At 48.3% G+C, this 57,671-nt stretch carries 39 protein-coding genes and 4 tRNA genes (2 of these 43 cut by a window edge); 18 read left to right on the top strand and 25 right to left on the bottom strand.

Annotated features, from left to right (window positions below; all coding sequences use genetic code 11):
* The 17 genes from rpoC to mnmC2 form a co-directional block, all read right to left on the bottom strand.
* Positions 1–3,354 carry the 5' portion of a DNA-directed RNA polymerase subunit beta' gene (gene rpoC, locus B157_RS0126635; protein ID WP_020606364.1) on the bottom strand. 996 nt of this gene lie to the left of the window's left edge, so only the first 3,354 of its 4,350 coding nucleotides appear in the window; the start codon lies at positions 3,352–3,354; the stop codon falls past the left edge of the window.
* A gap of 116 nt (positions 3,355–3,470) precedes the next feature.
* Entirely contained in the window at positions 3,471–7,340 is a 3,870-nt protein-coding gene (gene rpoB / locus B157_RS0126630) for a DNA-directed RNA polymerase subunit beta (RefSeq protein WP_020606363.1), read from the bottom strand.
* 250 nt (positions 7,341–7,590) lie between these two features.
* Positions 7,591–7,977, bottom strand: a complete 387-nt coding sequence (rplL, locus tag B157_RS0126625) for a 50S ribosomal protein L7/L12 (RefSeq protein WP_020606362.1) — start codon at positions 7,975–7,977, stop codon at positions 7,591–7,593.
* Positions 7,978–8,076: 99 nt separating this feature from the next.
* Positions 8,077–8,607 (bottom strand): 50S ribosomal protein L10, encoded by a 531-nt coding sequence (rplJ, locus tag B157_RS0126620; protein ID WP_020606361.1) that lies wholly within the window; start codon positions 8,605–8,607, stop codon positions 8,077–8,079.
* Positions 8,608–8,610: 3 nt separating this feature from the next.
* Positions 8,611–9,309, bottom strand: a complete 699-nt coding sequence (rplA, locus tag B157_RS0126615; RefSeq protein ID WP_020606360.1) for a 50S ribosomal protein L1 — start codon at positions 9,307–9,309, stop codon at positions 8,611–8,613.
* A 26-nt stretch (positions 9,310–9,335) separates the two neighbouring features.
* Complete coding sequence (gene rplK, locus B157_RS0126610) at positions 9,336–9,779, bottom strand: 50S ribosomal protein L11 (RefSeq protein ID WP_020606359.1); 444 nt, start codon at positions 9,777–9,779, stop codon at positions 9,336–9,338.
* Between the two features lie 167 nt (positions 9,780–9,946).
* Positions 9,947–10,510 carry a transcription termination/antitermination protein NusG gene (gene nusG, locus B157_RS0126605; protein ID WP_020606358.1) on the bottom strand — a complete coding sequence of 188 codons (564 nt, stop codon included), beginning with the start codon at positions 10,508–10,510 and terminating at the stop codon, positions 9,947–9,949.
* Positions 10,511–10,525: 15 nt separating this feature from the next.
* The gene (gene secE / locus B157_RS0126600) at positions 10,526–10,717 is read right to left on the bottom strand and encodes a preprotein translocase subunit SecE (RefSeq protein ID WP_020606357.1); all 192 of its coding nucleotides are present in this window, start codon (positions 10,715–10,717) and stop codon (positions 10,526–10,528) included.
* A gap of 17 nt (positions 10,718–10,734) precedes the next feature.
* Positions 10,735–10,805: transfer RNA gene (locus B157_RS0126595), tRNA-Trp, on the bottom strand.
* Positions 10,806–10,997: 192 nt separating this feature from the next.
* Positions 10,998–12,185, bottom strand: a complete 1,188-nt coding sequence (gene tuf / locus B157_RS0126590; RefSeq protein ID WP_020606356.1) for an elongation factor Tu — start codon at positions 12,183–12,185, stop codon at positions 10,998–11,000.
* Positions 12,186–12,360: 175 nt separating this feature from the next.
* Positions 12,361–12,432: transfer RNA gene (locus B157_RS0126585), tRNA-Thr, on the bottom strand.
* Positions 12,433–12,575: 143 nt separating this feature from the next.
* Positions 12,576–12,648, bottom strand: a tRNA-Gly gene (locus B157_RS0126580).
* 12 nt (positions 12,649–12,660) lie between these two features.
* A tRNA-Tyr gene (locus B157_RS0126575) sits at positions 12,661–12,743 on the bottom strand.
* Positions 12,744–12,857: 114 nt separating this feature from the next.
* Complete coding sequence (locus tag B157_RS0126570) at positions 12,858–13,394, bottom strand: hypothetical protein (protein WP_020606355.1); 537 nt, start codon at positions 13,392–13,394, stop codon at positions 12,858–12,860.
* Positions 13,395–13,543: 149 nt separating this feature from the next.
* Complete coding sequence (locus B157_RS0126565) at positions 13,544–15,565, bottom strand: M13 family metallopeptidase (protein WP_020606354.1); 2,022 nt, start codon at positions 15,563–15,565, stop codon at positions 13,544–13,546.
* A 113-nt stretch (positions 15,566–15,678) separates the two neighbouring features.
* On the bottom strand, positions 15,679–16,284 hold the full coding sequence (locus tag B157_RS0126560; protein WP_020606353.1) for a thioredoxin family protein: 606 nt from the start codon (positions 16,282–16,284) through the stop codon (positions 15,679–15,681).
* An 84-nt stretch (positions 16,285–16,368) separates the two neighbouring features.
* Entirely contained in the window at positions 16,369–17,037 is a 669-nt protein-coding gene (gene mnmC2, locus B157_RS0126555) for a tRNA (5-methylaminomethyl-2-thiouridine)(34)-methyltransferase MnmC2 (protein ID WP_020606352.1), read from the bottom strand.
* A 50-nt stretch (positions 17,038–17,087) separates the two neighbouring features.
* Here mnmC2 and B157_RS0126550 point away from each other — a divergent pair, with 50 nt between their 5' ends.
* Positions 17,088–17,561, top strand: coding sequence for a DUF4293 domain-containing protein (locus B157_RS0126550; RefSeq protein ID WP_020606351.1), 474 nt, complete (start codon positions 17,088–17,090; stop codon positions 17,559–17,561).
* A gap of 34 nt (positions 17,562–17,595) precedes the next feature.
* On the opposite strand, the gene B157_RS0126545 is transcribed toward B157_RS0126550, so the two are convergent.
* A complete protein-coding gene (locus B157_RS0126545) occupies positions 17,596–19,311 on the bottom strand; it encodes a M28 family peptidase (protein WP_026308984.1) in 1,716 nt (571 codons plus the stop codon).
* Positions 19,312–19,482: 171 nt separating this feature from the next.
* Between B157_RS0126545 and B157_RS0126540 the strand changes: the two genes are divergently transcribed.
* A complete protein-coding gene (locus B157_RS0126540) occupies positions 19,483–21,945 on the top strand; it encodes a zinc-dependent metalloprotease (RefSeq protein ID WP_020606349.1) in 2,463 nt (820 codons plus the stop codon).
* A gap of 74 nt (positions 21,946–22,019) precedes the next feature.
* Here B157_RS0126540 and mdh read toward each other — a convergent pair whose 3' ends face one another.
* Entirely contained in the window at positions 22,020–22,961 is a 942-nt protein-coding gene (gene mdh / locus B157_RS0126535; RefSeq protein WP_020606348.1) for a malate dehydrogenase, read from the bottom strand.
* Between the two features lie 192 nt (positions 22,962–23,153).
* Here mdh and B157_RS36050 point away from each other — a divergent pair, with 192 nt between their 5' ends.
* From B157_RS36050 to ruvA, 5 genes are all read left to right on the top strand, one after another.
* A complete protein-coding gene (locus B157_RS36050) occupies positions 23,154–23,615 on the top strand; it encodes a YkvA family protein (RefSeq protein WP_020606347.1) in 462 nt (153 codons plus the stop codon).
* A 204-nt stretch (positions 23,616–23,819) separates the two neighbouring features.
* On the top strand, positions 23,820–24,020 hold the full coding sequence (locus B157_RS0126525) for a Sec-independent protein translocase subunit TatA/TatB (protein WP_020606346.1): 201 nt from the start codon (positions 23,820–23,822) through the stop codon (positions 24,018–24,020).
* A 175-nt stretch (positions 24,021–24,195) separates the two neighbouring features.
* Positions 24,196–25,635 (top strand): Asp-tRNA(Asn)/Glu-tRNA(Gln) amidotransferase subunit GatA, encoded by a 1,440-nt coding sequence (gatA, locus tag B157_RS0126520; RefSeq protein WP_020606345.1) that lies wholly within the window; start codon positions 24,196–24,198, stop codon positions 25,633–25,635.
* 63 nt (positions 25,636–25,698) lie between these two features.
* Positions 25,699–27,243 (top strand): lytic transglycosylase domain-containing protein, encoded by a 1,545-nt coding sequence (locus B157_RS0126515; protein WP_020606344.1) that lies wholly within the window; start codon positions 25,699–25,701, stop codon positions 27,241–27,243.
* Between the two features lie 140 nt (positions 27,244–27,383).
* Positions 27,384–27,980, top strand: a complete 597-nt coding sequence (gene ruvA, locus B157_RS0126510; RefSeq protein WP_020606343.1) for a Holliday junction branch migration protein RuvA — start codon at positions 27,384–27,386, stop codon at positions 27,978–27,980.
* A 172-nt stretch (positions 27,981–28,152) separates the two neighbouring features.
* Here the strand turns inward: ruvA and B157_RS0126505 are convergent, their stop codons facing one another.
* From B157_RS0126505 to B157_RS0126485, 4 genes are all read right to left on the bottom strand, one after another.
* The gene (locus tag B157_RS0126505) at positions 28,153–28,878 is read right to left on the bottom strand and encodes a hypothetical protein (protein WP_020606342.1); all 726 of its coding nucleotides are present in this window, start codon (positions 28,876–28,878) and stop codon (positions 28,153–28,155) included.
* Between the two features lie 14 nt (positions 28,879–28,892).
* Complete coding sequence (locus B157_RS38565; protein WP_157618600.1) at positions 28,893–29,717, bottom strand: hypothetical protein; 825 nt, start codon at positions 29,715–29,717, stop codon at positions 28,893–28,895.
* Between the two features lie 63 nt (positions 29,718–29,780).
* Positions 29,781–30,161 carry a LytR/AlgR family response regulator transcription factor gene (locus B157_RS0126490; protein ID WP_026308983.1) on the bottom strand — a complete coding sequence of 127 codons (381 nt, stop codon included), beginning with the start codon at positions 30,159–30,161 and terminating at the stop codon, positions 29,781–29,783.
* Between the two features lie 908 nt (positions 30,162–31,069).
* On the bottom strand, positions 31,070–31,390 hold the full coding sequence (locus B157_RS0126485) for a hypothetical protein (RefSeq protein WP_026308982.1): 321 nt from the start codon (positions 31,388–31,390) through the stop codon (positions 31,070–31,072).
* Positions 31,391–31,844: 454 nt separating this feature from the next.
* On the opposite strand from B157_RS0126485, the gene B157_RS0126480 reads away from it, so the two are divergent.
* The 4 genes from B157_RS0126480 (at position 31,845) to B157_RS39140 (ending at position 37,223) form a co-directional block, all read left to right on the top strand.
* Positions 31,845–34,250 carry an ABC transporter permease gene (locus B157_RS0126480; protein WP_020606337.1) on the top strand — a complete coding sequence of 802 codons (2,406 nt, stop codon included), beginning with the start codon at positions 31,845–31,847 and terminating at the stop codon, positions 34,248–34,250.
* Between the two features lie 952 nt (positions 34,251–35,202).
* The gene (locus B157_RS0126475) at positions 35,203–35,814 is read left to right on the top strand and encodes an RNA polymerase sigma factor (protein WP_020606336.1); all 612 of its coding nucleotides are present in this window, start codon (positions 35,203–35,205) and stop codon (positions 35,812–35,814) included.
* 1 nt (position 35,815) lies between these two features.
* Positions 35,816–36,613 carry an anti-sigma factor family protein gene (locus B157_RS0126470; RefSeq protein ID WP_020606335.1) on the top strand — a complete coding sequence of 266 codons (798 nt, stop codon included), beginning with the start codon at positions 35,816–35,818 and terminating at the stop codon, positions 36,611–36,613.
* A 427-nt stretch (positions 36,614–37,040) separates the two neighbouring features.
* Positions 37,041–37,223 (top strand): hypothetical protein, encoded by a 183-nt coding sequence (locus B157_RS39140; RefSeq protein WP_020606334.1) that lies wholly within the window; start codon positions 37,041–37,043, stop codon positions 37,221–37,223.
* Between the two features lie 127 nt (positions 37,224–37,350).
* Here B157_RS39140 and B157_RS0126460 read toward each other — a convergent pair whose 3' ends face one another.
* Entirely contained in the window at positions 37,351–40,140 is a 2,790-nt protein-coding gene (locus tag B157_RS0126460; protein WP_020606333.1) for a CHAT domain-containing protein, read from the bottom strand.
* Positions 40,141–40,200: 60 nt separating this feature from the next.
* Positions 40,201–41,031 (bottom strand): hypothetical protein, encoded by an 831-nt coding sequence (locus B157_RS0126455; RefSeq protein WP_020606332.1) that lies wholly within the window; start codon positions 41,029–41,031, stop codon positions 40,201–40,203.
* Between the two features lie 623 nt (positions 41,032–41,654).
* Here B157_RS0126455 and B157_RS0126450 point away from each other — a divergent pair.
* The 7 genes from B157_RS0126450 to B157_RS0126420 all read left to right on the top strand — a co-directional run.
* A complete protein-coding gene (locus B157_RS0126450) occupies positions 41,655–44,105 on the top strand; it encodes an ABC transporter permease (RefSeq protein ID WP_020606331.1) in 2,451 nt (816 codons plus the stop codon).
* 13 nt (positions 44,106–44,118) lie between these two features.
* On the top strand, positions 44,119–46,515 hold the full coding sequence (locus B157_RS0126445) for an ABC transporter permease (RefSeq protein WP_020606330.1): 2,397 nt from the start codon (positions 44,119–44,121) through the stop codon (positions 46,513–46,515).
* 93 nt (positions 46,516–46,608) lie between these two features.
* Positions 46,609–48,975 (top strand): ABC transporter permease, encoded by a 2,367-nt coding sequence (locus B157_RS0126440; protein ID WP_020606329.1) that lies wholly within the window; start codon positions 46,609–46,611, stop codon positions 48,973–48,975.
* Positions 48,976–48,987: 12 nt separating this feature from the next.
* Entirely contained in the window at positions 48,988–51,339 is a 2,352-nt protein-coding gene (locus B157_RS0126435; RefSeq protein WP_020606328.1) for an ABC transporter permease, read from the top strand.
* A gap of 38 nt (positions 51,340–51,377) precedes the next feature.
* Positions 51,378–53,795, top strand: coding sequence for an ABC transporter permease (locus B157_RS0126430; RefSeq protein ID WP_020606327.1), 2,418 nt, complete (start codon positions 51,378–51,380; stop codon positions 53,793–53,795).
* A gap of 56 nt (positions 53,796–53,851) precedes the next feature.
* Positions 53,852–56,296, top strand: coding sequence for an ABC transporter permease (locus tag B157_RS0126425; protein ID WP_020606326.1), 2,445 nt, complete (start codon positions 53,852–53,854; stop codon positions 56,294–56,296).
* 36 nt (positions 56,297–56,332) lie between these two features.
* Positions 56,333–57,671, top strand: partial view of an ABC transporter permease gene (locus B157_RS0126420; RefSeq protein WP_020606325.1) — the 5' portion only. It continues 1,088 nt past the right edge of the window; 1,339 of the gene's 2,427 nt are visible here — the first part of the coding sequence; it begins with the start codon at positions 56,333–56,335; the stop codon falls past the right edge of the window.

Genomic DNA, 57,671 nt, shown 5'->3' with positions numbered 1-57,671 from the left:
TGAGCCAACGGGTAGGTTATAACTCTTCTGCAACGGACCTCCGTCATTATCGGGTAGGTGAAGCGTCAGCGTCGTGGTTCCCTGTACAACAATGGCTGGGTTCTTCGCTTTATCACGTGTTTCGATGATTACCTTCTCCTGGAAGCCAGTTTGCTCATCAAATTCTTCGCGATAGGTAATACCATCTTCAATGGCATCGAAATTCAGCGTACCTGTCAATTCCGACAGAATAACGGCGTTATAAGGATCCCAGGCACATATATCGTCACCTTTTTTCACCGTATCACCATCTTTCACCCGCAGGAATGCCCCGTAAGGAACGTTGTTGCTGATGAGTATAACGTTACGGTCATTTGGATTAACAATCCGAACCTCACCCGAACGACCCATTACAATCGTTTGAGGATTACCTTCTGCATCTTCCGAAGACACCGTCCGCATTTCTTCAAACTCAATGAGTCCGTCGAATTTAGCTTTGATAGACGCATCAACCGCAATGTTAGACGCTGTACCACCCACGTGGAAGGTACGAAGTGTCAACTGTGTGCCAGGCTCACCAATGGATTGCGAGGCAATTACGCCAACTGCCTCTCCAATATCAACCATACGGCCCGATGCCAGGTTACGTCCGTAACATTTCGCACAAACACCCTGACGGGATTCACACGTTAACACCGACCGAATTTCCACCGTTTCGATGCTTGTTTCGTCAATCCGAGCGGCTACTTCTTCCGTTACCAGTTCACCGGCTTCCATGATCAACTCCTTCGAGAGCGGATCATAAATGTCGTGAACCGTTGTACGGCCAAGGATACGCTCCGATAGTGGCTCAACTATATCTTCATTGTCTTTCAGTGCTGACACCTGCAGGCCACGTAATGTGCCGCAGTCGTCTTCACTGATGATAACATCCTGTGCTACGTCGTGCAAACGACGGGTCAGATAACCAGCATCGGCAGTTTTCAACGCCGTATCGGCCAAACCTTTCCGGGCACCGTGTGTCGAGATAAAGTACTCGAGTACGTCGAGTCCTTCTTTGAAGTTCGACAGAATTGGGTTTTCAATAATCTCACCAACCGAGCCCTGCAGGTTTTTCTGCGGCTTGGCCATCAGACCACGCATACCACCCAACTGACGGATTTGCTCTCTGGAACCACGCGCGCCGGAGTGCATCATCATATAGATGGAGTTGAAACCACCCTGATCTGCTTCGAGTTGCTTCATCAGCGTCTCGGTCAGACGGGAATTTACACGGGTCCAGATATCAATTACCTGGTTGTAACGCTCGTTCTCTGTAATCAGACCCATCAGGTAATTATCCCAGACAGTCTGTACTTCCGCCTTCGCTTCATCAACCAGACCCTGCTTTGCTTCAGGAATCATAACGTCACTAAGACCGATTGATAGACCGCCTTTGAACGCCATCTGGAAACCAAGTTCCTTAATTTCGTCCAGGAACTGAGCCGTCCGGGCACCACCCGAAATTTTGAAGATCAGCGCAATGATTTGCTGAAGCTTCTTCTTCGTCAGCAACTCATTAATGTAGCCAACTTCTTCGGGAACTGCCTGGTTGAATAACAACCGACCAGCTACCGTATCGATAATTTTAAAAACAAGTTCGCCATTTTCATCCCGAACTTTCACCCGGCACTTAATATTGGCGTGCTTGGAGACTTTACCTTCATTGATACCGATAACTACTTCTTCGGTGCCGTAGAACGTCATGCCTTCGCCCGCAATTGGGTACTCAGGAATGCTCTTACGGCCTTTAGTCACGTAGTATAGTCCCAATACCATGTCCTGCGATGGTACCGTAATTGGCGCACCGTTGGCAGGGTTCAGAATATTGTGCGACGCCAGCATCAGCAGAGAGGCTTCCAGTACGGCTTCCTGTCCCAGTGGAACGTGAACCGCCATCTGGTCACCATCAAAGTCAGCGTTGAAGGCGGTACAGACGAGTGGGTGTAACTGAATAGCCTTTCCCTCGATCAGTTTCGGCTGGAATGCCTGAATACCTAACCGGTGAAGCGTTGGAGCACGGTTTAGGAGAACCGGGTGACCTTTCAACACGTTTTCCAGAATGTCCCAGATAACAGGGTCTTTCCGGTCAACGATTTTCTTGGCCGATTTTACCGTTTTAACGATACCCCGCTCAATGAGTTTGCGAATAACGAACGGCTTGAACAACTCAGCCGCCATGTCTTTAGGCAATCCGCACTCGTGCAGTTTCAATTCAGGACCAACCACGATAACCGAACGACCTGAATAGTCGACACGCTTACCAAGCAGGTTCTGCCGGAAACGCCCCTGCTTACCTTTCAGCATGTCAGAAAGCGATTTCAGTGCCCGGTTTCCTTCCGAACGAACGGCGTTTACTTTACGCGAGTTATCGAAGAGCGAATCGACAGCTTCCTGTAACATCCGTTTTTCATTACGGAGAATTACTTCAGGTGCTTTGATTTCGATAAGCCGTTTCAAACGGTTGTTCCGGATGATAACCCGACGATACAGGTCATTCAAATCGGACGTGGCAAAACGACCACCATCCAGGGGGACAAGTGGACGAAGTTCGGGTGGAATAACAGGGACCATCTTGATCACCATCCATTCAGGACGGTTTTCAATACGACCGTTTGCTTCCCGGAATGCTTCAACAACCTTCAGGCGTTTCAGTGCTTCCGCCTTTCGCTGCTGCGACGTATCCGTAGCCGCTGCGTGACGCAGAGAATAGGATAGTTCGTCGAGTTCTACCCGCGACAACAGCATTTCCAGCGCTTCAGCCCCCATCTTGGCGATGAATTTGTTCGGGTCTTTATCGTCAAGGTGCTGGTTGGTACCCGGCAGTTTGTCAATGATGTCCAGATACTCGTCTTCCGTCAGAAAATCGAGTTGATTGATACCGTCTTCTGCCTTCACACCGGGCTGAACAACTACGTACCGCTCGTAATAAATGACCTGATCAAGTTTCTTGGTAGAAAGTCCCAGCAGGTAACCAATTTTATTTGGCAGACTACGGAAGTACCAGATATGCGCGACAGGAACCACCAGTTCGATGTGTCCCATGCGCTCCCGGCGAACCTTCTTTTCGGTTACTTCTACCCCACAACGGTCGCAGATAATGCCTTTGTAGCGTATCCGTTTGTATTTGCCGCAATGGCATTCCCAGTCTTTTACTGGCCCAAAAATGCGCTCGCAGAACAAGCCGCCCATCTCGGGTTTGTAGGTCCGGTAATTGATAGTCTCCGGCTGTGTCACTTCGCCGTAGGAACTCTCCAAAATAGACTCCGGCGATGCCAGGCTGATTGTTACGCTCTGGAAGTCGCTGTTGAGCTTCTTGTTCTTTTTGAACGACATTGGTTGGAGATTATAGGTTTGAAAAAGAGGAGTCAGGAGTTGGGAGTTAGGAGCGAGAAGGGCTGACGCATCAACATTCTCACTACTAACTCCTAACTCCTCTCTCCCATTACTCTTTATTCTAATGTAATTTCAAGGGCAAGACCACGCAATTCGTGAACGAGTACGTTGAACGACTCCGGAATATTCGGCTTCGGCAGGTTTTCACCTTTCACAATAGCTTCATACGCCTTCGCACGACCAACCACGTCATCGGATTTAACGGTCAGAATTTCCTGCAGGATGTTAGACGCTCCGAACGCTTCCAGCGCCCACACTTCCATCTCGCCAAACCGCTGCCCACCGAACTGCGCTTTACCACCCAGCGGCTGCTGTGTGATGAGCGAGTAAGGTCCAATTGAACGGGCGTGCATCTTATCGTCCACTAAGTGACCGAGTTTGAGCATATAAATGATTCCCACCGTAACGGGTTGATCAAAACGCTCCCCAGTCAGCCCGTTGTAGAGATAGGTCCGGCCGAAAGAAGGCAACTCAGCCTCATTCAGTTCGTCAGCTACCTGCTGTTCAGTCGCTCCGTCAAAAATTGGCGTAGCATACTTACGGTTAAGTTTCTGACCAGCCCAGGCTAGTACGGTTTCGTAAATCTGGCCGAGGTTCATCCGGCTAGGTACGCCAAGGGGGTTGAGCACAATGTCGACTTTCGTTCCATCTTCCAGGAAGGGCATGTCTTCATCACGTACAATCCGCGCAACCACACCTTTGTTACCGTGACGACCAGCCATTTTATCTCCCACTTTCAGCTTACGCTTCTTGGCGATATATACTTTGGCTAGTTTCACAATACCGGCAGGTAGTTCATCTCCCACTTCGAGCGTAAACCGCTCGCGCTTGAAGCGTCCCGAAATTTCACTCCGACGGTTATTGTAGTTTTTCACTAACGCAATAACCATCTCGTTCGCCTTCTCGTCGTCAGTCCAACTATCCAGATTCAAATCCGACAGTAGGTTAGCTTCTTCAGGTACAGCATAACTGCTTTCGTCGCGGTAAGCGTTTTTATCAGGGAAGAGATTATCCGTAATGTTCTTACGGCTGAACTTCACCCCTTTGCTCACTACTTCGTCGCCAAATTTGTGCTTAACACCAGCACTAGTTTTGCCATCGAGTAAGTTAACGGTCTTGTCGATCATTCGGGTACGGAAGTCGTTCAATTCACGACCGTACTTCTTCATCAGCGCTTTCACCTCATCTTTATGCTTACCCCGGTCTTCTTTGGCAGGACGGGCAAATAATTTGGTGTCGATAACTACTCCTTTCAGGGATGGTGGCGCTTTCTTGGACGCATCTTTCACATCACCGGCTTTATCGCCGAAGATGGCACGAAGAAGTTTTTCTTCAGGTGTTGGATCGCTTTCACCCTTCGGTGTGATCTTACCAATCAGAATGTCACCTTCTTTCACTTCCGTACCAACCCGAACGATACCATTCTCATCGAGGTTCTTAACGGTTTCTTCGCTAACGTTCGGAATTTCAGACGTTAACTCTTCTTCGCCCCGTTTGGTGTCGCGTACTTCCAGTTCAAACTCTTCAATGTGAATGGATGTGAAAATATCTTCCCGCACTACGCGTTCCGAAATCACAATAGCATCCTCAAAGTTGTATCCCTGCCAGGGCATAAAGGCAACCTTCATGTTCCGGCCCAAAGCCAACTCACCTGCCTGAGTCGCATATCCTTCACACAGTACATCACCTTTCTTTACTTTCTGGCCTTTCAGCACAGTTGGTTTGATGTTAATACATGTGTCCTGGTTAGTCCGGCGGAATTTGATCAGTTTATACGTCTTCCGATCTTCATCAAACGAAATAGCCATGGCATCTTCGTCGAGGTTGTATTTGACTACAATCTTGGTAGAATCAACCAGTTCGACGACGCCGTCTGCTTCGGCAATAACCAGCGTACGGGAGTCAACCGCTACACGACCTTCCAGACCAGTTCCCACGATAGGGGCTTCGGGCCGAAGTAATGGAACGGCCTGACGCTGCATGTTCGAACCCATCAGGGCGCGGTTAGCATCGTCATGCTCCAAGAACGGAATCATGGATGCGGCCACCGACACAATCTGGTTGGGAGCAATATCCATGAAGGTAACGTTTGCGGGTTCCGCGATGGGGAAGTCACCTTCAAAACGAGCTTTCAGGCGATCTACCTGGAAATTTCCCTTCTTATCGATGCCCGCATTTGCCTGAGCAATGTAGTGGGTATCCTCTTCTTCAGCAGTCAGATACATCACTGGCTTATCCATCGCAACTTTTCCGTTTTCGATAATACGATACGGTGTTTCGATGAAGCCCATGCTGTTGATTTTAGCATAGACACACAGCGATGAGATCAACCCAATGTTCGGCCCTTCCGGCGTTTCAATAGTACATAACCGACCATAGTGGGTATAGTGTACGTCACGAACCTCAAAACCTGCCCGCTCACGCGATAGACCACCCGGTCCTAGTGCCGACATACGACGCTTGTGCGTCACTTCGGCCAGTGGGTTTGTTTGGTCCATGAACTGCGATAACTGGTTAGTACCGAAGAACGAGTTGATTACGGACGATAGTGTCCGGGCATTAATCAGGTCAACAGGTTTGAAATCTTCGTTGTCCCGAACGTTCATTCGTTCTTTGATGGTCCGGGCCATACGGGCTAGTCCCACGCCAAACTGTGCATATAACTGTTCACCTACTGTCCGGACGCGCCGGTTACTCAGGTGATCAATATCATCGACAACGGCCTTCGAGTTGATCAGACCAATCAGATACTTCACAATAGACACTATGTCTTCTGTAGTCAATACCTTCATGTCCGACGAAATATCGAGCTGGAGTTTCTTGTTGATACGATACCGGCCTACATCGCCTAAGTCGTACCGTTTATCCGAGAAAAACAGACTCTGGATAATCTCGCGTGCCGTCTGCTCATCAGGAGCATCCGCATTCCGAAGCTGACGATAGATTTGCTCTACCGCTTCTTTCTCCGAATTGGAACTGTCCTTTTGCAGCGTGTTGTAAATGATGTTGTAATCGGCCATGTTCATGTCTTCCTTATGCAGGATGACCGACTTCTGCCCCGATTCTGTAATAACATCAATATCATCGGCTGTAATAGCTGAATCGCGCTCCAGAAGTACTTCGTTCCGGCTAATAGACACTACTTCACCCGTATCTTCATCCACAAAGTCCTCCGTCCAGGTGCGCAGAACCCGGGCCGCCAGCCGACGGCCAATTGCTTTTTTCAGATTGGCAGGAGTGGCCGGTACTTCTTCCGACAGACCGAATAGATCCAGAATGTCTTTGTCCGAACCGAAACCAATAGCCCGTAGAAGCGTCGTTACCGGGAATTTCTTTTTCCGGTCAATGTACGCGTACATGACATTGTTCACATCCGTCGAAAACTCAATCCACGAGCCTTTGAACGGAATAATGCGCGCTGAGTAAAGTTTGGTACCGTTTGTATGCTTGCTCATTGAGAAGAATACACCCGGCGAACGGTGCAATTGGGATACAATTACCCGTTCTGCCCCATTAATGACGAACGAGCCTTTCTCGGTCATATAGGGGATATTACCCAGAAATACTTCCTGCTCAATCGTCTCAAAGTCCTCGTTGTCAGGATCGTTGTTGGAAAGTCGCAGTTTGGCTTTCAGGGGTACCGAATACGTTAGACCCCGGTCAATGGATTCATCAACCGAATATTTCGGGGGGTCAACCAGGTAATCGATAAACTCCAGTTTGAAATTCTCACGGGAGTCGGAGATTGGGAAATTTTCCTGAAAAACCTTGAATAGTCCTTCTTCCGAGCGTTCGCTGGAAGGGGTGTCAAGTTGGAAAAAATCTTTGAAGGATTTTACCTGGATATCCAGAAAATCCGGATACCCGATCACTGGCTGAATCGTCGCAAAATTTTTGCGGGTACTGATTTTCGCGTTTGTCGCCAAGATTGTGCTTCGTTTAGTGCGTAACCGATTCTTAATGAGCGCGTTGCGAAGATTTGCCACGGCACTCGAACTAAGTAGTTATTCAAACCCCGGGCGTCACCCGACCTAAGGGGGAATAAATAAACAACATAATGCAATAAAAAAAAGTTTGTCTTTTGCAAGTGCTTTAGACAAAAACTCTCCAAACAGGAAAAGACCAGACGTTGGCCTGGCCTCTCCTGTTGGAGCGATATGCGAAAGAGCTATCTGCTTACTTAACTTCTACTTCAGCACCAGCATCTTCAAGCTGCTTGCGGAGTGATTCAGCTTCGTCTTTAGCAACGCCTTCTTTCACTGGTCTTGGCGCATTATCCACCAATTCTTTGGCTTCTTTCAGGCCCAGACCTGTCAGGTCTTTTACTAATTTCACCACAGCGAGCTTAGCAGCACCAGCTGATTTTAGCACTACGTCAAACGACGTTTTCTCAGCAGCAGCCGGAGCAGCATCGCCACCATCTGATGCACCACCAGCTACCATCATGGGAGCGGCAGCAGCCGGCTCGATACCATACTCATCTTTCAGGATTGTAGCCAGTTCGTTAACTTCTTTAACCGTCAGGCCTACAAGCTGCTCAGCGAACGCTTTCAAATCTGCCATTGTAGTATTTTCTTTATTTGATTGTGATACGATTTTTTGTAATACGGACGTTTTGCCCGCATTTTGTGTCGGAAAAGTACAGGCGAAACGCCCGCGCTACTATGCTTCCTCGCGCTCCGACAGCGTTTTGAGGATACCGGCCAATTTGTTACCACCACTCTGCAACGCTGAAATAACGTTTTTGGCAGGTGATTGCAACAGACCAATAATTTCGCCGATCAGTTCTTCCTTGCTCTTCAATGCGATGAGCGTATCGAGTTGGTCAGCTCCAATAAATAGGCTGTAGTCAATAGACGCGGCCTTTAGTTGTAGCTTGTCACTCGTTCTGCGGAATTCTTTGATAAGCTTAGCTGGTGCTTTGCCATTTTCGGGGTGAAACATCACCGCCGACTGACCATGTAGCACCACATCGTTGAACGGGGTGTAATCCGTGTCCAGGGGTTCGAGTGCTTTTTTGATGAACGTATTTTTCACCACTTTGTACTCTATGCCCCGATCAAAACACATCCGGCGGAGGTTATTGGTTTCAGCAACTGTCATGCCGTTAGCCTCCGTGATGTAGAAGAAGGGAATGCTCTGGAACTTTCCAGTCAACTCCTCAATTATTGCTCCTTTTTCGTCGCGTTTCATGGCTTATATACCGGCTACTGTGCCTTTATCAATTGTTACTCCCGGACTCATCGTGCTCGACAGGTTTATCGTTTTTACGTACGTACCTTTAGCCGAAGAAGGCTTCAGGCGCATTAACGTAGAAATGATCTCCTGCGCATTTTCGGCCAGTTTTTCTGGCGTAAACGATACTTTACCAATGCTGGTATGAATGATACCGGTCTTATCAACTTTAAAGTCGATTTTACCCGCTTTCACTTCGCGAACGGCTTTGCCTACTTCTGGCGTTACCGTACCCGACTTGGGGTTTGGCATCAAACCCCGTGGCCCCAACACTTTACCCAAACGACCGACTTTAGCCATAACGTTCGGCATCGTGATAATCACGTCGATGTCCGTCCAGCCCTGTTCGATTTTTTGAATATAGTCATCCAGACCCACAAAGTCGGCTCCAGCCTCTTTCGCTTCGTTCTCCTTGTCCGAGGTGCAAAGCACCAGTACGCGAACCGTTTTACCCGTACCGTGGGGTAGCGTGGCAACACCACGAACCATCTGGTCGGCTTTACGCGGGTCAACGCCTAACCGGACGTCAATATCCACGGAAGCATCAAATTTCGTGTACGAAATATCCTTCAGAATCTCGGCTGCCTGGTGGAGCGTATATTCTTTGGCAGCATCGTACTTCGATTGTGCTTCCTTTTGTTTTTTCGTTAACTTAGCCATTTGTGTGTTTGCTTCGGCAAGTCTGTTTAGTTCTCAAAGGGCGATGCGCCTGACACCGTGATTCCCATGCTGCGGGCCGTACCGGCCACCTGTTTCATCGCTGATTCAACAGTGAATGCGTTCAGGTCGGGCATCTTCGTTTCTGCGATTGTCCGAACCTGGTCCCATGTCACTGATCCTACTTTATTGCGATTAGGTTGAGCAGAGCCGCCTTTCAGCTTGGCTGCTTCCATCAGCAGAATCGGTGCGGGTGGTGTTTTGATGACGAAATCAAAGGACTTGTCCTTATAATACGTAATCAAAACCGGCAATACCGTCCCCATTTTATCCTGCGTACGGCCATTGAATTGCTTACAGAATTCCATGATATTTAAACCTTTGGAACCTAAAGCCGGACCGATTGGGGGTGCGGGGTTAGCTTGCCCACCTTTGACTTGCAGCTTAACGTAGCCACCTACTTCTTTTGCCATTGTGGTAATTTAGTTACGACCGCGTGGGCGGCCCCGTTACTGCCTGGGTTTCTTACTGGTTAGTCACATAACCAGTCCGCACACCTTTCGCAGCGAATCAACTTTTTTGGCTGGTCACCCTCTGAGGGAAGCATAGGATGCCAAACCTGGGAAAACTAATCTGACGATTAATTCTCCTTCTCTACTTGTGCGTAACTGAGTTCTACCGGAGTATTCCGGCCAAATATTTTAACAACAACGTTCAATTTCTTCCGGTCGTCGAATACTTCTTCTACTGTGCCGATAAAACCACCAAACGGTCCATCGACAACTTTTACGTTTTCTCCCTTGAGGTAGCTGGCTGTCGGAGTCGATACCTCTTCGGTTTCTTCATCATTCACTTTACCCAGAATGCGGTTTATTTCGGCCTGCCGAAGGGGAACTGGAACTTTCGATGTGGTTCCGACCTGCGCATTACCCAGAAAACCTAATACACCCGGCATATTCAGAATCATATCGAGTGCCCGGTTGTTGCCCAGGTCGGCTGAAATCAGGATGTAGCCGGGGAAAAAGGATTTCTCCCGAACGCGCTTCTTACCGTTACGCATTTCATACACCTTTTCTGCCGGGATCAGTACCTGCGGGATTACTTCATCCAACTTCTGCCGGATAATCTCATTGTCGAGGTAGGATTTAATTTTTTTCTCCTGACCCGACACTGCCCGAATGACGTACCATTGTATGCCGCTCATGTTTTGTAGGTCGATTTAGAATGACTGATAAAATGCATTCAGTCCATTCTCGAATACTAAATCTATTAACCCGACTAGTAGCGCAAAAATCAGCGAGGCTACCAGCACCAGTGTTGAACTGGATTGGAGGTCGCTGAATTTAGGCCAAGTCACGTTATGCTGAACTTCCTCCCAAGAGGCTTTCAGAAACGATGTAAACTTGTCCATTTTATGTAAAGGATTTGCACGGGTGGAGAGATTCGAACTCCCATCAACGGTTTTGGAGACCGCTATTCTACCCTTGAACTACACCCGTTTATTGAATAGAGGAGAGAGATGAAGCAAAAAGAAAGGAAGCTGAAAATAGTAACAACTCGTCTTAATTCTTACTCTTTACTCTTACATCTTTAGATATATCCGTCGAAACGGACTGCAAAAGTACGGAATAATATTAAAAAAGCAAGTGCATTTCTGCGCAGAAATGCACTTGCTTTTTAATGTTATTCCATTAATCGAGGATTTCCGTCACCTGACCAGCTCCTACGGTACGACCACCTTCGCGAATAGCGAAACGAAGTCCCTTCTCCATAGCGATTTTATTGATCAGACTTACATCAATCGTGATGTTATCACCCGGCATTACCATTTCAACGTTAGCAGGCAGCATGATTTCGCCCGTTACATCGGTGGTGCGGAAGTAAAACTGAGGACGGTACTTGTTGAAGAACGGGGTGTGACGACCACCTTCTTCTTTCGACAGAACGTAAATCTCAGCCTTAAACTTGGCGTGAGGAGTTACCGAACCTGGCTTACAAATTACCATACCCCGGCGAATAGCCTCTTTTTCAATACCACGCAGCAGTAAGCCTACATTGTCACCAGCTTCGCCACGATCCAGAATTTTCCGGAACATTTCAACACCCGTAACAACAGATTTTAGGTTTTCTGCACCCATACCCAAAATTTCAACAGCTTCGCCCGAGTTGATGATACCACGCTCGATACGACCCGTTGCCACTGTACCACGACCTGTGATCGAGAATACGTCCTCTACCGGCATCAGGAATGGTAATTCCGTCTGACGAGGAGGTAAGGGGATGAAGCTATCAACGCTATCCATCAGTTCCTCGATGGTTTTTACCCATTTCTCATCGCCGTTCAGGCCACCAAGTGCCGAACCCTGGATGACAGGGATATTGTCACCGTCGAAGTTATAGAAACTCAGCAGTTCGCGAATCTCCATTTCAACAAGTTCGAGTAGCTCTGGATCGTCGACCATATCCACTTTGTTCATGAATACAACCAACTGAGGTACACCAACCTGGCGTGCCAGCAGGATGTGCTCGCGAGTTTGTGGCATTGGTCCGTCCGTAGCGGCTACTACTAAGATAGCACCGTCCATCTGAGCAGCTCCCGTTACCATGTTTTTTACATAGTCGGCGTGACCTGGGCAGTCAACGTGTGCATAGTGACGACTCGCCGTTGCGTACTCAACGTGCGATGTATTAATTGTAATACCGCGCTCTTTTTCTTCGGGAGCGTTGTCAATCGAGGAAAAGTCCCGAATTGCGGCCAGACCCTTGCCGGCCAACACTTTCGTAATGGCAGCCGTCAGCGTCGTTTTACCGTGGTCAACGTGACCAATCGTACCGATATTTACGTGCGGTTTCGAGCGGTCAAAATTCTCTTTTGCCATGTTTTTAAAACGCTATTGTGAACTTTTGTTTGTTAGTAAATGAATTCGCTGAACAGTAACTAAACCCAGCGAAGTCATTCCTTTTAAGGTCTGACACCATTTGGGCTTAAAACTACACGGGCGTCGGACGGTATGAGCCGTCCCTTCAACAAAGACTTCAAAAAAAGAAGTCCTGAGCCGTTACGGGGATTTGAACCCCGGACCTCTTCCTTACCAAGGAAGTGCTCTACCACTGAGCTATAACGGCTTATATACCATAAAATGAACGGATGTTGTCAGTACATTTTATAGTATCTGGTAAAAGAATGGAAGACTACCGGAGCAGTCTCGAAGTGGAACCCCACTATGTCCGCAACTTATAGTCTCAAATACCATCGCTCTACCTAACAGAGCGGAAGACGGGTCTCGAACCCGCAACCTATAGCTTGGAAGGCTATCGCTCTACCAATTGAGCTACTTCCGCTTATTCATTTAGTGGGGAGTGGAGGATTCGAACCTCCGAAGGCGTACGCCAGCAGATTTACAGTCTGATCCATTTGGCCACTCTGGAAACTCCCCGAAAAGGTAAGTTAAAGAACATTTCCAAGCCCGCTTCCGGTTTTGGAGTTGCAAAATTACATGTTTTTGCGGTGTTGTCAACAGATGCTCCAAAAATAATTTAAGACTGCCCCCTTATTTAAGCATTTTCGTTAGTTGCTGAGCATTGGGATAGTTTATCTCCGTGATACCCCATCGGCCCGCTACTTGCTGCATATCAATTTTGACCTCTTCGGGTTTTTCTTTATTTAGAAATGTTACGTACACAATAGCCCGCGTACCACCAATAGCCGCCGGTTCTACCCACATCTTTTTTATATTGGCATCAGGAGCATTATAAAGTAGGTTTGTCTTAGCCCTGTTGACTTTACCAGTTGATTTTTGTGCATCGTTCCAGATGAGATCGGCAGTGGGTTTAGCAAAAAACTCGTCTATCAATGCCCGATTTTTCTTCTCCCGAAATGGATTCTCCGTTTTGTTATGCTCGAAATAAAGTGCTCTTACCAAACGATCAGGTACGGTTCTGGGAGCATCGGGACCGGGACGTTTGGACAGGGCTGTGGTACTATCATCTATTACAGCCGTTTTTTCTTTGCTCTCATCCTGTTTTGGTTTAGTTTGGCAGGCTAAAGAGAAAGTGAGTAAAGTGAGGGTCAAGTAGGTAGTCTTCATGAATATGATTTAGGTGTTCAGTAGCATCAAATAAACTGACTGATTACAAGATATTTCAATAAGTAATCAATTTCAATAAGTCCACATTCATAAAAGCCGCTTCCAGGCAATGGGAAGCGGCTTTTATGAATGCTGTAAATGCACACTTTTTACCAGACCTTAATTCGGTCTTCCGGCTTTTTATACATTTTATCACCCGGCTTCACATCAAATGCCTGATACCAGGCCGTAATATTTGATAGGGGGCCATTGCAGCGGTACTGCCCTGGGGCGTGAGGATCAACCATGATTAGCTGAGCCTGTGTTTCGGGCAGGACGTTGATACGCCATACCTGGGCCCAGGATAAAAAGAACCGCTGGTCGGGGCTGAACCCGTCAATCATACTTTTTTTGCCGGTTGATTTGCCCTGAGGTGTTTTCTTGAACGCATCATAAGCAATAGATAAACCACCTAAATCCGCCAAATTTTCGCCCAGGGTCAACTGACCGTTCACCTTGATTGTGTCGAGCACTTTGAAGCCAGAGAACTGGTCGCGTACCTGGTCGGCCCGTTTTTTAAAGTTATCAGCATCGGCCTTTGTCCACCAATCGCGCAGGGTACCGTCTGAATCATACTGGCGACCGGAATCATCGAAGCCGTGTGTCATTTCGTGGCCAATTACAGCACCGATACCCCCATAATTGACCGCATCATCGGCAGCAGCATCGAAAAAGGGAAATTGTAGAATAGCGGCTGGGAAAGCAATTTCGTTGTTGACCGGGCTATAGTAGGCATTTACAGTTGGTGGCGTCATTCCCCACTCTGTCCGGTCGACGGGTTTGCCCAATCGGTTGATCATGTAATTATACTGCCACTTTCCTGCCGACTCTACGTTGCCGTAAAAATCAGCTCGATTGATAGCAACGCCATCATAGTTTTTCCATTTGTCAGGATAACCAATTTTACGTTTAAACGCCAGCAGTTTGTTAAGTGCTTTTGCCTTGGTATCATCACTCATCCAATCCAGTTTTTTGATATGCTCCTTATAAGATGCCTCCAGGTTATCGACCAGCGCCAGCATACGTTGTTTTGCTTCGGGCTTGAAGTATTTCTGAACATAGAGTTGTCCCAGCAAATCCCCCAGCGATCCATCAATCAGACTACTCACGCGCTGCCAGCGGGCAGTCTGCTCTTTCTGGCCGGACAGCACTTTTGAAAAAGCAAAGTTCTGGTTGACGAATGGACTACTCAGGTATGGCGCTGCTCCCTTAAGGATATTCCAGCGCATGTATGTCTGCCAGTCCTCAATGGGTGTAGCGGTTACCAGGCTGTCCAGCGAACGGTAAAATGCCGGATTTTGCACTAGTACAGTATCCTGTCCTTTTACGCCCAGCTTCGTCATCTGATCGGCCCAGTTGATGCCGGGCGTTTGTTGACTGAATTGAGCAACGGTAAATTTATTGTATGTTTTATACGGGTCGCGGAGTTCAACGCGGGGCATTTGGGCTTTCGCCAAAGCAGTTTCTACCCGTAAAACAACGTCGGCATCCTGCGAAGACTGAGTTGGCTCCTCGCCAATCAACCCAAACATTTTGGTGAGGTGATCGCGGTAAGCATCGCGTACTTTCTGGCTCCGGGCATCATTTTTCAGGTAATAGTCACGGTCGGGTAGCGTGGTACCTCCCTGACTAAACTGCGGCAGGTATTTATTAACATTCTTGCGGTCCTGTCCTACGAAAAAGCCAAATAGCATACCATTGCTCTGCGTTCGCTGATAAGCCAGCTCATTCAGAAAAGCAGTTTTATTCGTTACTTTCTCGATCCGGTCAAGGTCAGGTTTGATGGGGTCAAAACCACGCTTCTCAATAGTAAGGCTATCCATACCACTCTCGTAAAAATCGCCTACCATCTGGTACAAACGCCCTTTGGTAGTTGTTTTCGACGCGTCTTCGAGGAGGGTCTTCATGGCATCGAGACTCTTTTCCCGAAGTTCATTAAAACTTCCCCATGATGTTTTAGACGCAGGAATTTCATTCTTCTTCAGCCAGTTACCATTGGCATACTCGTAGAAATTGTCACCCGGTTTCACGGACTGATCCATGTTTTGCGGGTCAATAAATTTGCGGTTGTCAGCGGCTATAAACCCAATGGCTATGGCTAACACCACAAGAAAAGACACCTGTTTGGTCATGTTTTTATTTGTTGGGGTTGATGAAAGAAGACAAAACTAACAAAAAAAAGGAACCCGGACCAGCAGCGACCATGCAGCCGCGCTGATCCGCGCTCCTTCCTTGTATGATGTGCTTACTTACTGGCGGATAAGGCTGATTGGACGTTTCTATAGGTTGTCGTCTTATACTGGTCGAATGGCTCTTTCTTATGATAATTTTGGCCAAAGTAGGTGATTATCTGGTGAAAGGTACGGGGTTCAAGGTATCCGGGAATAGGCTGAATAAGGTTAAACTTTTCGTCCATAAATACGGTCGTGGGATAACTCATCTGGTTTTTCAGTAAAGCAGCAGCCAACTCATGAACGCCCCGGCTACCTCCCCTGACAAACTTGAACGTTTGCCCTCCCAGCCGTACATCGGCAGTTTGCTCGGCATTGAACCGGACCGGATAGTAATTCTCGTTGACGTAATCAACAATAGCTGGTTTGGAGAACGTTTCCCGGTCCATCACTTTGCACCAGCCGCACCAGTCTGTGTACACGTCTACCACAAACTTCCGGGGTTTTTTCTGCGTCAGCGCGTAGGCCTCCTCAATACTCAGCCAGTTTATATGCCTGCGCTCATCTGTCGATTTATGCAGGACTGATGTTGCCGTTAACTGCCCGGTAGGCAAATTAGTCCGAAACGCACAAATCGTCAGCAGGACGAAAGCGGCAAAAAATAAAAAAAGACGGTTCATACAGATGATTGGTTCTCCAGGTGAATTCGTTTTATAGATAACGACCAATGGTCGATAAAATTCGTAGAATGGAGTGTCGGTTTGTTAAATTTTAATGGCCCGGATGATATCCCGTTTGTGCATAGGGCCGGGATGCTTTTCAACAGTTAGCCCTGCTGCCCGCATGCTTCGCTGTACATAACTTCTTGAACAATAGGTAGTCAACATGCCTCCAGGTAGCAGTAAGTCCGCCAGTTGTACAAAAATAGCAGGCTCCCAAAGTTCAGGCTGTGCAGTTGGGGCGAAGGCATCATAATAAATCAGATGAAAACGGTCGGTTGTTTGCCATTCCTGCAGCAGGCACTCGATTTTTATCAATGTGAAAGAAGGAGCGATTAGAACCGGTTCGTTCCAGGGCGATTCATGTATGGCAGGCAGGAGGGAGGTGCCAAGCTGTTCGTCGAAATTTAGCAAACGGGTATCTTCTGCCGCCATTGGATACCCATCAATAGCCGTGTAGCTTACCCGTCGTTGAAGCTTAGTTGCCTCATGAGCCGTTAGCAGGGTATTCAACCCCGTACCGAATCCCATTTCGAAAACCCTGAGCTCTTCTTCGTGGAATTTTGCGAGTGCCGCTAGTAATCCCAGTTCGATATAAACCCGCTGCGACTCCTGATACGCCCCATGAATGGAATGGTATGATTTATCGAATTCTTTGTTGATAGCCGTGTGTGAACCGTCGGTAGTTAGCAACAGGCGAACATCAGCTTTCATAAACTATCAGTTTTTAGGCTATTTTTGCGGGTCAAAAAACATGATTACGCATGATTCAACGCGTTCAAACAATATTTCTGTTTCTTATTGCCGTGGCCATGGGGGTTGCATTGGCTAATCCACTCTGGGAAAAAGTTGGTGCACAGCCAACGGAAATGGCGCATTTATCCGCGCTTCAGTATAGTTATCAACAGGGTATCACAACGTTTGTGGATAGTGTATGGTATCTGGCTTTGTTAATCGCTCTGGTTGGATTGGTGTCGCTTTACGCCATTTTTCAGTACAAAAATCGCCTGACACAAACGGCCCTTTGTGCTGTGAATGCATTGATGCTTACGGCTATCATGGGTATTATATTGTACAAGACCTTGTATGCTGGAAAAGAATACGGCGATCCCGGCGATCAGGGAAACTTCCTTACCGGGTTCTACGCCATTATTGTAGCCCTGGTACTGAATGCACTGGCCAACCGGTTTATTCGGCGCGACGAAAAACTCGTTCGGGGATCGGAGCGATTACGGTAGATTTCCCAATTGAAAACAGGTTTGTAAAGGGCGTTCAACGCCCTTTATTCGTTTCTACAGGAGATATTTCCTTAAACTTGGTCCCGAAAAAGTCACCATCGTTCCAGACGGGACGGTTATCGGCCTGAGCGGTTAGATAGCCAATCAGAAACTGTAATTGTACATGTCGGCCAGCCGCGTTCCAGTCGAAGGGTTGATTCATATCATCCTGAGGAGTATGGTAGGTAGTCGCCCGCCAGGCCAGGTTAAGTTTTGTTCCATCGCGGGAGTCGCCGGTAGTGGAGCCGCTTTTGACGTAGATGGCCGGAATGCCCTGCCGCACAAAACTGAAATGGTCGGAGCGCATGAATACGGACTGTTCGGGAATGGGGTCTTTCGCAATCTCGACGCCCACAAATTTCGCGGCTGCCCGTACGGCTCCCACCATACTGGAATGCTCAACCCCATAGGGTACAATATCGAGTAGTGGATGGAAGAAAAAAGGCATGTCGAGACAAAGATTTGCTACTATATTTTCTTTCGGCACAGTTGGGTTACTGGCAAAGTAATCGGACCCTAATAATCCCATTTCCTCGGCGGTAACGGCCACAAACAAGATAGACCGGCGGGGGGCTTTAGGGAGTAGCGTATACAGTCGGGCGGTTTCCAGATTAATTGCCACGCCTGATGCATTGTCGTGAGCGCCGTTATTAATGGAATCACCCTTAACGGGTTTGGTAATGCCGAGGTGGTCAAGGTGCGAAACGTACACAACGTATTCGTTTTTCAGCACCGGGTCGGAGCCGGGTAAAAGTCCTACAAGGTTTTCGCCTATCAGGTCATCATTCAATTCCGTTTGAGTGGTTGCCTGTATCGACAGGTTTAGTGGAAATGCCTGAGGCTGGTTCTTGGTGGCTGCTATTCGGGCATCATCAAACGTTTTGCCGGCTCCGGCAAATAACGTGCGGGCGGTTGAATCACCCAGTGAGGCAATTACTTTTAGTGTTGGAAAGATTCGTTGCACCTGTCCTTTCGAATCGACCCAGCGGTAGGTAGCCTGTCGGTTGCGGGGGGCGTTGGATTCGATACGGGCAAACATATCGTTCGGTAAACTGAACGTAATGATTCCTACAGCTCCGTGTTTGGCGGCTACTTCCTGCTTGGCGGAGTTTGAATAAGCGCGCTGGTTAGAAGGGAATGATGTGGGGGCACCATTGAAGCAGGCTACAATTTTACCCTGTACGTCAATGTTCGCGTAATCATCGTACTCCAACTCTGGAGCTGATACACCAAAGCCAACGAATACAACCGGAGCAGACATCTGACTCGTTGCCTGACTAAATTGTGGGCTAAAAATGTAGTTTTTTCCATAAATCATGTGTTCTGGCGCACCAACTACCCCATCACTGCTCTGGCGGGTCAGAATCATCGAACTGCCCGCATCCTGCACTAGTGCCCGGCGCAGCGGCACCTTCTGGCGGTAGGTTCCACCCTGGCCCATTGGCTTGAAGCCAAGTGTCCGAAATTGTTTTTCAATGTACTGAGCGGCCAGTTCGTAGCCACGAGTACCGGGTTTACGGCCTTCGAGTTTATCATCGGCCAGATAACGCATATGTGCTTCAACAGCTGCTGGCTGTACCGCTTTCGCTACCTTTTGGGCTTCCGCCGGAATTGTCGGCACTGGCATTGATGAGCCGGTCTCCGGATTGGATTGAGCCAGGGTATAAAAAAATGGAGTAATAAAGACGAGGACGATAAGGATGTATTTCAACGCAGTAGCAGGGGTTACTATTAACTATACAATGTAAGCTATATTTGCCGATTATACGAAACCGCCAATGAATATAATGATTTCTATGACTGCCACTACAAAGTAGTTTGGCGAAATCATACTATTAACTCATTTGCCGTATCTTGAGCCTCAATTACAACCCAATTCAATATGCAAAAACACGTATTTACACTTCTCTGCTTACTTCTCTCTACTAAACTTCTACTTGCTCAGCCTGCCCCTGCCGGTAGCATTGCGGCCTTCACGTCGGGTATGGAACGCAATCCCGGTTTTATGACCTATTACTGGGATGCTAAAAAAGGTAAAATCTGGCTGGAAATATCCTCCCTTGATACCGAACTACTATACTATCCGACGCTGGCAGAAGGCGTTGGCTCCAATGATATCGGGCTTGACCGTGGCCGGTTAGGGCAGGAACATATCGTGAAATTTCAGCGTAGCGGTAACAAAGTACTGATGCTGGAACCTAACTACGCGTATCGGGCTATCAGTAACGACCCACTTGAGCGCCAGGCGGTTGAAGAATCGTTTGCTAAGTCGGTTCATGCCGGTTTCGAGATTGTAGCCGAAGATAAAGGTAGTGTATTAGTTGACCTCACCCCATTCTTGATGCAGGATGCCGTTGGGGCTGTGCAGGCCATTGCCCGTACTAAGCAGGGTACGTTTAAATTCGACCCGACGCGCAGTGCCATGTACCTGCCTCGTACCAAAGCCTTCCCGCAGAATACAGAATTTGAAACGATTATTACCCTGACGGGCGATAATCCCGGTACTTTTCTGCGCGATGTGGTGCCTACGCCTACGGCCATTACCGTGCATCAGCACCATTCATTTGTTCAGCTTCCGGACAATAACTACAAACCCCGCCTGTTCGACCCACGTATCGGGTACGGGGGCATTGAGTACTTCGATTATGCGACGCCCGTTAGTCAACCCATCATGAAGCGGTACATCTCGCGGCACCGGCTGGAGAAAAAAGACCCATCGGCCGCTGTGAGTGAAGCGGTAAAACCCATTGTGTATTACATTGATCCGGGTACTCCCGAACCGATCCGATCTGCTTTGATGGAAGGTACTGCCTGGTGGAATCAGGCATTCGAAGCGGCTGGTTACAAAGATGCCTTTCAGGTTAAACTGCTCCCGGCCGATGCTGATCCGATGGATATTCGGTATAATCTGGTGCAATGGGTACACCGTTCCACGCGGGGCTGGAGTTACGGGGGTAGTATTAATGATCCGCGCACGGGCGAAATCATTAAGGGGAAAGTTACCCTCGGCTCGCTGCGGGTTCGGCAGGATTATCTTATTGCGCAGGGATTAGCAGGCGACTACAGCAGCGGAGCCGCTCCTTCGTCGGACCCAATGATGCAAATGTCCATTGAACGGCTTCGGCAACTGGCGGCTCATGAAGTAGGTCACACCCTTGGTTTGCCTCATAATTACATTTCCAGTACGCAGGATAGGGCATCCGTTATGGATTACCCGACGATGCTGGTCAAAGTGAAAGGAAACAGCATCGACCTGAGTGATGCGTATGCCAAAGGAATTGGTACTTACGATAAATGGAGCATTCGCTATGGGTATGAGCAGTTCCCGGCTGGAGTAGATGAAAAATCAGCCTTAAACAAGATCGTAACGGATATGCACAAGGCGGGTTTAACCTTCCTAACCGATAAAGATGCGCGACCGGAAGGTTCGGTCCATCCCGGTACCCATCTGTGGGATAACGGGGCCGATGCCGTTGACGAGTTAAAGCGCGTATCGGATGTTCGGCGGGTGGCGTTGGCCAACTTTACGGAAAAGAAAATTCCGATGGGAATGCCAATGGCTACACTTGAAGAGGTACTGGTGCCGATGTACATGTTTCATCGCTATCAGGTAGAAGCAGCGGCTAAAGTGGTAGCCGGACAAGTCTACACAAATGCGCTTCGGGGCGACGGCCAGCCCGTAATGTCGACGGTTCCGGTTCAGGAGCAAAAACGGGCGTTGAGTGCGCTGATGGCTACTATTGACCCTGCTTTTCTGGCACTTCCTAAATCGATAGTAGCATTAATTCCGCCCCACCCATTTCGCTATAATCCAAATCCTCGGGAAGTTTTCAAACGTCGGACCGGGTTATCTTTTGATCCAATGGCGGCACCTGAAGCTGCTGCCGGTATGACGATTCAGATGTTATTAAATCCGGAACGGGTCAGTCGGCTGGTCGTTCAATCGGCGCTCGATCCGGCTCAGCTTAGCCTTGAGTCGATGCTGGATCAATTACTAACAGCTACCTGGTATAAAGCCGAACCTGCCGACAGTTATCAGGCAGAGGTGAAAATGTTGACGGATAAATTGCTGTTGCAAAAACTTATCGACGTGGCTAACAATACGGAGATAACACCGCAGGGGCGGGCAATTGCCGGGTTAAAGCTTAACCAGTTGAAGGGTAAGCTCAATGCGGCAGCTGCCAATCCGAAAGTAGCGGCCCATCACCTGTTTGCGCTCGATCAGCTTCGTCGGGCTGAGGGTAATGTTGACGATGTTCGGCCAACAAGCCCGCAGGCTCCTCCCGATGGGATGCCGATTGATCCGGGTCAGGAATGGCTGGCACCTGCTTGCGACTGGCGATAAATGATACCTACAAAAAATCCCCGCCATAAGCCTGGCGGGGATTTTAATTTCTAGACCAACAACTTACTCAAAAACTACACACCAATGTTCAGGGTACTCAACACGTTGTTCATGTTCCGGACCGCATCGGCTGACTTGTTGAAAGCAGCCTGCTCTTCGTCGTTGAGTTTATAGTCAATAATTTCTTCCCAGCCGTTGCGGCCCAATACGACCGGAACGCCCATGCAAATATCCGACTGACCGTATTCGCCTTCGAGCAATACGCAGGATGGAATTACCCGCTTCTGGTCGCGAACGATGGCTTCCACCATATAGGCACCAGCGGCACCCGGTGCGTACCAGGCGGAGGTACCAATCAGACCTGTTAGTGTTGCGCCACCCACCATTGTATCGGCAGCAACTTTTTTCAGCGTCTCATCGTCCAGAAAGTTACTGACGGGTACGCCCGCTTTGGTAGCCAGCCGAGTAAGTGGAATCATCGTCGTGTCGCCATGACCGCCGATAACCGAAGCCTGTAAATCATTCGATGAGCATTTCATTGCCAGCGACAGGTACGTTTTGAAGCGGGCCGAATCCAGGGCACCACCCAAACCAATTACCCGATTTTTTGGAAGTCCCGATGATTTCAACGCCAGATACGTCATCGTATCCATCGGGTTCGAGATGATAATAAAAATAGCATCGGGCGAGTGTTTCAGAATGTTTTCCGTAACTCCCTTCACGATCCCTGCATTGATACCAATCAAATCTTCGCGGGTCATGCCCGGCTTGCGCGGCAGGCCCGACGTGATAACAACTACATCCGAACCAGCGGTTTTTTCGTAATCATTGGTAGAACCGGTTAGTTTGATATCGCAGTCGAGCAGGGTGGATGCCTGTAGCATATCCAGTGATTTGCCTTCGCTGATACCTTCTTTAATGTCCAGAAGAACAACTTCGTGGGCGAGTTCCCGGCGGGCGATGTTATCGGCACAAGTGGCTCCAACGGCCCCGGCGCCTACTACAGTAACTTTCATATAGTATTCAGAATTATAGGATTAACAAGCAGTCGCAAAAGTACTGCCCTCATTTAAGACAAACCAATCTAGCCAGAATAAAACTTATGGGGTTGATTAATAGTTTATCCATTAAGTAGCAGATAAACGGTTAGATAGTGACTCCTGACTACTTTAGTGGAACGTTAAGTAGTCTGTCAGCCGATAAATTCAATGAAAAACAAAAGTCTGATAACGCGAATTTTGTCCTCAATTTTCTTCAAGAAAGCGAATGCGGGGGCTGCTCGTTATGCCCGCGATAAACGAAGCCTCTTTGAATTAGTTCGGGAAGCGCTGGCTAAAAGTGGTAGCTTATCGGGTGCCAATTTTGCTACATTTCGGGACCAGTTAGGCGTTGTGTCACGTTTGGTGAGAGCATATGCATCTGGAGAATATAGGGAATTGCCCTGGAAAACACTGCTCCGGATTATTGCGGTATTGATCTATTTTGTGTCACCTATCGATATTTTACCTGACTTTTTACCCATAGTGGGCCTTAGTGATGATATTGCCCTGATGTTGTGGTTATTTAGTGGTATAAAGGATGATATTGAGAAATTCCGGCAATGGGAATATTCTATGGCTAGCCAACATCAGACAGCTCCCAAACGGATGGAAACCATAAAAATTGGTTGATTTCTACCTTTTTTTGCTTTGATTTTTACCGCTTAGGAGTTGTTTCCATTATAGAAGAACGGCGGTGGTCCCGAAGCGAAGTTTAGAAACTTTAACGGATAGACCTAAAACTAAAGGGCTGGTTAGTGCGTAAGTTTCACTAAGGTTTAATAGATTGTACAAGAGAGTTTTGTTAATTTTGCATACATTCAAATCACAGAAGATATGATTTCGGCAACCATTTTTGCAATTATGGGTTTGGGCGGCCAGGAAATGATCCTCATTTTCCTCGCCCTGCTCCTGCTGTTCGGCGCTAAGAAAATCCCTGAACTGGCACGTGGCCTGGGTAAAGGCATTAAAGAGTTTAAAGATGCTACCAAAGATGTTCGCGAGAACATTGAGGATAGCCTGAAAGAAGACAAGTAATATAAATGATAGTCAGCAGACAATCAGGCGGTTCTATTCAGAGCCGCCTGATTGTCTGTTTTTATTAGTTTATGGTACATGGTCTATAGTTTACGGTTTATGGTTTATAGTTGGCTGATGCGTTAGCTAACCATAAATTACAAACGATAAACTACAAACCATAAATTTTTGCCTTGTGTCTCCTTACCGTAGCTATACTTCCATTCAGTCTGATCTCAAAGCAGGCATTATCACCTGCCGCCTGTTGGTGGAGCAATACCTCGCCCGAATCCGGGAAAATCAACATCTTAATGTTTTTACGGAAGTTTATGCCGATGAAAGCCTGACGCAGGCAGATATCATCGACCAAAAACTGGCGTCCGGCACGGCCGGGCGGTTGGGGGGTATGGTCATTGGCCTGAAAGACGTATTGAGTTACGCCGGGCACAGCGTTCGGGCCGGAAGTAAAATATTGGATACCTTCACTGCCCAGTATACAGCTACCGCTGTGCAACGACTGCTGGAGGAGGATGTCATTATTATTGGCCGTCAAAACTGCGACGAGTTTGCCATGGGCTCGTCCAATGAAAACTCATCATTCGGACCTGTTCGGAACGCTGCCGATACGAGCCGGGTACCCGGCGGTTCGAGTGGTGGGTCGGCAGTGGCAGTACAGGCAGGGCTTTGTCTGGCCAGTATTGGTTCCGATACGGGCGGGTCTGTTCGGCAGCCAGCCGCTTTCTGTGGTGTAGTAGGACTGAAACCTACCTACGGGCGTATCAGCCGCTGGGGTTTGATTGCCTATGCCTCTTCCTTCGATTGCATTGGACCCATTGCCAACACGGTCGATGATGCTGCTCTGCTGCTCGAAATCATGGCTGGTCCCGATGAATTCGACAGCACTGTATCAAGCCAATCCGTTGCGGTTTATTCAAAAAGTATGCTGCCAGACACCCCCCTTCGAATTGCTTATTTACAGGATGGCGTGGCAAGTGAGGGCGTCGATAAATCCATCCGGGAAGCTACCCAGCGCAAAATAGATGCCCTCAAAGCAGCAGGGCATGTGGTAGAACCCGTTGATATTTCCCTTTTAGATTATCTATTGCCAACATACTACATTCTAACTACTGCCGAAGCCTCATCTAATCTGTCTCGTTTTGATGGCGTACGGTATGGGTACAGAAGTAAACCATCGAATGATACACCGGTAATGGATCTTTTGTCGTTGTACAAAAAAAGCCGCACAGAAGGGTTTGGAAAGGAGGTACGTCGGCGGATTTTGCTGGGTACGTTTGTACTGAGTGCCAGCTACTACGATGCGTATTACACGAAAGCGCAGCAGGTACGACGATTAATTCGGGACGAAGCCGAACGCCTGTTTGAGCAGTATGATTTTTTACTCTCGCCTACTACGCCCACAACGGCGTTTCTGCTGGGGGAGAAAACCGACGACCCGCTACAAATGTACCTGGCTGACATTTTTACGGTACAGGCTAATGTAATAGGATACCCGGCCCTATCGATTCCCAATGGGACCGACTCCAATGGTTTGCCCATTGGATTGCAACTTATGGCTCCGGCTTTTGCCGAAGGAAAACTTGTTGCTATGGCAAAGTTATTGCAGCAGTTGTCGTGACGCACCACAAGGAGGAAGGCGGATAGCATGATTATAAAATCGTACATAAACCCATAATTTAGTATGACTTACCTGAACCGTAGCCTGTTTACATTGGGGCTGATGAGTGTGGTAGTGGGAATGGTAACTGTATCCCGCGCCGAGACTACGATTCAAAAGGACACTACAATTGTTAGTAAGGATACGGTGGTATTGGTGACCAGTGTTCCTGATAGTTTAATTCGCGAGCGACTGGTAAAACTGCAGAAAACCATTCCGCTGAATTACCATACGGCTGTTCAGGGCTATATCGACCTCTTCGTTTTTCGTCGACCTGCTTACGCCCAAACCATGCTGGAGCGTATACCCCTCTTCTTTCCACTATACGAGCGATTCCTAAAAGAATATGGCTTACCTGATGAATTGAAATACCTGTCCATTGTCGAGTCGGCTCTGGAGCCACGGGCTGTTTCCCGGTCGGGGGCCGGTGGGCTCTGGCAGTTTATGCCCGGTACCGGACGCGAGTTACACCTGTATCAGGATGACTACATTGACGAGCGGATGGACCCGGTAAAAGCCACCGAAGCCGCCTGTAAATACCTGCGGGATTTGTACAACATTTTTGAAGACTGGGAACTGGCTATGGCCGCTTACAACTGCGGACCGGGTGCCGTAAAACGGGCCATGCGTCGTACTGGAGGAGATTCATTCTATACCATTTACGATGCTCTCCCCAAGGAAACCCGTGGCTATGTGCCGCTGTTCGTTACGTTCACTTACATGATGAACTATGCGAACGAACACGACATCGTGGCCCAAAAATATGAGTACCCCATTCCGCACGACACCATTCAGATAACGGGCTACTTCAACCTCGAAACGTTTGCCAAACACAGTACAATGCCACTGGCCGATCTGAAGAAAATGAACCCGGCCATTACAACCACTATTCTGCCTGATTACATAAACCGGTATCCTTTGCGAATTCCCCGTCAGCAGTATAATTACTTTGCGACCAATCGCCGGGCCATCATGGATTCGGCCAGTCGGCTACCCTATCAAATGGAGCATGTTCTGCTGGCCCATGCCGAAGATGTTCGCTACGGGATCGATTCGATGGGTGTGTGGACGTCGCTTAACCAGAACCCGTTGGCCAATGCACGAATGGAAGAAGCGATTCTGGCCTCATCGGATACCGATAACAACGATGACGAAGAGGAAGTCAGACCGGTCGTGAGCCGCAAGTCCTCCCGCTGGCAAACGTACACGGTCAGAAAAGGAGATAACCTCGGCGATATTGCCGACCGCTATGAGGTTGATATGAACGATCTCAAACGGTGGAATCAATTAAGTTCCACGACCATTCAGCCGGGACAGGAACTGGTTATTGGGGGAGAGGCCGAAGCCCGGTCCGAACGGCTGGCGAATGAGCGTAAAGAACAAACGACCAAAAAGAAGGAAGTTGCGGTAAAGGCCAAACAATACAAACCGCGCTATCATCAGGTGCAGCGTGGTGATACACTCTGGAACATCGTTCGCCGGTATGATCTGACCATCGAACAGCTTAAGAAGATGAACCATATCAAAAGCGATGAACTCCGCCCGGGGCAGAAATTGATTGTTGGCTAGTGATATCCTGATCAATGACCGCCTAGATTAACCAGATATTCATATAAAACGGAACCCACACTTTACGGAAAAAAGTCGTGGGTTTTTCGTATCTTTACTTACACACAACAGGCTTATTGACAAGCCTTTCAAACCAACGAATGATTGCTTATTTAGATGGGGTTTTATCCTACAAAGAACCTACACACATTATTATTGACGTAAATGGAGTGGGTTATATGGTTCACATTTCACTACAGACATACTCCATTCTGCCCGGCGGTGGTGACCGGATAAAACTTTTTATCCATCATCTTTTCCGGGAGGATAATCAGTTGCTGTACGGCTTTGCCAACGCCGATGAGAAATCGCTTTTTCTGGATTTGATTGGTGTTTCCGGCGTAGGACCCAATACCGCTCTGGGAATGCTCTCTGCCATGCAACCCGGCGATTTGCGTCTTGCTATCCTGGGCGAAAACGTTCGGGCGGTGCAGGCTATCAAAGGTATCGGTGCTAAAACTGCACAACGCATCATCCTCGAACTCCGCGACAAGATGAAGCGGGCGGGCGTGGTTACGGGTGGCCCAACCTACAAACAGCAACCGGCCAGCAACGTGGTTTGGGATGAATCCCTGGCTGCTCTGATGGCTTTAGGTTTCCCCAAAGCAACGGCTGAGAAAAGTGTTAGTGACGCCCTACAGGCTGACCCTGCTCTGACTGTAGAAGAAGTGATCCGGCGGGCGTTGCGCTCAACCTGATTGGGGGAACTAGTTGAAACGGCACTATCGCGATATCAGGCTTTCAACCCTGATATCGCGATAGTGCCGTTTCCTTCATTTCAAATCAATAGTTGCCTCGGACTTGCTCCGGGTAATTAATTGAAACGAAGGACTAAAATGGCGATGGGGAGTCTACAGGTTACATAGCAAATCAACGAATTACACTTCGCAATATAACGCCAGTAGCAACACCTCCCAGAAACCAGAGGCCGTTATTGTTTCTGCGACGGCCGCCAGACCGACTAGCGACACGATTAGAATTTACATTCCAGGTGCCTTCTTTCGTACCAGCGATGAGTTGCGAATTATCGGGGTTTATTGTACCGGGTGTCCAGACTACATCCAGGGACTGCCCCGGATTGCTGAATGTATAGCCGGGGTAAGGCTGATAACGGTCTTGTTCGGTCAAAGACATGACTTTTAAATCATCGTATCGTTTGTTAGGGTCCCAGACCGATTCTACAAACGTATCGCCTTCATAAATGAACTTGTACCCAGTAACGGGTATCCACATGCCCTCTACGTCGTCAGACCAAGCCTTATAGTCTGGATGGATTAAGCCTGCTTTCCAGACGGTTTGTAAGTCTTTCGACTGGTCAACGAAGGAATAACCGGGTAAGGGGGCCCAGACGCCTTCGGTTCCGGTTGTTTCGGCACTATATTCGGGATGGGCAATACCTGCCTGCCACGCAAGATCGGTGCTTTGCCAGAAAAAGCGTGCGTCGCTATTGTTTGTATTTACCCATGCGTAACCAGGTTTGGCTGGTTTTGCCAGAAATGGTCCGCAAACACTAAGTTTAGATGATAATGCTACTGCGGTGTGCCAGAAGACAAGTAGCACTATTACGCTGGAAGCTAAAATTTTTGCAGTTTTCATGCCTTTAGATCCGATTAAAATTTTACAGCTAAACCAACCCGCGACGATGATAAACCTGTGTAGCCGAGTTCCAGAAATGCGCCTACTTTATTGGTAAAATAATACTTACCGCCAATGAAGTAGTTTAGAAAAAGGCCGCTACCGTAACTATAGCCATAGCCGGACCCGTAGTAGCTGTCATTCCACTTAAAGCTCCTGTACCCCAGCCCAAGTCCTGCATATAAGTCTATCTTATTCTCATTAATATTTAAAACCCGGTTGAAGTGATAAGAACCTCTTGCTCCCAGGTAATAAGCCGAATAGCGATACCGGTAATTATAACCGTAATAATCATCATAACTGCCTGAGTTATAATCGAGCTGGCCGCCAACGCTAATATCCTCTGTGATACCAACTTCGTACGAAAGGCCAATGGGATGGCCATAGTAATAAGAGGATAGACCAACACCGATGTTCAGTAGTTTATCTCCTTCACGAAAACCTAGTCCACCTGAACTGACGGAACGCCCTCTGCTACGACCCGTGTTCGTCCGCTGTTGTGTAACTACAGGAGCCGGAGAAGGAGCAGCGACTGGAACAGGAGCAGGCAGGGCCGACGAGTTCGGACGGGCGGGGGAAGTCGAAGGGGAAGATGGGGATGGACTTGCAGCGGTTCTTGTCGGGGTAGTAGTTCTGGCCGGACTGGACGTGGATGACGGTAAAAGTTTATTCGTGGAAGTCGGAGGTGATTGGGCTGCCTTTTTTACCGGTTTTCTGGCCGGGGCTTTGGCTGGAGCCGTTTGGGCGTAGCCACCCGTTGATGCCGTAGCAAGCAGTGCGAATAGAAGTAGTGTTTTCATGTCTATAGTTAGTTTTAATCGCTCAGGTAAGGTGGTGATTCGTTCGTTTTAGTTTATTGAGAACTATTCGATTATTGGCGTATGAATGGTTCGGCCAAGCCGGTTCATTTTAGTTCGTAGAATGGGTAATTGGCTCAGCAGGGGTTCGCGATACTGTTTACCAATCAGTACGGCAACCTCCCCAATAAAAAGCTGCCCACCCTGAATAGCTGTTATATGGTGTAAATTGACAATATGCTTGCGTGATACCCGGCTAAAGGAATTAGCATCTAACTGCGGCTCCACCTGGCCGAGGTTAGTAGACAGGCGGTAGGTTTTATCGGCCGTTACGATATCAACCCAACTACCCTCGGCCTGAACATACAGAATATCACCTTTGGCGATCTTCTGGTATCGTTGGTTGGTGGTGACCACAAAAACACAGTCTGGTAATGAAACAGGCATGGATAGAAGTAGAAAAGTGGAGCATACAGCAATTAATGATTCCAATTAGTCTGAGGTAACCACTTTTACCTGAATTTTTTTAATTCGCACTTTACCCGGCTCATGGTCATATAATGATGGTTCTTGTAGGAAAAATATGGAGTGATTGTGTAGAAAAGTATTGAAATCAACCAATAGATATTCTGACTTGATAAAAGCCTAGTTTTTACCAACGAACCACGTTGAAATCTGCCGTATTTATAGTTATATGACTGAATGCTAATTGATTGTCGGTCCCGTAGCTGGTACTTTTTAGTCGCTCAATCTTTTTTCTATAATGGTCCTCATTTAAGGAACTCGTTACTATAGTCGGCAAGTATGTCGGTTGCTGGGGTAGCCTGAACACGATTGGCAGGCGGTGGAGCAGGCATTTTTGGGTTACCTGACAAGCCATAACGAACCCACCAGTCAAGTGCGCGACTTATTGTCTGCGTTTTAAATCGATGATAGAGGAGAAGCAGCCCGATGCTCCGGCGCAGCGGTGTGAGGTTAGGAGCGTCTCGGTAGAATTAAGCAACTATGGGCGGGATCTTCGTTGAAACTATGCAACGGTACAGCAAGCGATTGGTTCTGTACGGAGTAATGGACAAATGGAAGGGTAGATGTGTAGCAGAATCAGTACGCATTCGGGTGTTGGCCTGGAATTGAAATGGCTCCCTAGAGTGACGCTGAATCAGCCTCTTCGAAATACAGAATTAATGGAATAGGAAAGGGGGGAGTCCTTGCTCCTGTAGATTTTCCACTAAACTTCCAGGCTGAGTCATATACCCGGAATTTGTAGCATACAGCCGGAAAAATAATCGGCCTAAAACCTTGATAAACGCATCTCTATACCCAATGAATTGGGTATAGAGATGCGCTAACTACTATTAGTTAACTCCGGCTGCTTTCTTCTTTTTAGCTTTAGCAATGGCTTTTATTTCCTTCGAATCGGCCTTTATTTCTTTCTTTTCGGCCTTATCCATTTTCTTTTCAGCTTTAGCCATTCTGGTTTTGGGGTCCGAAATGCCTTTCACCTCCAATCCTTTATGCGTAGCTGCGTTGGATTTTAGCTCCTTTGCTTTTGCTACTTTTTTCTCAGCTTTCATTTCTTTTTTTGCGGCTTTTCCTTCCTGTACAGCCTGAGCAAATCCGGTTTGGGTAAAGGCGAGTGCAGCGCAGATGGATGCAGCAATCAGTGCGTTTTTCATAATGAACGTTTGTTTTAGTGAATGTATACCTACCAACAGGTAGATGTTACTAGCATCTATAAACGGACCGGGTTCATGTTTGTTTAAAAACATTTCCCTCCAGCTCTATTTTGTTCGTGCATTGCCATCAGGCTTCAAAAAATAGTCGACTCACGATGATTCAGGATAAATAGCAGTCGGTGCTCAGCTAGTGAATCCAGTTCCAGCGTATTGGATAAAGTGGTGTCTTGTAAATGATAACCTTTGTTTATTCTTCTTGTAAATACTTTCTTCAACTCTTTGATTATTAGGTTACTGTATTCCTGAATCGTTAAAAAATGTTAAGCGAACACCCGCCTGGTGGCGATACGTAGCGATTAACGTTTTTTAACGGGCGTTCAGCCTGAATACAACTCGAACGAAGCGCTGTGCTGGATACCTTCACGGCACGGTTCATCATCGAAAAGCACGCCCTATGTTTCAGAATTACCTTAAAATCGCAGTCAGGAATTTACAAAAACGTGCTTTTTACTCTTTTCTCAACATTGCTGGTCTGGCCGTTGGTATCACGTTTGCGCTGTTGATTGGCAGCTACGTCTGGGGTGAATTTCAGGTAAACCGAACGCTGCGACATGCCGGGCAGCAATATATACTTCTTAGCCATTGGAAGAACCCAAACATGGGGCAGGAAATTACTACCCTGGCTCCGCTGGCCAAACGTCTGAAAGAGGAATACCCAACCTTGATTGCCAACTATTATCGGTGGGATGGACTGACATCCGTGATTTCCAACGGGAACAAACGTTTCCGGGAAGGTATCCAGCTAGGCGACAACACACTACTTTCCATGTACGGTTTTGAAACGCTGCATGGCAATGCCCAGGCGGCTTTAGAACGCCCTTTTTCGGTGGTCATTTCTGCCGAAAAAGCTCTCATCTATTTTGGCCGGACAGATGTGGTTGGTCAAACAGTTGACATTCAGAATTTTTCCGGGGGAAACCATCCGTTCACTATTACAGCCGTACTAAAAGACATAGCAGAAAATTCGGTTACGCAGATCAATACCACAATCAGGAATACCTTTTTTATCCCTACTAATACCTATACTTTTTTCAACAGGAGTGATTTCGATTCGTGGCAAAACGGGGTTTTGCCTTCCTGTATCGAACTAAATGAAGGTATTTCGCCGGCTCAGTTAAAAGAGCCTATTCAGCGACTGATCGACCAGAACACCAGCCCACTCATTCGGCAAAATCTGCGGGTTGAACCCATAGCCCTGACGGATTATTACCGTCAAAAAGAGAATGGTCTGGTGAACCGAATGTTATTTACGCTATCATTGGCAGGGCTGTTTATTTTGCTGATGGCGATTGTCAATTTTGTCAACCTCTCTGTCAGCCTGTCTACCACCCGGCTGCGGGAAATTGGTGTCCGGAAAGTACTGGGCAGTCCCCGAAAACAGCTTATCATGCAGTTTCTGACTGAATCACTGCTCCTGTCAGGTAGCGCTACATTGTTTTCCTTAGGTATCTATCCGATAGCAAAACCCTCCTTTGAGCAGGTTGTCGGGAAATCGCTATTGCCACTGGTATCGTTGCCAACCAGCGCCCTGTTTATTCCCTTGGTCATTGCGGGTCTTGTTGGTTTGCTGGCCGGTATGTACCCGGCTTTTTTGTTGTCGTCGCAGAACGTGCTCGATGCTATGAAGAGTAAACTTCAGTCCGTAAACCAGAAAATACGTCTTCGCCAGTTCCTGGTCGGGTTTCAATTTCTGATTGCTGCGGTTGTACTTATCATTGCAGCCCTCATTACGCAACAGGTACATTATTTTTTTGGTCAGGAGTTGGGCTATAACCAGGCGTATGTAGTTTCGTCGCAGGTACCCCGCGATTGGTCCCCGGCTGGCGTTCGGAAGCTGGAAAGTGTGCGTCAGATCTTCGCTGCTATGCCCGAGGTCGCCAGTATCAGTCTTTCGCACGAGATTCCGAATGGCAACAACGGTGGGCAACCGATGGTCTATAAAAATGGTACTGATTCTACACAGGCCGTTGCTATGCAAGCCCTGGTTGTGGATGAGCATTACCTGAGAACCTATCAGATTGGTCTGGTCGAAGGCCGTTTTTTCGATAGTCGTGGTCTGGACTCGCTGAGTGTGGTTATGAACGAAAAAGCGGTTCGGGCAATGGGCTATAAAAAACCGCACGAGGCTATCGGAAGGCAGATACGAGCGATAGGCGACCCCCGGCTTTTTACCATTGCCGGTATCACGCGGAATTTTCATTTTAACTCTATGCAGCAGGCGATTCAGCCGATGGTGTTTTTTTCCGTGAAAGGGGTTCCCATTTACCGCTACCTGTCTTTTAAAATACACCCCGGAAACATCAGTCGTAGCCTAGAAGCCATTCAAAAGAAATGGACAATACTGTTTCCCGATGCCCCCTTCGACTATACGTTTATGGACCAAACGCTCCAGAAATTATACCGCACCGAATTACAGTTGGAGAAAGCTGCCTATGTAGCTACTGCCCTGGCGTTGCTGGTCGTGCTACTTGGTATCTTCGGGCTGGTTTCGTTGAGTGTAGCCCGTCGGACCAAGGAGGTCGGTATTCGTAAAGTACTTGGCGCATCGGTGCCTGGCATTATAGGGTTATTCCTGAAAGAGTACGGCTGGGTGTTACTCATCACCAACATTATAGCGTGTCCACTTACCTACTGGGTTGTTTCAAACTGGCTGGCCGACTACGCCTATCACACCCAAATCGACTGGCCCCCCTTCGTAGGTGTCGGTTTTATACTGGCAATACTAACGGGCCTGGTTGTGAGTTTACAGGTCGTAAAGACCGCCCTGATGAATCCGGTGAAGAGTTTGCGAACTGAGTAGCATATCGTCCAAATACTCACGGCTCACCCGTAATGGCAGCCCGGCAAAATAGTTAGGAATAATAGGTCCACGTACCCGCTCGAGGCCACCCACTTAAGTCGTCTCAATGGTCTGGGACCAGATGGCCGAAGCCATCAATCGAGTAACCGTAAGCCACCTTTTGCGTACTTTCCTGACTAATCTGACGTAAATCTACTCCCAGAAACATTCCTTGCTCTATAGTTGTAGCTGTGATATGAGGCTCATGTGATAGGGATAGTCATTGGGCAACAAGACCTGGGAACATCCCTGCGTATGACACGGATGACCTCCCCAAAAGCAAGCGTGGTATGGCCTGGCCCGTCAGGTTGCTTCTGGGGAGTTGGTAAGAGGGTTTGAGCCGCTTCTATTCCGGGTCGCCGGTGCGGTTGGTTAGCGTGTTAGGTGGAATACTTTTTGTGAGCATTCTGGTTAGTTTTGTGCTCAGGCATCTGATAGGGAGAGGTTTTGCGGTTTGGTCACTACAAAATTCCCGTTTTATCGGATGCCTTTTTCTATGTTCATCGGGTTTTTAGACAGGTTCCTGGAATTCAGAGGTAGTACAACGGCTCTTCTACAGCGATTTCATACGGTATTGTCCCGCAACGGTTTACCGTATCTGAACAAGAAAGCCCTGTTCAATCAATAGGCTCAATATTCCATACGGTCAACAAAAGCAATACGGGTGCCAGTTAAGTAATGGGATAGAATTTAAAGGCTTTTGACCTTGAAATTAACGACATAAAATTGTTTGACCAGTTACTGTATAAGGTAAATGAAAAAGGTAATGAGTAAGGACTTACCAAGGGATGCCTGCCCTTGAGTTGATGGTATTTATCAGTGCCTACGTCAGTCAGCTTAGGTATTTTTTATTTTTTTATTAATTACGGGTTACAATTTATTCTTCTGCTTCGACTTACAAACGTTAATCATTGTGCAGACAGTTAAAAATTTCTCCGATGCTGAATTAATCACGGCTATAAAAACAGGGACTAATATTGATAATGCTGTTGGATTTATCTATCGGAGTTACTACCGTATGTTAGAGAATTTTGTACTAACAAACAGTGGAAACGAGATGGATGCTGAAGATATTATTCAGGAAGTTCTGGTCGTGTTTATTGATATCGTTCAAACACAGCGGTACAGAAATGAAGCCAGTGTCCGCTCTTTCTTGTATACCCTTACCCGGAATCTCTGGATTTCGGAGTTGCGAAAGCGAAATAGTGATTCTAAAAGAAATGGGTTTTTTGAGGCAAGCAGAGAGAAGGAAGAGGAAGATGTATCAGACTTCCTGATTTATAAAGAGGCTCAGGTGCTTATCGTTGAACTTTTCGAACGGATGGGAGAGAAATGTAAACAGATTTTAACACTCTTTTACTACGAAAACTTATCGATGAAAGAAATTTTAAAACAAACCAGTTACGAAAACGAACAGGTTCTTCGAAACAGAAAATACAAATGCCTCAAAGAACTAACCGACATTATCCAACAATCGCCCACCATAATTAACAACGTCAAATCAGCCTTACAACGATCAAAATAATATGGAAACCATCGAGCTTCTCGACCAGTACATCGATAACCAATTAGTTCCGGATCAGATAGCGCAACTGGAGAAAGACCTGCAGCAGGATGCTGATTTACAACGGCTGCTCGACAGCGTTGTTATTTCTCGTGAAGCCATCCGGTACAGGGCCCTGACAATTAAAGTTAAAGGCCTTCATCAACAATACATAGACGAAATCAGAGCCGATCCTGGTCAGGATTATGACCAGGATGTTATACGGCCCATGCCCGTTCGCCGGGATTACTCATGGGCGCTTCGTATTGCGGCCAGCGTTTTGATTGCCCTGTTTGGGTATGGTAGCTACCAGTACGCGGCCCTGGATAAATCCCAGGTTTATACCAATAAATTTATTTCCTATCGATTGCTTACCGTGCGCGGTAGTGCCGACCAATTGTCTCCCCTACGTTCAGCGTATCTGTCGGAGAACTACGGATCCGTTATCCGACAGTTTAACACCTTATCCATTAAAGCACCAATTGACTATTTTCTGACAGGAGTAGCCTGTTTACAGCAACATGAATACGTTCAGGCTATCAGCCGGTTTACTGAACTTCGGGCAGTTAATAAGTACCAAAAAGAGGTTTATTTCAGGGAAGAAACAGACTATTACCTTGCTCTGGCATACCTGGGTGCAGGCAGGTTAAACGAATCCTATTCCCTCTTTAAGTCTATTCACGACGCACCCCAACATTTATTCAGCGAATCGGTAACGGAGCTCGATCTTGTGAAGCTGAACGTACTTCGTCTGAAAGAAGTCCCTGATTCTGGTAAGTAAAACCGGTAGGCAGTGCTATTTTAAAAAAAATCGCTGCCTGCCGATTACATTTTGACGCGTTACTTCGACTTATGTACATTACCAGCAAAAATCGCTGCCTCAGTAGAGTTAGTGAACAACAGAATACTACTTGAACTGGACGATACGATACTCGTCCTTGACGTTATGGCACGAGTGTCGCCAATTATTCAACACTTTAAGAACCTGTACTATGAAAAGTATCTCATCGAAACACGTTACGACAACCTCAGAAGTTAATACGACTATTTTGGAATGGATACAGGCAACCGAGGAATTCCACTGTTACCATGGTAAAATCAATGCGATTTTACGGGACAGGAATTGCAATAGGTATGCAGATTCGACAGTAGCTTCGTCTGTAGAGAAGTCAGGCCGTATACGTAGTTTAAACAAGTTGCGTCAACACATGAATCATGTACTGGAAATACTGATGGCCGATATTAATAATTCACCGCAAGGCTCTCAGTACACCGACAACTATGGCACTTCATCACGAGCAGGCAGATTGGTAACGCACGCACGATTACTCAAAGAGATCAACCGAAAAATTGGTCAGGAGCTATTGCTGTTCAGTGATTATCAGGCCTGATTTTATCTACTTTCCGCATTAAAAATCCCTGCCTAGCTGCTGGTCAGGGATTTTTTACTTCAAAAAATGAGATTGCTCAGTGGCTATCTTTCAACGTGAGTGGGTAATGAAATCCATCCGGGCCTGTTCACTGACCGCTTTTGTAGCGCCACCAGGAAATTCCTATAAAGCTGATTACTAACGTATAACCGATCCAAAACCAGTAAGTCGGAATAGCCATTGTCTCATCGGGTATTCCAACAAACACTAAGTGAGACCAGTACTGGGGCGCATGAAACTGGGCATACCGTCCATCATGCAACAGGCTGAGCTTAGCTTTTCGTAAGGCCTCAGGAAAATTGTTGCCTTGTTTTACGTAAGTGTAAAATCTACTGCTAATGAAAGCGGTAGCGTTGTCCTCGGCTCTCCAGAGTGAAGTAACCACATTAGAACATCCCGCAGCGGAGAAGGCTCTTGATAAACTCATTACTCCTTCACCACTAATAAGTTTGCCAGTAGCTGTCTCGCAGGCACTAAGAAAGATAAGGTGCACACCAGATAATGTCTCGTTACGTAATTCATGCGCATATAATTTACTTTCGTCCTTCGTATCGGCGTAAAATGCGATATAAGACTGGGATGGGTTATTATTATCGGGTACTGCGTGCGTTGCCAAATGAATAGCGGAAGATCTGCTGGCGTATTTTAAAAAATTCGCTTTGGTAGCTTCCTCAGACTTTAACTTTATACCGTCCAGATCACTTATTTCAGCATCTGAGGCCGGTAGAAAGGCAAATTCCGGATTATTGGCTTTCCCGATTAAATCAAAAGGAGCCATGGCTAACATGCGTTTAAGATTGATTTTGCCTTTTTCTTCATCCTGTAAAAAAGAAGCTGCGTATTGATACGTTATGTCAAACTTTTCGAGCAGATACGTTTTATTGTTGTCTGTTAAAATGTCGAAGGGAAGCAGGCTTAGCTCATTGTGCGGAATAATAATTAGCGAAGATACCGTCCGTAGTTCGCGTTCAGCGGGGCCAACCAACCGATTGTACAGAAAGCGGGCGTTGTCATACCCCTGATAGGGTAGTCCGGGCGTCAGGTTGCGCAGCTGGGCGTTGAGGGTACGCAGGGCCATACGGTAAGCCCTGTCTCTGGGTGCTGTGTAATAATGAATTCCATCCTGAGTCAGTACAAAACAATACACTGTTTCGCCGGTCTGAAAATAGGAGAGGATAGCTCTGTTTTGCCTGAGCAGGTTTTTTCTCAGATAGGGGACATCAATACGATCAAAACTGAATTTTTTACGACGGTAATCAGGATAATCGAGGAGTTTGTTGGCCAGTCGGGATAAGGCCAGTTCATTCTCCTCCATTTCTGCAGTCAATGTGGATAGCTGCTGGTGGGTAACCGACTTCTCAATTTTTATCAGCAGGCGCGATAGATTAAACTTCAGATCCCGTTCTTTTTTGAGTAAGGAATCTGGAATGTTTGCTGACAGTTTTATCTCGTTTTCCTTTAAATTAATATGAAGAGAAATTGCCTTACTTTTTTCGGCTAACCGAAAGGCTTCTTCCAGGTACGTTTCTTTTTTCGTTTCCTCAAACGAATGAATCATAAACGTAACGGCTTCCTGATAAACAGGAAATATTTTCTGGACAATAAAAAGTTGGGCGTCTTCCATATCGAATGATTTTTCGATATAGTCAGCTAATCTTAGTGAAGCCTGATAGGTATTAATGGTAATTTCCCGATGCTGATCTGTAGGTTTTACTGCGTATAGCTTCCTCATACAAGTTGCTTTTGCCGCTAAACTTTCAAATAAAGCGTAATTACGAAACCCACCCGCAGCCGTAGAAGGATTATGATAAATTACCGAATCATTAAAAGCATAATCCAGTTGGATAATCGATTGATGATAATAGCCTAACGCCGTTACTATATTATTCTGCCGATAGGCTATATCAGCCAATAGTTTATAAGTTATGCCGACGTATTTATTTTTTCTGGGTGAGTTATTTTGTTGCTGATCTTTTTTGTAAAAGCTAAGTGCTCTATTTAAATGAGACGAAGCCTCTTTTAACTGATTTTTCTGTAGATAAACATTCCCGAGTGTATTCTCTAAAATAACACGGTTATTCCCCTCTGCATCCCTGACTTTTGATAAGTAATAAAACGCACTATCGGGTTGATTTTTCTCCAGATAAATTGCTCCTAAATTGATGAATACTTCATTGATGTTTATGGTGAGTGGAATCAGGCTCTTATACATGGAGACAGCCGAACTGTAGTCTCCCAGTCGGCGAAGAGCCGACGCAATATTACTCTTATAGCTATATGTTAATCCTTTTTTTTCAGGGTGATTGTTTCGTAGATTCAACTGAACTGCCTTCCGGAAATAATTGATGCTCTGCGAATAATTTCCGGATTCATAATATAGCGCGCCAAATGAATTGTATAAACGTTGAGATCCCTGCTGAGCGGGGAATTTAAGTAAAATGGCTTCTGCTTTATTAAGATAATATAAGGAGGAGTCGAAGAGATTCAGAACGAAGCAGGCTGACCCACAATAGAGGTAGGGTTTAAAGTGGAGTGAGTCAGGAAGATTATACGCCGAACGGCAGGCAATAGCTTTCTTGTAGAGTTCTATTGCCTGCCGCTGGAAACCGTAGGTTTGTTTTATTACCCCGGCCTTTTCGTAACAGTTAGAAAGAATGGGTGCGTTTTTTTGCTCTGCCCTGGTAACTTTAATAACCCGTAAAAACTTGTACAGTGCCAAACTATCAGTATGCGGGCTGGGATTTGGCTGATTGAACAATAACAAGGCCTCTTTGTATAGATCAGATTCCCCGTTAGCGTTATATGCTTCCTGAGCTAACGCATTGAATGTTAGTAAATTAAAGACAAATGCAAAAAAAAGGGTAAACTTTCTCTTCATAGCAGTACGAGTTTTCAAATATAGAAGAAAACTCGCAGGACTATGTGCCAGCGTAGATTATCAACCTACAATTACAATCTCTGGCGGACGGGGTTTAGCACCACCCCCATCATCCGCAGCCGACCGTGCACCAGCACTCGATTGCGTAGTGGTCACACCTACTTTTTTCAGTAAACTGGCTGGTACGTCGCTTACCGTGCTGTAATAGGTAAAGCGAAGGTCAATGTGGTTGAGCGCGCCCTGACTGGTATCATTGATTTTGTAATATAGCCGAACGGTAACAGAGGTTCCATTCGCGGGTTTAACCCCCAATACTCCACTGCTTAATGTTTTCTTTAAATTAACAGAGCCCGTTTTGGAATTGATTGAGATGCCCTGACTTTGTAAAGTCATAGTGTTCGCCAGCCCAGTTACTACGTCGAAATTTAAACTGTTGGTGCCGACCATGGATGGCGCAACTCCTTTAAATGTGGGAGTAGCTAGCGTATCGTTTTGACTCAGAACATACAACGAATTGGCAAAATCAATACCGGCAATTGTTATGTTGCGCGTGCAGGTGTCGGTCGTACCGGTTTTAACATAAAAAACGGTGTACGTCAACCCTGTCTCACTCTTGCTGATATTAATAGCACCCGTAGCCGGATCGATGACAAGCCCGTAGGGCTTGGCACCATAAGTACCTGCCAGCGCTGTTGTAGGCTTTACGATGTAATTCGTTAACTTATTACTAAGGTAAAAAGTGGAGTCAGTATAAGCGAACTCTGAACAGGCGGTGGTGCGTAGGCCCCGATCACTTCCGGTCAGCGGTCCATCGGCGGGAATAATATCTTTCTCGCAACTGCTGAAGATAAACAACAACAGGCAACCAGTAAGTAATTTTGTAATATGCATGAGTAATTGTTTTTTATAATAATTGATTAGTAACAACAGGGAAGACTTTTAACAGAGTCGAAGTAAACACGGCATTTGTAATCTTCCCCATTAAATTATTTCTGATAATTTGTTCGCAGTAGGATCTATGTGCTTTCTCCCACACGCCAGTGAATACTAAATCGACGATAATGTAGATACTGTAATTCGGGACAAAATCTATTCGCTTATCACCACTGATGGTCTGCCGTTAGGTATGGTCGGGACTAAAGAAATCCGCGTTTATGATATGCCGGGCGCAAGTGTAGGTAGCATCATCACGCTGCAATCGAAATCGTTGCTGATATGGGTACTGCTTGTCATTATCATCGCACTACCAGTTGCGTACCACACGTTACGCACCGCTGGTTACAGGACTTTGTGTGCTGAATTGATATTGAGAAGCAGGGCGGTTTGGGGAGGAATAATTCTCTGAGTCAATCGCCTGAATGCTTACGGCCACTGTCCGAATGCGTACTAACATGTACGATTCCGGACATGGAAAATGCTTATAAATCAAGGTAAGTGTCTGATGGATAGTCTTTTGTTTTGCTGGCATGACTTTGGTTGTTTTCCTGAATATACTTTTCGGAATACCCTTAGCCATGCTGACCAACTATCTGAAAATCGCCTATAGGAATCTTATCAATAACAAGGTTTTTTCGTTTATCAACATCGTTGGACTGGCGGCCGGACTTTCCTGTTGCATGCTCATTTGCTTGTATATCTACGACGAACTCAGCTACGATACGCAGCACAAAGACGTTGAACAACTCTATCAGATAGGGACTGTATTCGTGAAGCCCGACGGCGAAGAAAAAACGGCAGGGTCACCCTATCCGCTTGCCGACGCGCTGAAACTGGAATACCCGGAAATCAGTAGCACGACCCGGTTAGCTGGCCTTTTCGTCGACGATAAAACGTTGCTTCGCACGGACGAGGGATCTGACAAACGAACGGTTTTTTACGAAACAAATGGTTACCTGGCGGACTCTGCTTTCTTCTCGTTTTTCAACTACAACTTCATCGAGGGAAATGGGAAACAAGCCCTGAATAGCCCTAACGCTATCGTTCTGTCGGAGCCTGTTGCCCACAAATTATTCGGCAGTCAATCGGCTATCAACAGGGTTGTTCATGTAGAAAGCAACACGAATGGTAATGGGGACTATACCGTTAGGGGCGTGTTTCGACCCGGTACCGTGCCGTCGCACATTGATGGTAATTTTTTTATATCGTTTGACGGGGGCGCCCTGGCGCAATACGTGAAAAGTCAGACGGGTATGGCGGGAAACAATTTGTTTTTCACCTACCTGAAGCTGGTACCCGGCACGGATCCTGAAAAGATAGAAGCTAAATTTCCCGCCTTTATCGAAAAATACATGCGGAAAGATTTGCAGGCTGCATCCTTCGATAAGAAACAGTTCCTGACGGCAGTAAAAGACATTCATCTGAATGCTGATCTGACGCATAACGTAACGCCAACGGGTAGTATGACTTACCTGTATATACTAGGGTCCATTGCGCTATTTACCTTATTGATTGCCTGTATCAATTTCATGAACCTCAGCACGGCACGGTCGGTCAGGCGGTCGGGAGAGGTGGGCGTACGGAAAGTACTGGGTGCCCGGCAAAGTGCGCTGATCCGGCAGTTCCTGAGCGAATCGGTGCTGTTTAGTTGTTTCGCTTTTGTCCTCGCTCTTGGCTTCCTGTTTCTTCTGGTTCCGCTGTTTGAGCAGGTGTCCGGCAAAACATTACGGTTTTCTCCCGTACAGAACCTGACAATGTTTGGTGCTTTTTTCGGGCTGAGTCTGGTGGCGGGTTTGCTGGCCGGTAGCTACCCGGCTTTTTTCCTGTCGTCGTTTCGACCCGTTCTGGTACTGAAGGGTAAAATAAAGAACTCTATGGCGGCTGTTGCGTTGCGACAGGGGCTGGTTGTGGTGCAGTTTACTTTATCGGTGGTACTCATCATTGCGGCTGTTGTTATTGGCCGACAAATGAATTACCTGCGCTCGGTCGATCTGGGCTTTTCCAAAGATCAGCAACTGGTTATTCCACTGCGTAGTACGGCGGCTAAAGCCAGTTATACCGCTCTGAAAAATGCCCTGACCCAAACGGCCCATATACAGTCGGTGGGGGCAGCCGCCTATTATCCGGGAATTTTCAATCCGGAAGACGGCAATTATTACGGCGAGGGGCAAACCCCGGCCGAAGCAAGCCGAACGCGCACCAACCGGATCGATATGGATTACCTGACAACCTTATCCATTAAGCCCGTGGCCGGTCGGCTGTTTTCGCGGGCGTTCCCGGCGGATAGTAGTCAGCGTATTATCGTGAACGAGCAGGCAGCAAAAGCAATGGGGTACCGGTCGGCGAAGGAGGCTATCGGCAAAAAAGCGTTCACAAACCGGGGGGAGGAGCGCGCTGAATTCACCATCGTCGGGGTGGTCCGGGATTTTCACTTCGAAGACCTGCACCTGCCTATTACACCCTATGCCTTTACGCTAAACGACAGCCCCCGTTATAACTACGTAGTAGCCCATGCCAAAGCCGGCGCCATTCAGTCAACGATACAAACCATCGAAACTATTTGGCAGAAGCTTAATCCCGGCGAACCGTTTGAGTACAGTTTTCTGGATGACGATTTTCAGAAGAACTACCTGGCGGAGAGCCGGATGTCGGCCATTGTGCGTTACTTCACCCTCATCGCCATCCTGATTTCCTGCCTGGGTCTGTTTGGCCTGGTTTCCTTTAGCGTTGAGCAACGGACTAAAGAAATTGGGGTTCGGAAAGTGCTGGGGGCTTCGGTCGGCAGTATCGTAACCCTGTTGTCGAAAGATTTTCTCAGGCTGGTGCTCATCGCCATTATCATTGCCAGTCCGCTGGCCTGGTACGCCATGAATCGCTGGTTACAGAGCTTTGCCTACAAAATCTCAATCGACTGGTGGGTATTTGCGCTGGCGGGTTTGCTGGCAGTGGGCATTGCGCTGCTGACGGTGAGTTTCCAAAGCATCAAAGCCGCCCTGATGAATCCCGTCAAATCACTTCGAAGTGAATAAACAACTAACAATCATGCTACGAAACTACCTCAAGATCGCCTGGCGGAATTTAAGCCGGAATAAAGTCTATTCATTCATTAACATTGGCGGGCTGGCCGTCGGTATGGCGGTGGCTGTACTGATTGGCCTGTGGGTGCATGATGAACTGACCTTCGATCACTATCATAAGAACCACGACCGCATTGCCCAGGTGACGCAAAATCAAACATTCAACGGCGAAATCAGCACTATATCCGCTGTTCCCCGGGCACTGGAAATGGCCCTGCGCAATGAATACGCCGGAAATTTCAAGCACATCGTGATGAGTAGCTGGCGGTTTCGCAGTATTCTGGCCCACGACGATAAGAAGCTGGTAAAGCAGGGTAATTTCATGCAGCAGGGCGCTCCTGAGATGCTGGGTCTTGATATGCTTTCGGGAAGAAAGGATGGATTGGAAGACCCCAATTCTATTCTATTGGCGGCTTCTACGGCTCAGGCCCTCTTTGGTGATGAGCAGGCACTGGGCAAAATCGTCAAGCTTAATAATAAGTACAACCTGAAAGTAACCGGCGTATACGCCGACGTACCCCCCAACAACGATTTCAGTGCTACGACCTACATAGCCACTTGGGAACAGTATGTAAACAATACGGAATGGGTAAAAAACTCGGCGAATAACTGGAGCGATAACTCCTGGCAGCTATTTGTCCAGATTGCCGATAACACCACGATGGAGCAGGTATCGGCCAAAATCAGGGACACCAAGATGAAAGCATCTTCCGACGTGCAGCATAAGCCGACGCTATTCCTGCATCCGATGAACGACTGGCATCTACGGTCTTCTTTCGAGAATGGCGTACAAGCGGGCGGGCGCATCGAAAACGTCTGGCTGTTTGGCATCATCGGGGTATTCGTACTCCTGCTGGCCTGCATCAACTTTATGAACCTGAGTACCGCCCGTTCGGAGAAGCGAGCCAAGGAAGTAGGCATTCGTAAGTCGGTGGGGTCGGTGCGGACGCAACTCATCAGCCAGTTTCTAAGCGAATCGTTTCTGATGGTGGGGCTGGCATTCGTAGTGGCGGTAACGCTGGTGCTGGTGGCCCTACCCGCTTTCAACACCCTGGCCGACAAGAAAATAGACTTCCCCTGGGCCAACGGCTATTTCTGGGGAACGTCGTTGTTGTTTGTATGCCTCACCGCCCTACTTTCCGGCAGCTATCCCGCCCTGTACCTCTCTTCTTTTCAACCCATCAAAGTGTTGAAAGGCACCTTCCGGGTGGGGCTGTATGCCGCACTGCCACGTAAGGTGCTGGTCGTGGTGCAATTTACGGTGTCGGTGGTGTTGATTATCGGCACAACTATTGTGTTCAGGCAGCTTCAACATTCCCGAAACCGACCCATTGGCTACAACCGCGACGGGTTGATTCAGATACCGCTGACGGAATTTGATTTTATCGGGAAATACGACTTCATGCGGCACGAATTCATCAATTCGGGTGCGGCAGTCGAGATGTCCTCGGCCAGCAGCCCAACCACGCAGGTCAACTCCAACCGGTCGGGCTATTTATGGGAAGGCAAGCCCGAAGGTTTTCAGGAAGACCTGGCCTATACGGCGGTATCGCCCGACTACGTCAAGTCGCTCGGCCTGAAAATCATTGCCGGACGTGACTTTTCTCGGGAATTCGCTTCGGACTCCAACGCCGTACTACTGAACAAAACCGCCGTGAAATACATGGGGCTGAAGAACCCCATCGGCACCATCCTCCGGGACGATGACGAAAAAGACCCGTCGCACCCGCTGACGGTTATCGGTGTCATCGACGACATGATTATGCAATCGCCCTACGAACCCGTAAAGCAGGCAATGTATGGCTTCGACAAGGGCACGATGTCCAGCTATTACAATCTCCGGCTCAATCCCGATCTGAGTGCCAGCAAGGGCATTGCCACTGTCGAGGCAGTTTTCAGAAAGAATTTCCCCAATCTGCCTTTCGAGTACCAATTCGTTGACCAGGAATACGCAGCCAAATTCGCGAGCGAAGAACGCGTCGGTAAGCTCGCGTCGGTGTTTGCCGTACTGGCCATCTTCATCTCCTGCCTGGGTTTGTTCGGGCTGGCTTCGTTCGTGGCTGAGCAGCGGACAAAAGAGATTGGTATCCGTAAAGTGCTGGGTGCCAGCGTGGGCAGTTTGTGGGGATTACTATCCAAGGACTTCCTGGGGCTGGTTGTCATTGCCTGTTTATTGTCCATGCCCATTGCGGGCTATTTCCTGAACGGCTGGCTAGCCAAGTACAGCTACCGCACGGAGCTAAGCTGGTGGATTTTTGCCCTTTCCGGCGTGGGAGCATTAGCTATTACCTTGTTGACGGTGAGTTTCCAGAGCATCAAAGCTGCGTTGATGAACCCCGTCAAATCACTTCGGTCGGAGTGAGCCATGACGAATCGTCGGACCCTGTTGGGATTTGTAAAATCAGACAATCAGTTTGCTCCGGGATTTCGGACCACCTTTTAAATCACGCCTGTTATGCTACGCAACTATTTCAGAACTGCTTGGCGCAGTCTGGTCAAGAACCGATTCTATTCGCTTATCAATATGACTGGGCTAACGGCTGGGTTGGCCGTTGGTATACTGATCTTACTCTGGGTACAGGATGAGCTTAGCTTTGACCGGTTTCATCACCAAGCTAACAACATCTACCGGCTCGAAAACTGGGCCGGTACCGGAAGTAGTCGCCAAATCTGGACCAGTACCGTGGCACCCATTGCTGAGTTCGGTAAGAAGGAACTGCCCGAAATAAAGGATGCGGTTCGGATTTCCTACAACGGCATTTTCACCCTGTTTAAGTACCAGAATAAGACCGTCAATGAAGAACGAACACAATTTGCAGACCCTACTCTGTTTTCGCTATTCGACTTTCCGCTTATTCAGGGAAATCCAGCCAACCCTTTTCCCGATAAGCATTCCATTGTTCTGACCGAACGTACCGCCAAGCGCTACTTTGGCGATGCCAATCCCATCGGAAAAATTCTGGCGGGGAATGACAACACGGCGTTCAAAGTCAGCGGTATCATCCGGGACTTCCCGGAAAATTCGAGCATCCAGGGCGATATGATTTTACCGATTTCGCTTCGCTTCGAGACCATGTACCAGGATAGAACGGATGGCCGGACGAAGGATAATGACTTTTCTGAGTTCAATTACGAGACCTATCTCCTGTTACAACCAGCGGCCAATCTGGCCAATCTGACTACTAAACTGAGGAACATTCACCTCCGAAACAAGCCCGACGACACTGACCTGACCTACCTGTTACAGCCCCTGACCGACATGCACCTGTACAAAGCCGACGGCACCAACGGGGGCATTGAAACGGTCAGGATGTTCTCGATCATTGCCCTGCTTATTCTGGTCATTGCCTGCATCAATTACGTAAACCTGTCTACGGCCCGCTCCATGCTTCGGGCCAAGGAGGTGAGTATGCGTAAAATTGTTGGAGCCGCCCGGAGTCAGCTTTTCATTCAGTTCATTATTGAAACGGCCCTGCTCTTTTTACTGGCTTCGTTGCTGGCAATGGGTCTGCTGTACGTACTTCTGCCCGCCTATAACCAGCTCTCGGGTAAGGAACTGGTGCTTGATTTTTTCGACTACCACCTCTGGCAGGTCATTGGGTTAACCATTCTCGGTACGCTGGTTGCTTCGAGTATTTATCCGGCCATTCTACTCTCGTCATTCGAGCCTCTTAGGGCACTCCGGGGAAAAGTGTCGGCTCGTCTGAGTGAAGCCACCTTCCGCAAAGTACTGGTCGTAACCCAGTTTACCGTTACGGTTATTCTCATTGCCAGTACGCTGATTATCCGCAACCAGCTGGACTACATCCGTTCGAAAGAATTAGGCTACGACAAGGAACACGTATTCGCGTTTTTCATGCGGGATATGGGCCAGCATTACGACGCCGTGAAAGCCGAGTTGCTGAGCCAGCCGGGCATTACCGCCGTTACTCGGGCCAGTTCCAACATTGTCCAGATTGGCGCACAAACGGGAGACAACGAATGGGACGGAAAAGAAACGGGAGAAACCATGTTTGCCCGGCCCGTCGCCATCGATAAAGACCTCATCCCGTTCTTCAACATGACCCTAAAGCAGGGGGGCAACTTTACCGGTGCCGTGTCTGACTCGCTACATTTCATTCTCAACGAAACAGCCGTAAAAACGGCCCGGATTAAGAATCCGATTGGCAAACGGTTCAGATTGTGGAAACGCAGCGGCACCATCATTGGCGTTGTCAACGATTTCCATTTTGCCTCGATGCGTCAAAAAATAGAACCCGCTGTTTTCTATTATGACCCCAACCAGATGGGTGCGATGTACATCAAAACAACGGGTAACGATGCCGGCCAGGCTATTGCAGCCGCTCAACGTTCGTGGAAACAATACAATCCCGATTATGCGTTCGATTACGCTTTTCTGGACGACGTGTTTGCTAATCTCTACAAGTCGGAACAGAAAACCGGGGTGCTGTTCAACGTATTTGCTACCATTGCCATCCTGATTTCGTGCCTGGGTTTGTTTGGCCTGGCCACCTTCACCGCTCAGGTACGCACCCGCGAGATTGGCGTCCGAAAAGTATTGGGCGCCAGCATAACGGGTATCGTTCAATTGCTGGCCAAAGATTTCGTGAAGCTGGTCATAATCGCCATTCTTATCGCCACCCCGATTGCCTGGTACACCATGAGTCAGTGGTTGCAGGACTTTGCGTATCGGATCGACGTGCAATGGTGGGTGTTTGCGCTGGCGGGTTTGCTGGCAGTGGGCATTGCATTGCTGACGGTGAGTCTCCAGAGCATAAAAGCGGCTCTGATGAATCCGGTGAAAGCGTTGAGAAGTGAATAAACGTAAACCACTATGCTACGGAACTACCTCAAAATTGCCTGGCGGAATCTGTGGAAGCACAGGCTGTTTTCATTCATCAACATCTTCGGGCTGGCATCGGGTCTGACAGTTTGTATGCTGGCCATTGCCCACATAAAAGGGGCGCTGGATTACGATTCGTTTCATCCCAACGCCAGCCGGACGTACCGTGTCCTGACTAATGTAGTCAGTTTAAATAACGATGCAACGCCTTTTGCCACCGCCCCCCTGCCGCTGGCTGCTACGTTGAAGCAACAGTATGGATTCGTAGAAGAAGCAACGCGGATTTCTTTAAGGTACAACGAGTTTTTGGGTAACCACAAACGGCTGATGACGAGGTCATATGCCGTCGATTCCAGTTTTTTTCGGGTCTTTGGCTTTACACTCGCTATGGGCCAACCGGCTACCGGGCCGAACACGGTAATACTGACGCCCGAAACCGCCCGGAAGTTCTTTGGCACGGCCAATCCCGTTGGTCAAACGCTGCAAGACAAAGAACTGGGTATTTTTACCATTACCGGCGTATTGGCTGAGCCGCCTGCCAAATCGCATCTCGTATTCGATATGTTGCTTTCGTTGCCCAATCGCCCGGCTGATGGTGCGAATTGGGAGTCGTACTCGGTTGCGTATACCTATGTCTTGCTGAAGGCGGGTACACCGGCTGGCTCGCTCCGGAAAGCGTTGACGTCGGTGCATGACCGGGCTACCCGCGATTTGCGTTTCAAAACCATAAAGGGGTACAGTTTCCGTACGCAACGACTCGATGCCATCTCGCCATCCCGACAAGAGTTGATGTACGGCACGTACGAACCCACAGTAGCTGGCCTACTGGCCGAATTTGGCATAGGACTGATAACGCTGCTGATGGCGGGGTTCAACTACGTTAACCTGACGCTGGCCCGGTCCCTCAGCCGCGCCCGCGAAGTGGGTATTCGCAAGGTGGCCGGAGCTGTACGCTGGCAATTGCTGGGGCAGTTCATGGCCGAATCGGTAGTATTGTCGCTACTGGCACTGGGGCTGGCTTGCGTGATGCTGGAGTTAGTAAAACCCATGTCGTTTGTGCAGCAATGGCTCATTGGTGGGGTTCAGTGGGACTGGACCATCTGGGCGGTGTTTGTCGCTTTCAGCATAGTGGCCGGGTTGCTGGCGGGTGTTGTGCCGGCCCGGATACTATCGGGCTTTGAACCCGCTCAGGTGCTGCGAAGTCATACCGGTTTGCGCGTCATACGGGGCCTGTCGCTTCGTAAGTCGCTGATTGTGGTGCAATTTATCATTTCGCTGGTAGCCATGATTGGGTTGCTAACCATGATTCGGCAGATGGACTACATGGCTACGGGCGATTACGGCTTCCGGCGGAAAAACATACTCAATGTTCCGGTCGGCGATGTGCCGGTTCAGCGATTAACGAATGAACTGCGTCAGTTGGCGGGGGTTGATCGGGTATCGGCCACGTCCGAACTGTTCGGGTCGCATGGCAATTCACAATCGGTGAAGCGTACCCGGGCAGGGCAGGATTCATCGGGAATGTTCATCTGGTCGGTCGATAATCAGTTTGTTCCAAACATGAACCTGACCTTGCTGGCGGGCCAAAACCTGCCGGTCGGCACCGCCGACACATCCGGGCGGTTAGTGCTGTTGAACGAAGAAGCGGTGAAAATATTTCGGCTGGGAACGCCCCGTGCGGCCATTGGCCAATCGCTCTGGCTCAACGACAGCACGGAGGTATCGGTGGTTGGGGTGGTGAAAGATTTTCGGTTTACCTCGTTTGCCTTTTCGATAAAACCCCTGTTGTTACGCAGTCAGCCCAGTCAATATCGTTACGTAAACGTTAGCGTAGCCAATGGTGCCGAAACAGCCGTACTAACCGACGCAAACCGGGTCTGGAAACGACTGAGTCCGTATGAGGCCTTTGCCGGGCAATGGTACGATGATTTTTTGCAGGAACGCCACACGCACGCCAGCGACACGAATTTTATGGCACTGCTCATTGGGCTGGCTTTTTCCATTGCCTGCTTAGGGCTACTGGGCATGGTTACCTACAACACCCAAACCCGCGTTAAAGAAATTGGGGTACGGAAAGTAATGGGAGCCGAGGTCATACAGATTGTCTGGCTACTGGCCCGCGATTTCGTAAAACTGTTGCTCATCGCGGCTGCCATTGCCTTGCCGCTGGGGTACATGGCAGGCTATGCGTTCCTGTTCAACTTCGCCTACCATCTCTCAATTGGCTTCGAAACGCCGGGCCTTTGCGTAGGCGTTCTATTGTTACTTGGCAGTCTGACCATTGGAATACGGACGTACCGGGCTGCGCTGGTAAATCCGGCTAACTCATTACGCAGCGAATAAGGATCAGGATAAAAACTAAGCTCCAAGCTCTTGTAACCATGTTTACCAATTACCTCAAAATCGCTTTCAGAAACCTGGTTCGAAACCGTTCCTTTACGGTCCTGAATTTGCTGAGCCTGATTATTGGACTTTTCGTGGCCTACGTAGCCATTAGCTACATCCGGTTTGAGTTAGGGTATGATTCATTTCATCGAAATGCCGGCTCGATCTACCGACTGGCTCGCACCTACCGCTCGCAGGACTATAGCATCATTGGTTTTGCCCGCTGGGATGCCAGCACCGACAAGGAGCAGCAACTACAGCTCGAATTCCTTAAAAAAGCAACCGGCGTTGCCGATGCGGCCCAGTTTGTCACCTCGGAAGTGCCCGTATTTATAGAGGCTGAAGGCCGAAAGATTCAGGAGAGAAACGTACTGACAACCAATACTCCGCAGGCTTTCTGCGCCTTGTTTACCTGGGCCTTGCGGCAGGGTAGTTTTCAGAATTTCGCCAGTGGGACCAATAAGGTGATGCTAACAGCTACTACTGCTCGCAAACTCTTCGGCGATGAAGCACTAAGCAACCCGGACGTGATTCAAAAGCGGATAACCGTCGGATCAGAAACCTATATCATAGCGGCTATTATCGACGATATTTCGAAGCAGTCACACTTTGACTTCAGTATGGCTGTCAGCCAGCCGCGCATCCCCTACTGGGGAAGTCGGATGTATGTGCAGACGGACAACAATGCGGATACTGAACGGGTCACGGCTGCCATTAACGGGGCCATAGCGGCCTTCAATCCCAACCTGGTCCGCGACCCGCTCTACAAACAGCATTTTTTGCAGCCTATTACAGCTATTCACCTGCACTCCACTATTCTTTACGAACTCAAGCCGCCTGGCAACGTGCTATACCTACTACTAATTGGGGGATTTTCCCTGTTCATCAGCATCATCACGCTGTTCAACTACGCCAATCTCTCACTGGCTATCAAGTCGAAACAGAGTAAAGCAATTGGGGTGCAAAAAGCACTGGGAGCGCATCAAACATCCATTGCCATTCAGTTTATTACAGAAGGGATTTTGCTGGCACTGATGGCCCTGCCATTTGTGGCTGTCCTGACTGCAGGGTGCATCCCGCTGTTCAATAACCTGATGGGGGTAGCTATTCCGGCAAATGTGTTCAACGATCCGCTGGCGGTTCTGGCCCTACTACTGCTGGCCCTGTTCACAGGGGCATTGGCCAGCAGTTTTACCGCAGTCAATCTGGCCGGAAAGAAAGCAGTTACCTTGTTCAAAGAGAACCTGCGGAGCAACCAGTACCAGAATTTCCCAATTCGTAAATACCTGATTCTAAGTCAATTTTCGATTCTTATTGGCATCACATCGGTTTCTTATTTCATAATAAAGCAGATCAAGTACGTCGAAAGCAAAGACCTTGGCTTTCGGAAAGAGGGTATTTTATACGCTTACTCGTCACCCGGTAAACAGACCCTGTTTCAAGAAAAGCTACGGCAGGTTCCCGGCATTAAATTGGTAGGAAACGGGTCTTCTTTTGGCATCGCCCCTTTCAACCAGGTGACGTATAAACTTCAGGGCTCCGACGTAGTGTTTGACGATGCCCGGCAGCTATACCTAGACCCGGCAGCGCTGAACGCCTACGGTCTTAAAACGACCCCACTGCCATCGGGCCGCAACCGCCCCGCCACGTTTACCCTTGTTAACCGAACGGCAGCCGAACAGATAGCGGCAAAAGAGCAGCTGCCGGTCGAATCAGTTATTGGCAAAACCATTATTACTGAGCCGGAGTACGTCAGTGAAAACGGGCAGATCGGGCTGCCGTTCACGGTAGCAGGTATTTTTGACGACATTAACGTTTTTTCACTGCACGAAAAGGTAGAGCCTTACTTCATCACCGTAGTAGACAGTCTTCGTATGGACGGGCGAACCATTGTCTGGTATGACACAACCTCCACGGCTGCAACCGTTGCCCGGATTCGGAAACTATACGCTGGCCTGAACGAGCAACGCCCGCTCGAAATAGACTACCTCGACGAACAACTGGCCGGTTTGTACAAACAGGATCACCAAACAGCCAGTCTCCTGTTCTGCTTCAATCTGATTGCCATTTTTCTGGCATGCATTGGCATTGCAGGTATTACCATTTTTTTGACCGTGGCCCGCACCAAAGAAATCGGCATTCGCAAAGTGCTGGGGGCTTCAGCTCTGTCAATTGTCCAGTCAGCTACGAAAGAGTATGTGTATCTCATCGGATTTGCCCTGCTCATTAGTTGGCCTGTAGCGATGTATGTGATTAATGAATGGCTAAAAAATTTCGCCTATCATATTACTGTACAGCAACTCCCATTTGTTGTTATCGGCTTTTTTGCCTTTATGCTTACTGCGCTTATCGTGGCCATTATTGCCTATAAAGCTGCGCTGGTAAACCCGGCTAACTCATTACGCAGTGAATAAAGCGTGGGGCTTACCTATTGTTCCGCCCCACGCCCTACCCCTAAAACTATGCGGCTATGTTGAGTAACTATATCAAAATTGCGTGGAGGAACCTGCTCCGTAACAAGGTTTTCTCGTTCATTAACATTACCGGACTGGCGCTGGGCATGGCTACGTGCCTGCTCATTGGTCTGTATGTGTATCATGAACTGAGCTACGACCGGTTTCATGCAAAAGCTGACCGTATTGTGCGCGTTACGTTCCGGGCCAACATGAACGGCAACAAAATCAACGAGGCCCATGTGATGCCACCAACCGCCCAAAGCCTGTTGCATGACTATCCCGAAGTGCTGGAAGCCACCCGGCTTCGGCACGCGGGCGAACTCCTGCTGAAAAAAGGCAATGACCTGGTTCGGGAGAATGCCGTTGCCTTCGCCGACGCTAATTTTTTCGATGTCTTTAGCTTTCCGCTGGTGAACGGCAACCCCAAAACTGCCCTGCTCCGGCCAAACACGGTGGTAATTACGGAGAAGATGGCCCGTAAATATTTTGGCGATGCGAACCCTATCGGCAAAACGCTGTCTCCGAAAGGCAGTAAACAGGCGCTACAGATAACTGGCGTTATGGCCGATTTTCCCGATAATTCGCACGTGCATTTCGATTTCCTGATGGCGATGGCGGGTTTGGACGAAGCTAAAGCGACTTCCTGGATGCAGTCGGAGTTTTACACCTATCTCGTGTTGCCGGTGGGGTATGACTATAAGCAACTGGAGGCCAAACTTCCCCAGGCCGTTGAGAAGTATATGGGGCCGGAAATTCAGCAGGCGTTCGGTATGCCTTTCATTAAATTTCGCGAGGCAGGCAACGACCTGGGCCTGAAACTGCAACCCCTGACCGATATTCACCTACATTCCGATTTCGCCTACGACCTGAGTCCGTCGGGCGATATCCGGTATGTATACGGGTTTGGTGCCATCGCCGTGTTCATGCTCCTGATTGCGGCTTTCAACTTCATGAATCTCAGCACGGCGGGGGCCACCAAACGGGCGGCTGAAGTGGGCATTCGTAAAGTGATGGGGTCGGTACGAAGCGCGTTGGTCTGGCAGTTTCTGGTCGAGTCGCTATTGCTGACGGCTATCGCTCTGCTGCTGGCCGTTGGGCTGGTTTTACTGGGTCTGCCTATCTTCAATGATATAACAGGTAATGATCTGACCTTTAGTTTTTTGACCCTGCCGGGGCTGTTGCCGGGTTTAGTGCTGTTTGGGCTGGTGGTAGGTGTTTTGGCCGGTAGCTATCCGGCCTTTTTCCTGTCGTCGTTTAAGCCGATTGCCGTGCTGAAAGGTGATACGGCATTCCGGGGAGCGGGGCGGATTACGGCAGGTCGGCAGCGGGTGTCGCTGCGGAGTGCGCTGGTGGTGATACAGTTTTGTCTGTCGTTCGTACTCATTGTTGGTACGGTGGTCGTTTTGCAGCAGCTAAACTTTATCCGAAACACCAAACTCGGCTACAACAAAGAGCGGGTACTGGTTCTGCATGAAACGGGGCGTCTGGGCAAAAACGAGGCCTTGTTTCAGCAACAACTTTTACAGGATTCTCGGGTAATCAACGCGAGCGTTTCGGGTTATGTACCAGCCGGTCATTCCTACAACAATAACTTCCTTGTCTACGGCGACAACAGGGCCGGGCAGTATGTTAAGGGTATCCGGTACGATGTGGATGAGCGATACATTCCGACGCTGGGTATGACGATGGCTGGCGGACGTAATTTCTCCCCGGCTTTCAGCACCGATTCGTCGGGTATTATCCTCAATGAAACGGCCGCCAAACAACTTGGCTGGGGTAATGATGCCATTGGCCATACCGTTACGAGACCCAACAATGATGGCAGTAAAGAAACGTACCGCGTTATTGGCGTTGTGCGGGACTTTCACTTCAGGTCGTTGCACGAGCGCATCACCCCGCTGATGATGACGATGGGGGACAACAGTGGTACCATCCTGGTGAACGTGAAGACGGGTGACGTGGCAGGTCTGCTGAAAACGATTAGTGGTCAGTGGAGCGCGTCTGGCGTCGATGTGCCGTTTGCGTATTCGTTTCTGGCCGATGATTTCAACGCGGTATACCGGGCCGAGCAGCAAACGGGTCAGGTACTGGGGCTGTTTAGCGGGCTTACTATCTTCGTTGCCTGTCTGGGTCTGTTTGGTCTGGCCATCTTTACCGCTGAGAGTCGCACCAAAGAAATAGGCGTTCGCAAAGTATTGGGCGCGAGTGTGGCCAGTATTGTAACACTGTTATCGAAAGACTTTCTGAAGTTAGTCCTGCTGGCCATCCTCATCGCATCACCGATAGCCTGGTACGCCATGAGTCAGTGGCTGGACGATTTCGCTTACAAGATTGATATCGAGTGGTGGATGTTTGCCGGGGCAGGTCTGCTGGCCGTAGTTATCGCCCTGATGACGGTAAGTTTCCAGAGCGTGAAAGCTGCCCTGATGAACCCGGTTAAATCACTCCGTTCCGAATAGGCGTAGGGCACCCCACGCCCCAAACCCATAAAACCCATGCTGACCAACTACCTCAAAATTGCCCTGCGAATAATCAGGAAAGACACTACCTTCTCGCTCATCAACGTAGTTGGTCTGGCCACTGGTCTGGCTGTGGCACTACTCATCATCCAGTATGTGCGCTTCGAGCTGAGTTACGAACAATCAAATCCGCTGGCAGACCGGATCGTTAGGCTTACCACGGACTACATGAACGGGGGCACAGTGGATGCGCAGGATGCCGAAATGTATCCGCCGGCTGGGGCTAAAGCCAAACGGGAAATGAACGAGGTAGTCAACTATACCCGCGTCTATCCCTTACGGAGACCTACTTTGACGGTTCAGATTGACGAGGCTTATTACCTGATGAATAACGTCTATGCGGTCGATTCTTCCTTTTTCTCCATGTTCAACTACCCACTTGTACGGGGAAGTCAGCAGGGTCTTTTTACCAGACCCAGGCAGGTCATTCTGACGGAAAAGACGGCATTAACCTATTTCAAGACGCTCGACGTGCTGGGCAAAACCCTGAAAATTCCCAAGTCGGAAGGCAGTGTTCTGATGGAAATAGTAGGTGTGGTGCCGGACAGCCCGGCCAATACACACCTGAAATTTGCTATGCTTGTTTCCTATCCGACCATGCTGTCGGACTTTGGCGAATGGGAAGACAACTGGAACAACAACAATACCTACACCTATGTACAATTAGCCGAAAATACCCGGTACGAAGGGTTTATAAAATCGCTGGCGGCCTTCAGCGACCGATTGGTCAGCGAAAAAAAGATGACAAACGAGCGGGTAATCGGCCAGAAGATTGGCGACATTCACCTGTATTCCCACAAAACCTTTGAAACTGAACCCAATGGCGAAGCGCGGTCGGTGTATTTTCTGCTGGGCGTAGCGTTTCTGGTGCTTCTGAGTGCCTTTGTCAACTACGTGAATCTGACCACGGCCAAAGCCCTCGACCGGGCGCGGGAAGTTGGGATGAGAAAAGTGGTTGGCTCCACCCAGGGACAGATCAGAATGCAGATTTTCACGGAAACCGTTCTGATAAATTTAGTCGCCGGAGCCATGGCAGTGGGGTTGGTAGTTGCCTTTCGCCCGGTGTTTGTGGAGGTGGCAGGGTTGCCGGACGGCTTTACCGTATTCAGAGACGTGTTTTTCTGGGAAAGCGCCGGGGCATTTCTGTTACTAAGCATTCTGCTGTCGGGGTTTTATCCGGCCTTTGTCCTGTCTTCCTTCGATCCGGTTACGGTCCTAAAAGGCAATTTCTCACGCTCCACTAAAGGCACACTACTGCGAAAGTCGCTGGTGGTTTTTCAATTTACGATTACCCTGATTCTGCTGGTGCAAACCT

Source organism: Spirosoma spitsbergense DSM 19989, assembly GCF_000374085.1.
Taxonomy (GTDB): domain Bacteria; phylum Bacteroidota; class Bacteroidia; order Cytophagales; family Spirosomataceae; genus Spirosoma; species Spirosoma spitsbergense.
Note: the sequence above shows the minus strand (reverse complement) of the source record. Positions and strands in the feature narration are given on the sequence as shown.

Excerpts from the sequence above, each read along its gene's own strand:
- B157_RS0126445 (WP_020606330.1), top strand. The coding sequence starts at position 44,119 with ATGCTACGAAACTACCTCAAGATCGCCTGGCGGAATTTAAGCCGGAAT.
- B157_RS0126470 (WP_020606335.1), top strand. The coding sequence starts at position 35,816 with ATGGAAACCATCGAGCTTCTCGACCAGTACATCGATAACCAATTAGTT.
- B157_RS0126430 (WP_020606327.1), top strand. The coding sequence starts at position 51,378 with ATGTTTACCAATTACCTCAAAATCGCTTTCAGAAACCTGGTTCGAAAC.
- B157_RS0126560 (WP_020606353.1), bottom strand. The coding sequence starts at position 16,284 with ATGAACCGTCTTTTTTTATTTTTTGCCGCTTTCGTCCTGCTGACGATT.
- mdh (WP_020606348.1), bottom strand. The coding sequence starts at position 22,961 with ATGAAAGTTACTGTAGTAGGCGCCGGGGCCGTTGGAGCCACTTGTGCC.
- B157_RS39140 (WP_020606334.1), top strand. The coding sequence starts at position 37,041 with ATGAATCATGTACTGGAAATACTGATGGCCGATATTAATAATTCACCG.
- B157_RS0126490 (WP_026308983.1), bottom strand. The coding sequence starts at position 30,161 with ATGCCTGTTTCATTACCAGACTGTGTTTTTGTGGTCACCACCAACCAA.
- B157_RS0126460 (WP_020606333.1), bottom strand. The coding sequence starts at position 40,140 with ATGAAGAGAAAGTTTACCCTTTTTTTTGCATTTGTCTTTAATTTACTA.
- B157_RS0126565 (WP_020606354.1), bottom strand. The coding sequence starts at position 15,565 with ATGACCAAACAGGTGTCTTTTCTTGTGGTGTTAGCCATAGCCATTGGG.
- B157_RS0126425 (WP_020606326.1), top strand. The coding sequence starts at position 53,852 with ATGTTGAGTAACTATATCAAAATTGCGTGGAGGAACCTGCTCCGTAAC.
- mnmC2 (WP_020606352.1), bottom strand. The coding sequence starts at position 17,037 with ATGAAAGCTGATGTTCGCCTGTTGCTAACTACCGACGGTTCACACACG.
- B157_RS0126440 (WP_020606329.1), top strand. The coding sequence starts at position 46,609 with ATGCTACGCAACTATTTCAGAACTGCTTGGCGCAGTCTGGTCAAGAAC.
- rplJ (WP_020606361.1), bottom strand. The coding sequence starts at position 8,607 with ATGAAACGCGACGAAAAAGGAGCAATAATTGAGGAGTTGACTGGAAAG.
- B157_RS0126480 (WP_020606337.1), top strand. The coding sequence starts at position 31,845 with ATGTTTCAGAATTACCTTAAAATCGCAGTCAGGAATTTACAAAAACGT.
- B157_RS0126435 (WP_020606328.1), top strand. The coding sequence starts at position 48,988 with ATGCTACGGAACTACCTCAAAATTGCCTGGCGGAATCTGTGGAAGCAC.
- B157_RS38565 (WP_157618600.1), bottom strand. The coding sequence starts at position 29,717 with ATGAAAACACTACTTCTATTCGCACTGCTTGCTACGGCATCAACGGGT.
- rplK (WP_020606359.1), bottom strand. The coding sequence starts at position 9,779 with ATGGCAAAAGAAGTAGGTGGCTACGTTAAGCTGCAAGTCAAAGGTGGG.
- rplA (WP_020606360.1), bottom strand. The coding sequence starts at position 9,309 with ATGGCTAAGTTAACGAAAAAACAAAAGGAAGCACAATCGAAGTACGAT.
- B157_RS36050 (WP_020606347.1), top strand. The coding sequence starts at position 23,154 with ATGAAAAACAAAAGTCTGATAACGCGAATTTTGTCCTCAATTTTCTTC.
- B157_RS0126450 (WP_020606331.1), top strand. The coding sequence starts at position 41,655 with ATGCTGACCAACTATCTGAAAATCGCCTATAGGAATCTTATCAATAAC.
- B157_RS0126515 (WP_020606344.1), top strand. The coding sequence starts at position 25,699 with ATGACTTACCTGAACCGTAGCCTGTTTACATTGGGGCTGATGAGTGTG.
- tuf (WP_020606356.1), bottom strand. The coding sequence starts at position 12,185 with ATGGCAAAAGAGAATTTTGACCGCTCGAAACCGCACGTAAATATCGGT.
- B157_RS0126525 (WP_020606346.1), top strand. The coding sequence starts at position 23,820 with ATGATTTCGGCAACCATTTTTGCAATTATGGGTTTGGGCGGCCAGGAA.
- nusG (WP_020606358.1), bottom strand. The coding sequence starts at position 10,510 with ATGAGCGGCATACAATGGTACGTCATTCGGGCAGTGTCGGGTCAGGAG.
- B157_RS0126570 (WP_020606355.1), bottom strand. The coding sequence starts at position 13,394 with ATGAAGACTACCTACTTGACCCTCACTTTACTCACTTTCTCTTTAGCC.
- B157_RS0126505 (WP_020606342.1), bottom strand. The coding sequence starts at position 28,878 with ATGAAAACTGCAAAAATTTTAGCTTCCAGCGTAATAGTGCTACTTGTC.
- secE (WP_020606357.1), bottom strand. The coding sequence starts at position 10,717 with ATGGACAAGTTTACATCGTTTCTGAAAGCCTCTTGGGAGGAAGTTCAG.
- B157_RS0126540 (WP_020606349.1), top strand. The coding sequence starts at position 19,483 with ATGCAAAAACACGTATTTACACTTCTCTGCTTACTTCTCTCTACTAAA.
- B157_RS0126550 (WP_020606351.1), top strand. The coding sequence starts at position 17,088 with ATGATTCAACGCGTTCAAACAATATTTCTGTTTCTTATTGCCGTGGCC.
- B157_RS0126455 (WP_020606332.1), bottom strand. The coding sequence starts at position 41,031 with ATGCATATTACAAAATTACTTACTGGTTGCCTGTTGTTGTTTATCTTC.
- ruvA (WP_020606343.1), top strand. The coding sequence starts at position 27,384 with ATGATTGCTTATTTAGATGGGGTTTTATCCTACAAAGAACCTACACAC.
- rplL (WP_020606362.1), bottom strand. The coding sequence starts at position 7,977 with ATGGCAGATTTGAAAGCGTTCGCTGAGCAGCTTGTAGGCCTGACGGTT.
- B157_RS0126485 (WP_026308982.1), bottom strand. The coding sequence starts at position 31,390 with ATGAAAAACGCACTGATTGCTGCATCCATCTGCGCTGCACTCGCCTTT.